Below are 56140 nucleotides of genomic sequence, written 5' to 3' on the forward strand. Positions count from 1 at the left end.
CGAGGGGAAGGACTCCCCCGCGCGCCGACGCGCAGTCGCTCCAGGCCGAGCCACCCGCCCAGGCGGCGTAGCGACAATCGTCGACGAGGACGGGGCGAGTGGGCTTGCCGTCGCGACCGTCGACCACCTCGGTGACCGTGTCACCGTCGAACGAGACGGACAACAGCCCCGTGGACGTCGCCACCAACACGCCGTCGCCCGTGTCGGACCCGGTCTGCAAGGCGACTCCGCCCGAGGCACGACCGGACAGGTCGACCTGACGGCCGTCCACGACGAGGGCCCCGGCAGCGGTGTCGAGGACCGCCCAGTGGTCGCCGACCGAGGCGACCTGGTACCCCGCGGACGTGGCAGCCGGCACGTCGTGGGTCTCGGCGACGTCGGGCGAGACCGTCCCGTCGAAGACGGACACCTCACCGGTGTCGGTCGAGTAGGTCGCCACGGTGCCCCCCGGCGTGACGCTGGTGACCAGGCCCTTGCCGAGGCTCAGGTCGGGGTCGACCTCGTTGCTGAAGGACGACAGCTCGGCCAGGGGTTGGCTCCACACCTCACCCGTGCCCTGCGACACGACGAGCGCGCGGTCACCGGCCAGCCAGACCTCGGGCGATTCCGGCGGCAACGGCACGCTCTCGGCGATCTCGGCCGTCGCCGTGTCGACGACGCCGACCGTGGCGTTGCCTCGGTCGACGAGCAGGACGTCCTGGCCCCGCTGGGCGACCGAGATGTCGGCACCGCTGCTGCGGACCGCCGAGTTCAACTGGAGCACGTCGGTGTTCGCCCGCCCGATCGCCGCCCGATCGCCGTTGGCCACCCACACCGTGCCGTCGGACAGGTCGAGCCGCTGGGCCTCGTAGCCGGAGCTGGCCACGGCGACGGTGGTCACGAGCGTGGTCACCACGAGCACGCCGACGCCCGTCGCGACCGCCGACCGCCGTCGCGAGGCCCAGTCGAGCAGACGCCCCATCAGCCCTGGCCCGCCGTCGCGCAGTTCTCGTTGCTGGCCGGCCCGGTCGAGCCACCGCGACTGACCGTGACGGTGATACAGACCTCGTCACCGGGGTCGGCGGGCGTGGCGACGAAGCGGTCGGCGGACTGCTGGCTCGTCTGCCCCCCGGTCGAGATCACGTAGGTGTCGCCCGCTCGGAGGCCGGGGTCGCTCCAGGTGAACACGACGGAGGATCCGTCGCTCGACGACGCGACGTCGGCCACCCGTGGGATCTCGGTCGACGTCGACCGGACGAGCACCAGGGTCGCCGTGGCGGCGAGGCCGATGCCCACGACCGAGGCCGCCACGAGCGACCAGAAGACGACGAGCATGGCGCGGTTCCGCGTCGGCCGGGTGCCGGTGCTGCGGGGCACGGCCCGGCTCTGCTGCAGCGAGGCGCCGTGCTGCGCCTGGACCTGGGCCTCGGTGGCACGACGGCGACGACGTCGACGCGAGGCCTGCACGGGGGTGACGCCGCGGAGGCGCGTCTTGTCCTCGAGGTCGGCGACGGTGGCGAGGGCCCAGTCGTCGACGGCGACCTCGATGGGCGTCTGCGCGACGCCGAGCTCGCTCTCGACCTGCTGGAGTTCACGCACGAACTCGAGGACGCTGGCCTGACGCTGTTCGGGACGCCGGGACATCGATCGCGCGAGCAGGCGCTCGAGCGTCGGCGGGACGTCCGTCCGGCCGGTGGGCACGAGCTTCGCCTTGTCGATGCGGCCGATCAGGTCGGACGCGCCGTTCTTGTCGCCACCCAGCACCTCGAACGGACTGCGTCCCGCGAGCAAGGAGTACACGGTCGCACCGAGCGACCACACCTCGGACTCGATCGTGCCGTTGGTCTCGTCGAGGAGCACCTCGGGCGCCGACCACGGGATCGACATGCCCACGACCTCTTGCGGTTCGCTCTCGCTGAGGGATGCCGCGATGCCGAAGTCGGACAGGACGGGGTGGCCGTAGGCCGTCATCAGGATGTTCGACGGCTTGAGGTCGCGGTGCAGCACACCCTGACGGTGCGCGGTCTCGACCGCGCTGCCGATCTTGACCCCGATGCGCAACACGTCGGCGACCGGGATGCGGTCGCGACGGTACCGCTCGCTGAGGGACGACGAGCAGAGCTCCATCACGAGGTACGGCTGTCCGTCGGCCGAGACGCTCGCCTGGAACACCGTGAGGATCGACGGGTGCGCGCTGAGCTGGGCCATGAGGTTCGCCTCGGCCTGGAACATCTGCCGGACCTGGTCGTTGACGACCTCGCTCAGCATGACCTTGACGGCGACCTGGCGACGCGGCATGTTCTGCTCGTAGAGGAAGACGTCGGCGAAGCCACCCGACCCCAGGACGCGGACGTGTGAGAAACCCGGCAGCACGGGCGGCGCGGACGGCAGTCGTCGGGCCACGTCGCCTCCTCGGGCATCGGTGCGGGTCGGCTCGGCAGAGCCGGTCGGCGTCGGTCCGACCGAAGTCATTCTAAGCGGGGGGCACCGACGCCCGAGAGGCCCGCCCGCTCGTCTGTGGACAGGCCGTGTCCCCCCATTCCGGGGGACGAGGCGTCCTGACCGACGTGAGCGGCTAGTCGGCGTGCGACGTCGAGCCGCCACGCACGTCGACGACGACGGCCGTCACGTTGTCACGGCCGCCCGCCTCGACGGCGGCCTCGACGAGTGCCGTGGCGGCCGGTTCGGCTCCCTCGACGCTCGCGAGCAGGTCGGCGATCCGCGCGGCGGACAGCTCTTTCGTAAGGCCGTCCGAGCAGACCAGGAGGCGCAGGCCCGGTCGGGCCGGCAGGCGCCAGTAGTCGGGCCGCGGGTCGACGTCGAAGCCGACCGCCCGCGTGATGACGTTGCTGTCGGGGTGCTTCTCGGCGTCGTCCGCGTGCAGGAGGCCGGCGTCCACCATCTCTTGGACGACCGAGTGGTCGACCGTGACCTGCCGCAGTCGGCCGTCCTCGAACAGGTAGACCCGCGAGTCACCGACGTTGAAGACCGTGAACTCGACGTCGCCCTCGTCGCCGTCCCGCGAGAGGAACGCACCGGTCGCCGTCGTCCCGACCCCCAGCTCGGTGTCGGCCGCGGCCACGGCGATGTCCGCGGTGGCGACGCGCAACGCCGTCTCGACGTCGTCCGTGGTGGCGAAGGGCCGTGAGGCGATCTCGCTCATGCGTCGGACGACGGCGTCGCTCGCGACGTCACCCGCACTGTGCCCGCCCATGCCGTCCGCCACGACGAAGAGGGGCGACTCGGCGAGGTAGCTGTCCTCGTTGTGCGCGCGGCGACGACCGACGTCGGTCACCCCCGCCCAGTCGAGGGTCAGGCCGAGGTCGTCGAGGCCGAGGGCGTGGGCGGTCGTGGGGCGGCCGAGCTCTGTCACAGGAGGGGTTCTTTCGTCGGGATGATGCGCTGGGGAGGCAGGATCTCGAGAAGGTTCCCGTCACCTACGTCAACTATCGTGCCTGCGCGCGCCACGAGCGACTCGCCTTGCCGCAGACTCACGGGAACCCGCCCCGGCTCGGTCACGCGCGTGCCGTTCGTCGAGCGCAGGTCGGTGACGACCACGGTCTCGCCGTGCTGACGCACCTCGACGTGGGACCCCGAGACCTCGTGGCTCGACGACGGCACCTCGACGAGACGAGGGGTGACGCCGGCGACCACCCGAGGTGCGGTCGGCCTGCGTCCCACCACGACGGGAACGTCGAGGAGCAGGTCGCGACCGCCGACGCGGACCCCGTGGAGGCGCGGTGCCGGACGACCGGACCCGTCGGGCTGCGTCGCTGGCACGGTCCGACCCGGCGCGCGGAGGACCGTGTCCTCGTCGTCGGGTGTCACCGTGGAGCCCCGCGGAGGGACGACCACCGTGTCCTCGACGCCGTGGACTTCGTGCCATGGGTCACGCGGTCGTTCGGTGGGCATGTCGCTCCTCTCACCGGCGTCCGGCACTCACACCGACAGCCACGACCTCCACGCTACCGCCCCGTCCGAGGCGAGCCCCGGACGGGCCGAGGGCTCGGTCATCGTGTCCTCCCCAACCGCGCAGACCAGACGACTTGTCCACAACCTCGAGGTCGGCCGGGGGTCCGACACCTCCCGAGCGTCCTACCGTGACGCCATGACCGACCTCGTCCTCGTGCCCCCGCTGCCACCGGGCCCGGCGGCCGACGACGAGCCGCCGGGGCTGGTGCGGTTCGACTCCCCCGTCGGACGCATCGAGATCGTCAGCCGCCACTTCGCGGTCGAGGCCCTGGCGATCGAACACCGCGGAGTCCTGCCCCACGATCACCTGCCCGAACGTCCCGACAGCCTGCTCGACGCCGCCCGACGACAGGTGGACGGGTACTTCAACGGGGTTCGCACCCGGTTCGACCTGCCGTTGCGGCTCGTCGGGTCGAGCTTCCAACGGTCGGTCTGGTCGGCGCTGCTCGAGGTCGAATGGGGCTCGGCCACGACGTACGGCCGACTGGGGGGCACCTTCGGCAACCCCCGGGCGGGCCGTGCCGTGGGCGGGGCGGTCGCCGCCAACCCGCTGCCCCTGCTCGTCCCGTGTCACCGCGTCCTGGGCAGGACGGGCGGGGTCACCGGCTACACCGTGGGTTCGGGCGTCGAGACGAAGAAGTGGTTGCTCCGTCACGAGGGCATCGCGTTCCGCGACGGCCCCGTCCCCCTCGACTGATCATCCGGCGTCGACCGTGTGCCGGTGACCGGCGCGACCGCGACGTCGTCAGGCTGCGGCGACGTCAGGCGGCGGCGTCGAGGACCGACTCGGCCACGAGGACGGTCTCGGCGCCCGGTTCGATCACGAAGCCCCGCCCGCGGGCCCAGTCTGTCAGGTCGCCGACGTCCGACAACTCGGGCCGATCCGTCACGAGCGCCCGGACGACCAGGCCCTTGGTCTTCTTGTTGAAGTGGTTCAGGGCGCGACGCCGGTCGCCGACGTCCGAGACGACCCGCACGTACGTCGACCCCTCACCGGCGGGCCCGAGGCCGACGTAGCCCTCGGACCGGAGGTCGACGACGGGCTCGTCGAGCTCGGTCAGCACCTGCGACACCGACGAGCGCCACACCTTCTTCAGGGTCGTGCCCGCGACCCTCGAATCGTGCGACAGCCGATAGGCCGGGATCTCGTCGGCTGCTCGGACCAAGCCGAACAGGGCGGAGTGCACGGCGACGTGTCGGTGCGCCCACCGCCACGAGTCGTCGTCGAGGCTCGACACGGCGAGTGAATCGTAGAGGACGCCGGTGTAGCGGGCCAGTGCCGGCATCGTCGGTGACGACGACACGATCCGGTTGCGCACGATCTCGTGAGCTTGCGTCGGCCCGAGCTTGAGCGCCCGGGCTGCGACCGCCTCGTCACGCGACAACTCGTCGAGCAGTGCCAAGGAGGCGCGGCGCGGCACCTCGAGGGCCTCGAACGAAAGACTCGTCACGTCGAGTCGTGAACCGACGCTGCCCCCGTCGAGCTTCGTCTCGGACGGGGGCAGCAGGAACAGCATGGATCTGGGCGGTGCGAACGGATCGTGGTCAGTTGAGCTGCGCGTTGCGCGCGACGACCGTCACGGTGTCGTTCTCGACGGAGAGGAATCCGTCGTCGGCGGTCGCCTCGACGGTGCTGCCGTCGGACAACCGGACCCTGACCTGGCCCGAGGCCAGGATCGCCAGGATCGGCTCGTGGCCGGGGAGGATTCCGATCTCACCCTCGGCGGTGCGAGCGACGATCGACGACGCCTCGCCCGACCACACCTCGTGGTCGGCCGAGACGACGCTGACAGTGAGAGCAGCCACGATCAGCCGTTCTCCTTCTGGATCTGAGCCCACTTCTCTTCGACGTCCGAGATGGAGCCGACGTTGAAGAACGCCTGCGTGGCGACGTGGTCGAACTCGCCGTCGGCGATGGCCGTGAACGACTCGATGGTGTCCTTCAGGGGGACGGTCGAGCCCTCGACGCCGGTGAACTTCTTCGCCATGTAGGTGTTCTGCGACAGGAACTGCTGGATGCGACGTGCGCGCGACACGGTGATCTTGTCCTCTTCGGACAGTTCGTCGACACCGAGGATGGCGATGATCTCTTGCAGTTCTTTGTTCTTCTGCAGGATCGCCTTCACCCGGATGGCGGTGTCGTAGTGCGCCTGGCCCAGGTAACGGGGGTCGAGGATGCGGCTCGTCGAGGTCAGCGGGTCGATCGCGGGGTAGAGACCCTGCGACGCGATCTCGCGAGACAGCTCGGTGGTCGCGTCGAGGTGCGCGAACGTCGTTGCAGGCGCCGGGTCGGTGTAGTCGTCGGCCGGCACGTAGATCGCCTGCAGGGACGTGATCGAGTGACCACGCGTCGAGGTGATGCGCTCCTGGAGGACGCCCATCTCGTCGGCGAGGTTCGGCTGGTAACCCACGGCCGAGGGCATGCGCCCGAGCAGCGTGGAGACCTCGGAACCGGCCTGCGTGAAGCGGAAGATGTTGTCGATGAAGAGCAACACGTCCTGCTTCTGCACGTCGCGGAAGTACTCGGCCATGGTGAGGGCCGAGAGCGCGACGCGAAGACGGGTTCCCGGCGGCTCGTCCATCTGGCCGAAGACCAAGGCGGTCTTGTCGAAGACTCCCGCCTCGTCCATCTCGGCGATGAGGTCATTGCCCTCACGGGTGCGCTCACCGACACCGGCGAACACCGACACACCACCGTGGTCCTGCGCGACGCGCTGGATCATCTCCTGGATGAGGACCGTCTTGCCGACGCCGGCTCCACCGAACAGACCGATCTTGCCACCCTGCACGTACGGCGTGAGCAGGTCGATGGACTTGATGCCGGTCTCGAACAGCTGGGTCTTGGACTCGAGCTGGTCGAACTTCGGGGGCTTGCGGTGGATCGGCCACCGCTCGGTGATCTCGACCGTCTCGTCGCCCTCGAGGTTGAGGATCTCACCCGTGACGCTGAAGACCTTGCCCTTGGTCACGTCACCGACGGGCACCGAGATGGGTGCGCCGGTGTCGATGACCTCTTGACCACGGACGATGCCGTCGGTGGGCTTGAGGGCGATGGCACGGACGAGGTCGTCACCGAGGTGCTGGGCGACCTCGAGCGTGATCTGCGTGGTCGTCTCACCGATGGTGATCTTGGTGGTCAGCGCGTTGTAGACGCCGGGGATGGCATCGTGCGGGAACTCGATGTCGACGACGGGGCCCGTGACCCGGGCGATGCGCCCGACGCCGGGAGCCGACTCGGTCGCGACCGGTGCGGTTGCGGTGTCAGTCATGGCTTCTCTCTCTTCGGATGATGATGCTGTGGTGCAGAGCTCTACTTGGCCGACCCGAGGGCGTCTGCGCCGCCCACGATCTCGGAGATCTGCTGCGTGATCTCTGCCTGACGCGCGTTGTTCGCGAGGCGAGTGAAGTCGCGGATTAGGGTGTCGGCGTTGTCGCTGGCAGCCTTCATGGCCTTCTGGCGGGCGGCGTGCTCGGAGGCGGCCGACTGCAGCATGGCGTTGAAGATCCGGCTCTCGATGTAGACGGGCAGCAACGCGTCGAGCACCTCGGTCGGATCGGGCTCGAAGTCGTACAGCGGAAGGACCTCGTCCTCGCCGGGCTCCTCGATGCCTTCGACGACCTCGAGCGGCAGCAGGCGGACGACCTCGGGAACCTGGCTGACCATGTTCACGAAGCGGTTGTAGACGATGTGGATCTCGTCCACGCCGCCCTCGGCCGCCTCGGTGAGGAACTTCGACACGACCGCGTCGCCGATCTCTTTCGCGGTGGCGAACTCGGGCTGGTCGGTGTTGCCCGTCCAGACCTGCTCGGCGTCGCGACGACGGAAGGCGAAGTACCCCTGGGCCTTGCGACCCACCAGGTAGTAGACGACCTCTTTGCCCTGACTGCGCAGCAGCTGTGCCAGCTGCTCGCTCTCTTTCAGCGTGTTCGAGCTGAACGCACCGTTCAGACCACGGTCGGACGTGAACACGACGATCGCGGCACGCTCGACCGTCTCGGGCTCGGTGGTCAGCACGTGGTCGACGTCCGAGAACGTCGCCACGGCCGACACCGCCCGGGTGATGGCCCGCGAGTACGGCCCGGAAGCCTTCATCCGGGCCTGCGCCTTCTGGATGCGCGAGGCCGAGATGAGCTCCATCGCGCGAGTGACCTTCTTGGTCGTCTGCGCAGAGCGGATCCTCTGCCGGTAGACCCGGAGTTGGGCTCCCATTACTCTCCTGTTGTCTCGTCAGTCGTGAACGTCGAACGGGCGCGTCAGCGCTTCGTCTTGACGATCTTCTCCTGGTTGACGTCGTCGGCGTCGGTGGCCGTGAACTCCTCGCGTCCGACCGAGGCGAGCGGCTTGCCCTCACCGGTCTGGAACTCCTGCTTGAACGAGTCGATGCCGCTCTCGAGGGCCGCGACGATCTCGTCGGTCAGGACGTTCTTCTCGCGCAGGTCGGACAGCACCGACGTGTTGCGACCCATGTAGTCGAGCAGCTCACGCTCGAAGCGCAGGATGTCGGGCACGGGGACCTCGTCGAGCTTGCCGTTGGTGCCGGCCCAGATCGAGACGACCTGGTCCTCGACGGGGTACGGCGAGTACTGCGGCTGCTTCAGCAGCTCGGTGAGGCGCGCACCGCGGGCCAGTTGACGACGGCTCGCCGCGTCGAGGTCGGACGCGAACATCGCGAAGGCCTCGAGCGAGCGGTACTGGGCCAGCTCGAGCTTGAGCGTGCCGGAGACCTTCTTGATCGACTTGACCTGGGCGTCACCACCGACGCGCGACACCGAGATGCCGACGTCGACCGCGGGACGCTGGTTGGCGTTGAACAGGTCGGACTGCAGGAAGATCTGACCGTCGGTGATCGAGATGACGTTCGTCGGGATGTACGCCGAGACGTCGTTGGCCTTGGTCTCGATGATGGGCAGACCCGTCATCGACCCGGCGCCGAGCTCGTCGGACAGCTTCGCGCAACGCTCGAGCAGACGCGAGTGCAGGTAGAACACGTCGCCCGGGTAGGCCTCGCGTCCCGGCGGACGACGCAGCAGCAGCGAGACGGCACGGTAGGCCTCGGCCTGCTTCGACAGGTCGTCGAAGATGATGAGGACGTGCTTGCCGCTGTACATCCAGTGCTGGCCGATGGCCGAGCCCGTGTAGGGAGCGAGGTACTTGAAGCCGGCGGGGTCGGACGCCGGAGCCGCGACGATCGTCGTGTACTCCATGGCGCCGGCCTCTTCGAGGGCACCCTTCACCGAGGCGATGGTGGAGCCCTTCTGACCGATGGCGACGTAGATGCAGCGGACCTGCTTGTTCGTGTCGCCGGACTCCCAGTTGGCCTTCTGGTTGATGATCGTGTCGATCGCGATGGCCGTCTTGCCGGTCTGGCGGTCACCGATGATGAGCTGACGCTGGCCACGGCCGACGGGGATCATGGCGTCGATGGCCTTGATGCCGGTCTGCATCGGCTCGTGGACCGATTTGCGCTGCATGACGCCGGGCGCCTGCAGCTCGAGGGCACGACGGCCCTCGGTCGCGATCTCGCCGAGGCCGTCGATCGGCGCACCGAGCGGGTCGACGACCCGACCGAGGTAGCCGTCGCCGACGGGGACCGAGAGGACCTCACCCGTGCGGGTGACCTCCATGCCTTCTTCGATGCCCGAGAACTCGCCGAGCACGATGGCGCCGATCTCGTCCTCGTCGAGGTTCTGGGCCAGGCCCTGCGTGCCGTCCGCGAAGCGGATGAGCTCGTTGGCCATGACGCCGGGGAGTCCCTCGACGTGGGCGATGCCGTCGGCCGCGTCCGTGACGTGGCCGACCTCGGTGGTCGAGGCCTTCGAGGGCTCGTACGACGAGACGAAGTCCTTCAGTGCGTCGCGAATCTCATCCGGGCTGATCTTGATGTCTGCCATTGTGATTCCTATTCGTAGCGAGGCTTCGGGAGGCCTCGAGTCTGTGTGTGAGAGCGTGACTAGCCGGCGAGTTGCAGGCGGAGCAGGCTGAGCTTGGTCGCGACGGTGCCGTCGATGACCTCGTCGCCGACCTGGACGCGGAGACCGCCGACGACGGCGGGGTCGATGACCTGGTTGATGCGCAGGCTACGCCCGAACTGCCTGGCCAAGCCGTGCTCCAGGCGCGTGACGTGGGCCTCGTCGAGGACGACGGCGCTCGTGACGGTGGCGACGAGCTGGTCGGACTGGTCGGCGACGATCACGGCCGCGTGCCGCAGCAGTTCTCCGATGCGACGGCCGCGGGGCTGTCGGACCAGGTGCATGACGATGGTGACCGTCTGCCGACTGGCCTTGCCGCCGAGCAGTCGTTCGACGAGCCCGGCCTTGGCGGCCGGGTCACCGAGCTTGGAACCGATGGCCAGTTCGAGCTGCGCGTCGGTGCGGACGGCCGCGTCGAAGGCGAAGAGCTCGTTCTCGATGCCGCTGTCGGCAGGGGCGGTCGAGGCGATCGCCCGGAAGGCGACCTCTTCGATGCCGGCGAGCAGGTCGTCGGACGACGACCAGCGGCTGCCGACGACCGACACGAGCAACGCTCGCGCCGGTTCGGAGAACGACCCGAAGAGCCGGTCGAGCAGCTGCTTCTTCGTCGCGACGTCGACGGCGGGGTCGGCGAGGTACGACTGCAGCTGGACGGAGCCGCCGACGACCCGGCCGGCGTCGAGCAGTTGCTCGCCCGTCGTCAGGTCGACGGACTCGCCGAGGTCGGTCAGGACCGCCCGCGCCGAGCCGAGTGCTTCTCGGGACATGGAACCCATCGTCAGTTGCCCGCCTTAGCGTTCTCGTTCGCCTCGAGGTCGGCCAGGAAGCGGTTGACGACGGCCGACGCCTTGGCGTCGTCGCTGAGCGATTCGCCGATGACGCCCGACGCGAGGTCGATGGCGAGCGACCCGACCTCGGACCGCAGCGACGCCACGGCGGCCTCGCGTTCGGCCTCGATCTGGGCGTGGGCGGACGCGGTGATGCGGTCGGCATCGGCCTGCGCCTGCTGCTTCAGCTCGGCGATGATCTCGTTGCCCTCGGCACGGGCGGCCTCACGGATGCGGGCGGCCTCGGCACGGGCGTCGGCCAGCTGCTTCTTGTATTCGTCGAGGGCCTTGGCCGCTTCGGCCTGGGCGGCCTCGGCGTGCTTGATGCCACCTTCGATGCGCTCGGCACGCTCGTCGAGGATCTTGCGGAACCTGGGGATCGCGAAGAGCCCGAAGAACGCAGCGATGACCACGAAGACGACCAAGGACCAGAGGATGTCGTAATCAGCGGGGAAGAAGATGGCGGCGCCTTCGGGCGCACCACCCTCGGCCGCGAGGATCGTCTCGATCATCGGTGTGTCGTCCTAACTGATCAGGAGAAGATGAAGCCGGCGGCGAGGCCGATGAAGCCCAGCAGCTCGGTGAACGCGATGCCGAGGAACATCGTGACCTGGAGGCGGCCGGCCAGCTCGGGTTGACGAGCCATGGCCTCGACGGTCTTGCCCGCGACGATGCCGATACCGATGCCGGGGCCGATCGCTGCGAGGCCGTAGCCCACGGTCGCGATGTTGCCGTTGATCTCAGCGAGGATCGTGGTGGTGTCCACTTGTGTTTCCTTCCGGTTGGGCGATGCTCGTCGGATGACGTGCGTCGTCTGTATTTAGTGTTCTGTCGCCGCGGCCTGTTGGATGTAGACCGAGGCGAGGAGCGTGAAGACGTAGGCCTGCAGCACGGCGACGGCCATCTCGACGATGGTCATCACGAAGCCACCGATGAGGGTGAGCGCACCAAAGGCCATGAAGCCCCCGCTCATGCTGAAGAAGAAGAAGTGCGTCGCCGCGAAGCAGAGCACCAGCAGGAGGTGGCCGACCATCATGTTCAACAGCAGTCGCAATGCCAGCGAGATGGGGCGCACGATGAAGATGTTGATGAACTCGATGGGCGTCAGCAGGATGTACATCACCAACGGCACACCGGGCGGGAAGAGCGCGTTGCGCAGGAACGTCGCCCCGCCGGCCTCTCGGAAGCCCGCGTAGATGAACATGACGTACGCGACGACCGCCAGCAGCAGCGGCATGGCGATGACCGAGGTGCCCGCGATGTTGAGGCCCGGGATGATGCCCGTGATGTTCATGGCGAAGATGCCGAAGAACATGGCCGCGAGGATCGGAAGGTACTTGCGGCCGAGCTTCTCGCCGAGGATCTCTTCGACGATCTGGATGCGGACGAAGTCGAGGCCCAGTTCGGCGATGCTCTGCCCTCGGGACGGGATGAGCCGCCCCTTGCGCAGGGCCAGCCAGAACAGCAGCAGCATGACGGCGATCGCGAAGAGGCGGACCAGCATGATGCGGTTCAGCTCGAAGGGAGTGCCCTCGAAGAAGATGGCGGGAGGGAAGAACTCGTCAAGAGTCGGGGCGTGGAATCCCCCGTCCCCGTGGCCGGCTTCGGCAGCGGAGAGCAGGTTCACAGCGTTCGCTATCAGCGCTATCTCCTGTGTCGGGGCGAGCACCCTGAAGTGTCGCGACGATTGGTGGGGTTTGTCATCCGTGCACGCTGGAGACGCGGCCGGGGAACGTCGTCAACCCTATCAAGGTAATGCTTGCTTCCACGAATCGGTCGAGCTATTTTCACCCTCTGCACGCATCGCCCGTCAGTCGGTCGGCGCGGGGGGCAAGGTCGCGTCGCTCACGTACGACAACCGGCCTCGGACGACCACGAGGGCGTCCACCGCGAGCGTGCCGATGATCGACACGACGAGCGCGAGGAAGAGCACGACGTCGTCGACGAAGGGCTGGTCGCGCAGCAGGACGAGCAGCACGATGAAGATGACCAGCTTGAGCAGCCACGCGCCCATCACGATGCCGAAGAAGGCCCCCAGGGTGAAGCGGATGGCGACGAGCATGCTCGCGGCCGTGATCGCGGCGAAGAGGATGGCGAGCCCCACGCCGACGAGGGCGCTCCAGAGGCCGTCGGTGCCGGCGAACAGGTAGCCGAGCCCCCCGCCGACCACGGCGATGACGAGGGCGAGCAGGCCCGTGTACTTGAGGATCTGCGTGAAGATCGAGCTGGCGTTCATGGGTGGTCCTTCGGGTTCGTCAGTTCGGGCACCACGGCCTGGGCCGCGGTGTCGGTGTCGTGCGGGTCGAGGGCGACCGCGGCGGCGTCGAGCGGGTCGAACCGGCCGGACGAGGTCGTCGACAGCTCACCGGTGGGGGTGGTCTGGACGGCGATCTCGACCTTCTTTCGACGGCTCAACGGCGAGAGGGTCGCGGCGGTGCAGGCGACGAGTCCGACCCCGAGGAAGACGGCGACGAGGTAGGTCGGGTCGACGAACAGGAACATGAGCCCGCCCACGGCGGCGACGAGCGTCCACGCGTAGAAGATCAGGACGGCCTGGAAGTGGGAGTGCCCCATGTCGAGCAGACGGTGGTGCAGGTGCTTGCGGTCGGCCGTGAAAGGCGACTTGCCGGCACTGAGCCGCCGCAGGACGGCCAGGCCGAAGTCGAGCAGCGGGACGATCAGGATCGCGAACGGCAGCACGATCGGGATGAACGCCGGCAGGAGCGCCGTCCGTGAGATGCCCGCCGGGTCGATCTGACCCGTCACCGAGATCGCGCTCGTGGCCATGACGAGGCCGGTCAGCAGGGCGCCGGCGTCGCCCATGAAGAGCTTCGCCGGGTGCCAGTTCAGGGGCAGGAACCCCAGGCACGCCCCGATCAGCACGGCGGACAACAGGGCTGCGAGGTTGAAGTACTCGGTCTGGCCGATGGTGATCGAGATGACGAAGCTGTAGACGAAGAACACGCCGTTGGCGATGATCGCGACCCCGGCGACGAGACCGTCCAGGCCGTCGATGAAGTTGACGGCGTTCATCACCAGGACGATGGTGAGCACCGTCAGCACGAGGGACATGTAGGGCGACCCGATGGCGAGGCTGCCCCCGATGGGCAGGGAGACGAGCTGCACGCCCTGCCAGGCCAACACCCCGGCGGCGATGATCTGCCCGGCCAGCTTGGTCATCCAGTCGAGGTCGTAGAGGTCGTCGATGACGCCGATCACGACGATGATCGTCGCGGCCCCGATGATGGCGAGGGGCGGCCCCGGGTCGGCGAAGACCAGGCGGAAGTAGTCGACCCCCGAGATCAGCGGGAAGACGAACCACGCCGCCAGCAGGGCGACGACGATGCCGGCCCACATCGCGATGCCGCCGAGGCGGGGCGTGGGGGTCTGGTGGACGTCGCGCTCACGGATCTTCGGGTAGAGACGGTACTTGAGGCCCACCCGCCAGACGACCACGGACAGCACGAAGCTGACCGCTGCCGAGATCGCCAGCGCGAGCAGGTAGTACCTCACGCGAGGGCGTCGGCCCCGACGACGCGGATGACGTCGGCGTCGGAGAGGACGCCGTGCCGCACGATGCGGAGGACGCCGTCGGCGCCCGCCGTCGCGTCGACGATGGTCGAACCCGTGTTGGCCCCGGCCCTGTGCTCGTACGAGGTGCCCGCGGCGCCGTCGTCGAGGTACACCGACACCGAGTCGCCGAGCATGCGTCGCGCGTCGCCTGCCGACTCGGCGGCCGGCCGACCGGTGAGGTTGGCGCTCGACACGGCGAGGGGCCCGGTCTCTTCGAGCAGCTCGAGGGCGATGCGGTGGCTCGGCACCCGGAGCGCGACGGTGCCCCGGGTCTCGCCGAGGTCCCAGCTGAGCGAGGCCTGCGCACGGAAGATCACCGTGAGGGGCCCGGGCCAGAACTCGTCGAGCAGCGGACGGACCACCTCGGGCACGCGGTCGGTGAGTGCGGCGAGGGTCTCTTGCCCCTTGATCAGCACCGGCGGCGGCGACTGACGGCCGCGCCCCTTGGCGTCGAGCAGTCGTTGGACGGCGGTCGGGTCGAACGCGTCCGCCGCGACGCCGTAGACGGTGTCGGTGGGCAGCACGACGAGCTCACCCCGCCCGATGGCACCGCGCGCCATGCGCATGCCGGCGAGCAGTTCGGAGTCGACGGAGCAGTCGTGAAAAGTGGCCATGACCTGACGATGATAGTGCGACGGACCGGGAGAACCGGTTCAGCGCACCGCCGTGGTGGCCCGGTCGCGACCGGTGAGGTCGGGGTGCGTGGCCGGGGACCGCCAGCCGTCGGCCGTCAGGAGGTCGCGGATCGCGCCTCCTTGGAGTTCGCCGTGCTCGATCACGAGGGCTCCCCCGGGCCGCAGCAGGCGCCGGGCCGTCAGGGACAGCGCCCGCACCAGGTCGAGGCCGTCATCGCCGCCGTAGAGGGCCAGAGCCGGATCGTGCAGGCGCACCTCGGGGTCGCGCGGGACCATGCCCGTGGGCACGTAGGGCGGGTTCGAGACCACGACCGACACGAGACCGTCGAGTTCGGGCAGCGCGTCGGCGAGGTCGCCCTCGACCAGTCGCAGGTTGTCGACCCCCACGGCCGCGATGTTGCGGCGTGTCCAGACGGCCGCCTCGGCGGAGAGCTCGACCGCGACGACCGACGCCGTCGGCACCTCGGACGCCATCGCCAACGCGAGGGCACCGCTGCCGGTGCCGAGATCGACCGCCAGGGGCGACGCCTCGGGCACGGCCCGGAGGGCGTCGATCGCCAGCTGGGCGACGCCCTCGGTCTCGGGCCGGGGCACGAAGACCCCCGGCCCGACGTGCAGCTCGAGGTGGCGGAAGGACGCCCGCCCCGTGATGTGCTGCAGGGGCTCGCGGGAGGCGCGGCGCGCGACCGCGGTGACCAGCGCCTCCTGCTCGTCGGCGGTGAGCGGAGCCGAGGTGACGGCCCGCGCGCGGACCACCCCTCGGCCGAGGCCCGTCACGTGGGCGAGGAGGAGCTCGGCGTCGACCTCGGGCGACGGCACGCCCGCACCCTCGAGGACGGTCGACGCCACCCGGAGGGCACCGTCGACCGTCGTCACGCCCTCGAAGGCCGAGGCGGCGGCGTCGCTCACGACGAGGTGTCGCCGATCTCGGCGAGACGAGCCTCTTCGTCGGCCTGGATGCACGACTCGACCACCGGGTCGAGTGCGCCGTCCATCACGGCGTCGAGGTTGTAGGCCTTGTAGCCGGTGCGGTGGTCGGCGATGCGGTTCTCGGGGAAGTTGTAGGTGCGGATGCGCTCCGACCGGTCCATGCCCCGGATCTGGCTCTTGCGGGCGTCCGACGCGATGGCCGCCTGCTCTTCTTGCCGACGGGCGAGGATGCGCGCCCGGAGGACGCGCATGCCGGCCTCGCGGTTCTGCAGCTGGCTCTTCTCGTTCTGCATGGCCACGACGATGCCCGTGGGCAGGTGGGTGATGCGGACGGCGGAGTCGGTCGTGTTGACCGACTGACCACCGGGGCCGCTCGACCGGTACACGTCGATCTTGAGGTCGTTCTGGTTGATGTCGACCTCTTCGGGCTCGTCGACCTCGGGGAACACGAGCACGCCCGTGGTCGAGGTGTGGATGCGACCCTGCGACTCGGTCGCCGGCACCCGCTGCACGCGGTGCACCCCGCCCTCGTACTTGAGGTGCGCCCAGACGCCCTGCGAGGGGTCGGACGCGTTCGACTTGAGCGCCACCTGCACGTTCTTGTAGCCGCCGAGGTCGGAGTCGTCGCTCGCGATCATCTCGGACTTCCAGCCCTTCGACTCGGCGTAGTGCAGGTACATGCGCAGCAGGTCCGCCGCGAAGAGGGCGCTCTCGGCACCGCCCTCGCCGCCCTTGATCTCCATGATGACGTCGCGCCCGTCGTCGGGGTCGCGCGGGATCAGGAGGCGCCTCAGGCGTTCCTGGGACTCGTCGAGCGCCTGCTCGAGGGCGGGCACCTCGTCGGCGAACGCCTCGTCCTCCTTCGCGAGCTCGCGGGCTGCCTCGAGGTCTTCGCCCGCCTGCTGCCACGCCGAGTGCGCAGCCACGATTCGGCTGAGCTCGGCGTAGCGGCGGTTGATCTTCTTGGCGCGCGCGGCGTCGGCGTGGACGGCGGGGTCGCTGAGCTGCGTCTGCAGGTCGTCGTGCTCGGACAGCAGCACGGCCACCGACTCGAACACGCTCAGTGCTCCTTGTGGCCCGAGTCGTGTCCGTTCGAGGCGGGGACCGACTTCTGGACCTGGACGAGGAACTCGACGTTCGACTGCGTCTCGCGCAGGTTGCGCAGGACGATCTCGAGTGCCTGCTGCTGGTCGAGCCCGGCGAGGGCACGGCGCAGGCGCCAGGTGATCTTGACCTCGTCGGGGCTGAGCAGCATCTCTTCGCGACGCGTGCCCGAGGCGTTGACGTCGACGGCGGGGAAGATGCGCTTGTCGGCCAGGTGGCGCGACAGGCGGAGCTCCATGTTGCCGGTGCCCTTGAACTCCTCGAAGATCACCTCGTCCATCTTCGAACCGGTCTCGACGAGGGCGGTCGCGAGGATGGTCAACGAGCCACCGTTCTCGATGTTGCGCGCGGCCCCGAAGAAGCGCTTCGGCGGGTACAGCGCCGACGAGTCGACGCCGCCGGAGAGGACGCGACCCGACGCGGGGGCGGCCAGGTTGTAGGCCCGACCGAGGCGCGTGATCGAGTCGAGGAGCACGACGACGTCGTGGCCCAGTTCGACCAGGCGCTTCGCCCGCTCGATGGCGAGCTCGGCGACGGTCGTGTGGTCTTCGGCGGGGCGGTCGAAGGTCGAGGCGATGACCTCGCCCTTGACGGTGCGCTGCATGTCGGTGACCTCTTCGGGCCGCTCGTCGACGAGCACGACCATGAGGTGCACCTCGGGGTTGTTCACCGCGATGGCGTTCGCGATGGACTGCAGCACGAGGGTCTTGCCGGCCTTGGGCGGCGAGACGATGAGACCACGCTGGCCCTTGCCGATCGGCGACACGAGGTCGATGATGCGGGTCGAGAGCTTCTGCGGCTCGGTCTCGAGACGGAGGCGCTCCTGCGGGTAGAGCGGGGTCAGCTTGCTGAACTCCACGCGCTTCGCGGCCTCGTCGACGGGCTGGCCGTTGATCGAGTCGATCTTGACGATGGCGTTGTACTTCTGGCGCCCCTGGCCCTGGTCGCCCTCGCGCGGCTGGCGGATGGCACCGACGACGGCGTCACCCTTGCGCAGGTGGTACTTCTTGACCTGGCCGAGCGAGACGTAGACGTCGCTCGCCCCGGGCAGGTAGCCCGTGGTGCGGACGAAGGCGTAGTTCTCGAGGACGTCGAGGATGCCGGCGACGGGGATGAGCACGTCGTCCTCGCCGATCTCGGGCTCGAGGTCGTCGTTCTGGGCCCCACGGCCACGCTTGCGGTCGCGCTGACGACCACGACCCTGACGGCCGCCCTCGTCGACCTGGGCGCCGGACTGCGGGCCCGTGCCGGACTGCTCGCCGCGGGCGGCGTCGTTCTTCTCACCGGCGGCACGCTGGGCCTGCTGCTCGGCCTTCTGGTCGGCGCGCTGCTGACCGTTCTGCTGGCCGCCGTTCTGCTGGCCGCCGTTCTGCTGGCCGCCGTTCTGCTGCGGGGCGTTCTGCGAGGCGTCGGCCCTCTGGCCGCCGTTCTGCTGGCCGTTCTGCTCGGCCTGGCCCTGCTGCGAGCCGCCCTTGCCGCGGTTGCGGTTGCGGCTGCGACGGCCGCCACCCTGCTGGCCACCGTTCTGCTGGTCGGCGCCCTGCTGGTCGCCCTGACCCTGGTCGCCGCGGCCCTGCTGGTCGGCGGCGCCGTCGTCGCCGGACGCCGAGGCGTCGGCCTCGGTCGTGGCGGCCTCGGTCGTGGCGGGCTGGGCGGCGGCGCCCTCGGTCGTCGTCTCGGTGGAGGCGGTCGCGTCGGCGGCCGGGGCGTCGGCGGACGAGCCGGGCTGGGCGGCGTCGGCGGCGACCGACGCGTCGGAGGCGCGGCGCGAGCCCCGACGGCGCGACGGACGCTCAGCCGGAGCGTCCTGCTCGGTGGCGGGCTGCTCGGTGGACTGCACCGGTGCGGCCGGTGCGTCGACGACGACGGCCTCGGTGGCGGGCACCTCGACGAGGGGTGCGACGCCCGTCTCGCCGGCGTTCACGTGGTCGCCGGCACCGCGGGACTCGGGAGCCCCCGCGGCGGACGTGGCACGACGCGAGCCGCGACGGGCCCGGGTCGGCGCCTCGGCGGGCTCGGTCACCTCGGTCGCGGGGGCCTCGGTGCCCTCGGCGACGGTGGTCTCGACGGACGCCGGCACGCCGGCGTCGACGACACCGTCGAGCGTCGGCTGGGGGGCGACCTCGGCGGCGGCCCCCTCGCCCTGCTTCGCCGCGATGGCGGCGACGAGGTCGCCCTTGCGCAGCTTCGAGATGCCGCTGATGCCGAGCGACGAGGCGAGGGCCTGCAGCTGGGGCAGGCGCATGGCGGTGAGTTCGGGCGTGGACGGCGCAGCGGCGCCGTTCTGGACGTCAGTCACGAGTGATGGGTTCCTTTCGCTCCCCCGCGTTGATCGGCGGGGCAGAGCTGGTCACACCTCGCGGCCTCGGGCCTGCACTGTGCGGGTTCGCCCCGAGGGGCTGCCCTGTGCGGGCTCTGCACGGGATGAGCAGGAGGCCGGGGAGGTGCGGTGCGCGCCGACCAGATCGGCAGACGAACACTGCTAGATGTGCACTACGGGATGTGCGACCCGGGGACTCGAAGACTTGTGACCCCACGCGGTTGCCCCCACGAGTGACGGTGGAGACGTTGCTAGATGCCCAGGAAATCTGAGTTTTCTACCGGGTGCGGCACCACTGTAGCACCTTTGAGATCGACGGCCAGCATCAACGGACCCCACGCCGACACGGCGTGTTCGCGGACCAGGTCGGCGGCGAAGAGGCGCTGGGCGGGGTCGCTGCCGAGCACGAGCAGCGAGGGCCCGGCACCCGAGACCACGGCCGCGAGGCCGGCGTCGCGCAGCATGCGGATCAGTGCGTCGGTCTCGGGCATCGCGCTGGCCCGGTAGCTCTGGTGCAGCCGGTCCTCGGTGGCCGCGAGCAGCAGTTCGGGGCTCTGCACCAGCGCCGCGACGAGCAGGGCCGAGCGCGACACGTTGAAGGTGGCGTCCTCGTGCGGCACCGAGGCCGGTTGCAGGCTCCGTGCCAGCTTGGTCGAGAGCGTCGACTCGGGCACGAACACGACGGGCGAGACGCCTCGATGGACGAGCAACCGCTTGTGCGACGGGCCGTGCGAGTTCATCCACGCGATCGTGAGGCCTCCGAACAGCGCGGGGGCGACGTTGTCGGGGTGGCCTTCCATGTCGGTCGCGAGGGCCAGCAACGCGTTCGAGTCGAGCTCGACCGTCCCCTCGAGCAGGCCCTTCGCGGCCATGATGCCCGACACGATGGCCGCGGCGGACGAGCCCAGCCCCCGACCGTGCGGGATCGCGTTGCGAGCACGGAGGTGCAGCCCCGGCAGCGGGACGTCGACCGAGGAGAAGGCGGTGGCGACCGCCTGCACGACGAGGTTCGACGCGTCCGTCGGCACCTGGCCGGCCCCGACGCCGGACACGTCGACCCGGACGCCGGGCTCACGCGTCGCGGTGACCTCGAGCTCGTCGTACAGCGAGAGGGCGAGGCCGAGGGTGTCGAAGCCGGGGCCGAGGTTGGCCGAGGTCGCGGGGACCTTGACCAGGACGGACCGCCCGACGACCTCGGAGGTCACGAAGAGGCCGGGACGAGACCGAGCACCTCGGCCACCCGGGCGGTGTCGCTCGCGACGACGGTCGGCTGCACGTCGCTGCCGTCGGCACGACGCAGGGCCCACTGCGGGTCTTTCAGGCCGTGGCCCGTGACCGTCAGCACGACCGTGGCGCCGGCGGGGATCACGCCGGCGTCGGCGCGCTCGAGCAGCCCGGCCACGCTGATGGCCGACGCGGGCTCGACGAAGACGCCGACCTCGGCCGAGAGGATCCTCTGGGCCGCGAGGATGGCCTCGTCGGTGATCGCCCCGAACCAGCCGTCCGTCAGGTCGCGCGCCTCGAGGGCGAGCTGCCACGAGGCCGGGTTGCCGATGCGGATGGCACTGGCGATCGTCTCGGGGGCCTTGACGACCTCGCCGGCGACGATCGGTGCCGAACCCGCGGCCTGGAAGCCGAACATGCGCGGCAGCTTCGTGGCCCGACCGATCTCGAGGTCTTCGCGGTAACCCCGCGTGTAGGCGGTGTAGTTGCCGGCGTTGCCGACGGGGATGAAGTGGAAGTCCGGGGCGTCGCCGAGCACGTCGACGACCTCGAACGCACCGGTCTTCTGGCCCTCGATGCGGTCGTTGTTCACCGAGTTGACGAGGTGCACCGGGTAGTTGGCCGCGAGGTCGCGCGCGATGTCGAGGCAGTCGTCGAAGTTGCCCTGGATCTGCAGCAGCTGCCCGTCGTGGGCCACGGCCTGGCTCAGCTTGCCCATCGCGATCTTGCCCTCGGGCACGAGCACGGCGGCCGTGATGCCGGCGTGGGCCGCGTAGGCGGCGGCCGAGGCCGACGTGTTGCCCGTCGACGCACAGATGACGGCCTTGGCGCCGTGCTCGACGGCCTTCGAGATGGCCATCGTCATGCCGCGGTCCTTGAACGAACCCGTCGGGTTCATGCCCTCGTACTTGACGTACACCTTGGCACCCGTGCGGTTCGAGAGCGCCGGGGCCGGGATCAGCGGCGTGCCGCCCTCGCCGAGCGTGACGATCGGGGTGGCGTCGGTGACGTCGAGACGGTCGGCGTATTCGCGCAGGACACCCTGCCACTGGTGGGCCATCAGGCTCCTTCGACTCTCAGCACGCTCGTGACGGAGTTCACGACCGTGGCGTTCTTCAGGGCGGTCACCGTCGCGGCGAGGTCGGACTCGCGCGCCCGGTGGGTGCCGATGATCAGCGTAGCGGTGGCCGCGCCGTCGCCCGCGACCGTGACGCCCGGCGTCGCGCCGGAGGTCTGCTCGACGTTGTGGACGCTCACGCCGTGCTCGCTGAGCACCCCGGCGACCTCGGCGAGCACGCCCGGCTGGTCGGCGACGTCGAGGGTGATCTGGTAGCGGGTCGACACGCGTCCGATCGGGAACACCGGCAGGTTGGCGTGGGTGGACTCGGCGACGCCGGGCCCGCCGATGACGTGGCGGCGGGCGGCCGAGACGAGGTCGCCCAACACGGCCGACGCGGTCTCGACTCCCCCGGCGCCGGCGCCGTAGAACATCAGGTCGCCGGCCGACTCGGCCTCGACGAAGACGGCGTTCTTCGCGCCGTGCACGGCTGCCAGCGGGTGGCTCAGGGGCACGAGCGCGGGGTAGACGCGGGCGCTGACGCCCTCGACCCCGTCGTCGTCGACGAGGCGCTCGCAGATCGCGAGGATCTTGACGACGTAGCCCGCCTTGCGAGCCGCGACGACCTGGTCGTGCGTGACGGACGTGATGCCCTCGCGGTGCACCGCGGACAGCGGAACGGCCGTGTGGAACGCGAGGCTCGCGAGGATCGCGGCCTTCTGCGCGGCGTCGTACCCCTCGATGTCGGCGGTGGGGTCGGCTTCGGCGTACCCGAGGGCGGTGGCCGTCGCCAGGGCGTCCTCGAGGCTCGAGCCGTCGGTGTCCATGCGGTCGAGGATGAAGTTCGTCGTGCCGTTGACGATGCCCATGATGCGCTGGACGCGGTCGCCGGCGAGGCTGTCGCGCAGCGGCCGGATGATCGGGATCGCCCCGGCGACGGCCGCCTCGTAGTAGACCTGCGCGCCGACCTGCTCGGCGGCGTCGAAGAGCTCGGTGCCGTGGCTCGCGAGCAGGGCCTTGTTGCCGGTGATGACGTCGGCCCCCGAGTTCAGCGCCTGCAGCACGTAGCTGCGGGCCGGTTCGAGCCCGCCGATCAGCTCGACGACGATGTCGGCGCCGACGATGAGCGACTCGACGTCGGTCGTGAAGAGCTCTCGGGGCAGGTCGACGTCTCGGGGTGCGTCGACGTCGCGGACGCCGATGCCCACGAGCTCGAGCCCGGCACCGGCGCGACCGGCGAAGTCGGCACCCTGCTCGAGCAGCAACCGTGCCACCTGTGACCCCACCGAGCCGGCGCCCAGCAGGGCGACCCTCACGTTGCGGTATTCGATCATGTCAGTCCGTTTCTCGGGTGCGTCGTCGTCGGGGTGCGGGTTGCCACGAGGGCAGGAGGCGCGGGTCGCTCAGTCGAGGCCGGCGTCGCGGGCCAGCAGGTCGGCCTCGCTCTCGCCCCGCACGATCACGCGGGCCCGGCCGTCACGGACCGCCACGACGGGCGGGCGTCCGACGTGGTTGTAGTTGCTGGCCAGGCTGTGGCAGTAGGCACCGGTGGCGGGCACGGCGAGCAGGTCGCCGGGGGCGACGTCGCCGGGCAGGTAGTCGGCGAGGACGACGAGGTCGCCGCTCTCGCAGTGCTTGCCGGCCACGCGGACGAGTGCCGGCGAGGCCGAGGAGGCGCGGTTGGCGATGCGCACGGAGTAGTCCGCCGAGTAGAGGGCCGTGCGGGCGTTGTCGCTCATGCCCCCGTCGACGCTGACGTAGCGCCGCACGGCGCTGCCCGCGTCGGAGGAGACCGTCACGTCCTTGATCGTGCCGACCTCGTAGAGCGTCGTCCCGGCGGGGCCGACGACGACGCGCCCGGGCTCGACCGCGAGCAGCGGGACGTCGATCTCGAGGCGGGTGCACTCGGCCTGGACGATGTCGGCCAGGGCGACGGCGAGCTCGTCGAGCGGGCGGGAGTCGTCGGCGCTCGTGTAGGCGATGCCGAAGCCGCCGCCGAGGTTGAGCTCGGGCACCGGTCCGGTGGCGAGCAGTTCGGCGTGCACGGCGAGCAGGCGCCGGGCGGCCTCGGCGAAGCCGTCGGAGCCGAAGATCTGCGAGCCGATGTGCGAGTGCAGGCCGACGAACTCGAGTGCGTCGTGCGCACGGATCGACCTGACGATGTCGGCGGTCTCGGTCAGCGGGACGCCGAACTTCTGGTCCTCGCGCGCGGTGGCGAGGTACTCGTGGGTCGAGGCGTGCACGCCCGAGTTGACGCGCAGGCGGACGCATTGCACGCGTCCGTGCCGTTCGGCGGCGGCGGCCACGCGGTCGGCCTCGGCTGCGTTGTCGAGCACGATGGTGCCGATGCCCGCCTCGACGGTGCGGTCGATCTCGGCCAGCGACTTGTTGTTGCCGTGGAACCCCATGCGGGCCGGGTCGACGCCCGCGGCCCGGGCGACGGCGAACTCGCCCCCGGTGCAGATGTCGACGGCCATGCCGGCTTCGGCCACCCAGCGGGCCACCTCGGCCGACAAGAAGGCCTTCGCCGCGTAGTAGACCGTCGCCGTCGTGCCGATGCGGGCCGCCTCACGCTCGAACGAGCGGACCGCCTCGACGGCACGAGTGCGGGCGTCGGCCTCGTCGACGACGTAGAGCGGGGTGCCGAACGACGCGACGAGTTCGGAGGCCGGGACGCCGCCCAGCACGAGCTCGCCCTCGGGCGAACGGCGGGCCGTGGCCGACCACACGACCGGATCGAGGGCGTTGGCGTCGGCCGGCTCGACGAGCCAAGCGGGTGCCAGGGGGTTCGGGGACACACGGACCTCGGGTGATCGGGGGACGGGGAACGACATCAGAGCCTACCGAGAGTCGACGACCGTGACGGCCACGACCACGACCAGGACCACGACCAGGGCCGCGGCCGGGGCGGGGTGGCTCCGGCGCGGTCCGGGCTCAGGAGCAGGACCCCTTGCTGCCGATGCCGCTCGACGAGATCGGCAGGCCAGGCGAGGCGACGTCGAGCGTCGCGGCGGACGACGTGACGGCGACGCCCGTGAGCGTGGTGCCCCGTGGCAGGTACTGCGCGGCGCAGACGTCGAACGCGTACCCGCCGATGAACGGAGCGAGGTCGATCGAGAGCGAGGTGTCGCGCAGGGAGGCGGAGACCGGCGTCAGGGAGATGACCCGCCCCTCCTGGGTGATCGCGGGGGTCGCGACGACGTCCACCGGGACGACGGTGCCGATGACCGGGATGGTGAAGTCGCGGGCGTACGTGACCTGGCCGTCGCCGAACGAGATCGCGCCACCGCTCTCTTGCACGGCCGCGAGCCCGTTGACGGTCGCGGCGTCGGCCGTGACCGTGCCCGTGATCGCCCCGGTGGTGCCGGACAGGTCGGTCGGCACGTCCTGCACGTCGAAGTCGAACGAGAGGCCGCCCGACGAACCGGCCGACGAGACGGTGGCCTGGTCGATGCTGCCCTGGACGAGTTGCCAGAGCATCGAGACGCCGCCGATCTGCACGTCGACGGGGCCTGCCGCGTCGCCGAGCTGCTGCGAGATCTGCTTCTCGGCCTGGTCCTCGGCGACCGTCCGGACCACGAGGTCGGCGACGACGGCGAGCACGCCCAGGATCACCACGATGCCGAGCAGCACGAAGACGAAGATGCCGAAGCCGCGCCCCCGGCGGCGGGCGACGGGCTTGGCCTCGAAGAAGTCGGAGTCGATGTCGCTCATCGGGCCATCTTGTCAGCCCGCGCCGGACGACCACGCGCGCCGCGCCTCCTGCGGTCGAGACCGAGGAGGCGCGGCGCAGGAGGTCACATGCGGTCGGGTGCCGAGACGCCCAACAGGCCGAGCCCGTTGCGGATGACCTGGCCGGCCGCGTCGTTCAGCCAGAGGCGCGTGCGGTGCAGGTCGGTGACCTCGTCGTCGCCGAGCGGCGTGACGCGGCAGGTGTCGTACCAGCGGTGGTAGGTGCCGGCGAGCTCTTCGACGTACCGGGCGACGCGGTGCGGCTCGCGCAGCTCGGCGGCCTGGACGACCACGCGGGGCAGCTCGGACAGCGCACCGAGCAGCGCGCTCTCGGTCTCGTGCGTCAGCAGCGACGCGTCGAAGGCGTCGCGGGTGACCCCCGCGGCCTCGGCGTTGCGGGCGACGGCGCGGGTGCGGGCGTGGGCGTACTGCACGTAGAAGACGGGGTTGTCGTTGCTGCGCTTGGTGAGCAGGTCGAGGTCGATGTCGATCGAGCTGTTGACCGGGCTGCGGACGAGCGAGTACCGACCGGCGTCGACGCCGACCGCGTCGACGAGGTCCTCCATCGTGACGACGGTGCCCGCGCGCTTGGACATGCGCATCGGTTCGCCGTCGCGCAACAGGTTGACCATCTGGCCGATGAGGATCTCGAGGTTGACGCCGGGCTCGTCGCCGAACGCCGCGCACATCGCCATCATTCGACCGACGTAGCCGTGGTGGTCGGCGCCGAGCATGATCAGGTTGCGCTCGAAGCCCCGCTCGCGCTTGTCGAGGTAGTACGCCAGGTCGCCGGCGATGTAGGCCGCCTCGCCGTCGCTCTTGACGATGACGCGGTCTCGGTCGTCACCGAACTCGGTCGTGCGCAGCCAGGTGGCGCCCTCGGCCTCGTAGACGTGACCCAGCTCGCGGAGGCGGGCGACGGCGCGCTCGACGGCCTTCGACTCGTGCAACGAGTTCTCGTGGAAGTAGACGTCGAAGTCGACGCCGAAGTCGTGCAACGACGCCTTGATGTCGGCGAACATGAAGTCGACGCCGACCGACCGGAACGTCTCTTGCGCCTCGTCACGGGGCAAGGCGCGCACGTCGCCGTCGACGGTCGCCTCGACGCGCGCGGCGATCTCGGCGATGTACTGCCCGCCGTAGCCGTCGTCGGGGGTGGGCTCGCCGAGTGCACTGGCGAGCAGGCTGCGGGCGAAGCGGTCGATCTGCCCGCCGTGGTCGTTGAAGTAGTACTCGCGGGTGACGAGCGCACCCTGGGCCTGGAACACCCGGGCCAGGCTGTCGCCGACGGCCGCCCAGCGGACGCCGCCGAGGTGGATCGGGCCGGTCGGGTTCGCCGAGACGAACTCGAGGTCGATGGTGACGCCGCGGTAGTAGTCGCCGCGGCCGTAGGCCTCGCCCTGTTCGACGATCGAGCGGGCCAGCAGGCCGGCCGCCGCCGCGTCGACGCGGATGTTGATGAAGCCGGGGCCGGCCACGTCGACGTCGGCGACGCCGTCGACCTCGGCCAGCTCGGCCGCGATCTCGGTGGCGAGCTCGCGCGGGTTGGTGCCGACGCGCTTGGCGAACTTCATGGCGACGTTCGAGGCCCAGTCGCCGTGGTCGCGGTTCTTCGGCCGCTCGAGCGCGACGTCGCCGTCGGTCACCGCCACGTCGACGGTGCCTCGGCGCTCGAGGACGCCCTGGACGACGGCGAGCAGGGACGTGGAGAGTTCGGCGGGAGTCACGAGGGACGATCTTACCGGCAGCGCCGAGGCCCCCGACGAGCCGGGCGTCGGCGATGATGGAGGGATGCGTCACGCCCCGACCCGCCCCTCCGTCGTCCTGCGCGCCCTCGTCGCGACGGGCGCCCTCGCCCTGTCCCTGAGCGCGTGCACGGGCCCGTCGCCGACCGGGCCGGACGCCTCGACGACCCCGAGCGCGGCGTCGTCGACCACCCCCGAGGCGACAGCGACCTCGGCACCGACCCCCGACCTCGTGAGCACGCCCTTCACGGTCGACTGCGACGACCTGCTCGACGCCGGCAGCCTCTCGCAGTACTACTCCGCCCTCGCCCCCGTCCCCGCCGAGGACGTCGGCGGCGACGAGAGCCGTGACGGTGGGGCCCTCGAGATCGTGGCCGAGGCCGACGGCACGACCTGCACCTGGCAGGACGCCGACGGGGCGACGATCACGGTCGGGGTCGCCCACTTCGACGACGTGAGCCTGAACGACCTGGCCAACGACCTCGTCGCGACGAGCAACTCGGTGCCCACCTTCGGCGTCGAGGGGTACTTCGACACCCCGGGCGGCGTCGGCACGGCCGAGGCGTTCTCGTCGCCCGCGTTCGTCGTGGCCCGGTCGACGACCTTCCTCGAGCCGGGTGACGCCGAGCCGGTCGTGTCGGCCGTGGTCTCCGCCCTGCGGACGATCGACTGACGGCTGCGGCCGGGGGCGGCCTGGTGTGACGACGCCCGGGAGGCGCGCTCGGGTGAGGGGCGTGGCCTAGGCGACCAGCGCCTCCTCGTCGGTCCGGGAGGCGGCGGTCGTGAGTCGTCCGGCCTCGACGGCGCGGGCCAGCTGTGACAGCAGGGCCTCGAGCTGACCGACCGGCGCGCCTCGGTCTTCCGGGTGCCACTGGACGCCGACGACGGGCGCGGAGACGTGCTCGACGGCCTCGACCGTGCCGTCGTCGGCGCGACCGACGACCCGCAGGCCCCTGCCCGGTCGACCCACGGCCTGGTGGTGGGCGCTCTGGACGACGGGCTCGGCACCGAGGGCGTGGGCGAGGCGGCTGGCGGGGTCGAGCCGGACGGCGTGCGGGTGCATGAGCTGTTCGACCGGCGCCCCGGGGGTGCGGTGCAGGCCCTCGTGGTCGTCGAGGTGCTGCACGAGGTCGCCGCCCAGGGCGACGTTGATCACCTGGTGACCGCGGCAGACGCCGAGCAACGGGGTGCGGCGGGCGACGGCCCGGCGCACGAGGGCCAGCTGCGCCTCGTCGGCCACCGGGTCGTGACGGCCTTCGCCCGGGTAGCCGGGGGCACCGCCGTAGAACCGTGGCGTGACGTCCTCGCCGCCGAGCACGACGATCGCGTCGGCGCCGTCGGTCGCCCGCAGCAGCTGGGCGGTGCCGAGGTCGCCCGCCGCCAGGCGGACCGCCTGCCAGCCGGCGGCCTCGGCCGTGGCCTTGACCCGCGCGTTCATGTCGTCGACGTACGCGTGGTACTCGGCGGCGTGCGGCCGGTGCCGGGTCACCTCGACCACGGCGAGGCGCATCGAGGCGGCGGCGGGGTCGCTCGGGCGGATCGTCGGGGCGGGCTGCGAGGTCATGCCTCCATGCTGCCGCCGCGACCGGCCGGCGGCCAGGTGCGTGTCGTCGCGTTACGCCCGCCAGGAGCCGCGACGTCAGCGCCGCTCGGACGTCAGCGTCGATCAGACGCCAGCGCCGGTCGGACGTCAGCGCCGCTCGGACGTCAGGGCCACAAGGAGGCGCGGGTCCAGCCGTCGCCGTCGCGGTCGTACCGCAGGCGCACCTGGTCGCGCCCCGTGGTGGCCTGCCAGAACTCGATCGAGGTCGGGTCCACCCGCCAGGCCGTCCAGTCGTCGGGGACGAGATCGGGGTCGGCCTCGATCGCGGCCTTCGCCTCGGCGAGTCGCGACCGGGTGGCGGCCTCGTCGGTGATCGGGCTGCTCTGCGGCTGCGTCATCGCGACGGCACGCGAGTCGGGGTGGCGGGCGGTGAAGTCCTTCTCGCTGACCTCGCGCGGTCCGGCCGACGCCCGACCGAGCACGCGGACCTGACGGCCCTGCTCGCGCCAGTAGAGGGTCAGCGCCACCCTCGGGTTCTCGGTGATCTGCCGACCCTTCGGGCTGATCGACGACGTCGCGAACCAGAGGGCCCCGTCGTCGACGTCCTTGAGCAACAGCGTGCGGGCCGTTACGTCGCCGTCCGACGAGGAGGTCGAGATCACCATGGCGTGCGGTTGCGCGACGTCCTGCTCGACGGCCTCGACGAGCCAGGCGACGAACTGGTCCACGGCGTCGTCCGCCACGGCGTCGACGTCGAAGGTGGGCAGCTCGGGGTGGAAGACCTTGGCCGAGCGCAGACGCTCACGCAACGTCGGGCCACCGGGGTCGGTGCGGTCGGAACGGGTGCCGGTCTCGGCTCGGTCGGTGCTGTTGTCGTCGGTCACCCGTCCACGATGCACCCCGTCGCCCCGGGGCGTCCCAGACGTCGCCGATTCGCTGCTAGCCTTGACGACGTTCCCGGGCCCCCATAGCTCAGGGGATAGAGCACTGCCCTCCGGAGGCAGGGGCGAAGGTTCGAATCCTTCTGGGGGCACCACAAGCCATCCGGCCGAGTCTCCGGCCCGTCGCGGCCTCGCCCCGTTGATCGGCTCTCCCTCCGCTCCGTGTCGTCATGCGGCTTTCGTTGCGGCGGCACCGGCGGCGGCGAGCACCCGGTCGTCACGCCGGGTCTCGTAGGCCGTCACGACCGTCAGGAAGACGAACACGAACACCGGCGCACCGACGGCGAGCAGCAGGGTGCCGGCGGCCGTACCGAGGGTGGCGATCATCAGGAGCATCCCGGCGACGGGAAGCAAGGCCGCTCGGTTCGCACGCCGTTTGAGCGTGATGAAGGCCCGGACGAGGTCGGCCCGCTCGGGCTCGATCGGATCGCGGCCCATCACCTGTCGGTTGAGCGACCGCCGCTCCACCGGGCCGAGATCAGCCGTCGGGGTGCCCGTGGTGCTCCAGACGTTCAGGGGCAGGAGCGTCCTCGACGAGCGGGCCCGGAGCCACCCGACGAGCGCCACGACCACCGAGGAGACACCGAGGACGAGCGTGACAGCGGCGGGTCCACCGTCGTCACCACTCGCGACCCCGATCGCGAGGGCCGAGGCCAGGACGGTGGTGGCGACCATGGCCGCCTGCGAGGACGGACCCCGGAAACGCTGCCCGTGCTCGGTGACGTCGCGGACGCGGCGGGCGACGTCGGCCCAGTCGGCTCGTGCAGGAGCGGGTGCCCGGTCGCCGTGCGGCAGCTCGTCGGTCATGGTGCCGACGGTAGCGGCCCGAGCGGACTCGCGTCCGAGGTCAGTCGGCCTGCTGGCGGCGGGCGCGGTCGGCGTCGTCGCGCTCGAGCTCGCGGCGCAGGACGCGTTCGGGCACGGCGACGTGCTCGGCGGCCTCGCGCATGCTCGCTCCCCCGGCGCGCAACTGGCGGGCCGCGTCGAGGCGGCGTCTCGAGACCGGGGGCTTCGGGGTCTGCGCCACCCGCGCCTCCTGGCGTCTGCGGGTCTCGGCGCGGTGCGGCTCGCCACCGACCTGCTCGTCGAACCGTGCCAGGGCCGCCGTCACGCGGAAGAAGAAACGCCCGTAGGCGTTGAGCTCGTCGATCTGCTCGTCGATCGACCGGAAGGCCACCCCGAGGGCGTCGAGGGTCGCCATCACCCCGACCAGCTCGGCGACCGAGCGACCGATGCGGTCCACGGCCGTCACGACGAAGACGTCGCCCTCGCGCAGGCTGCCGATCGCCTTCGCGAACTCGGGCCGCGACTGCTTCGTGCCGGTGGCGTGGTCCACGAAGACCCGGTCGCACCCCCGGGCCCGGAGGCGCTCCGCCTGCGCCTCGGACGACGGGTCGTCGCGCGAGACGCGTGCGTACCCGACGACGGTCACGGTGGGCCTCCAGGCGAGGGCGGACAGAGAGGTGAGGCCCCGCCGACGGCGAGGCCTCGCGTGGATGCCCGGGGGCACCCGTCAACGGACGGCGGTCCTCAACTGTAGGTGAGCGCGATGACGGCGACGTCGAGCGTGCGGTACGAACCTTCGCGTCGGACGGCCGTGCGCACGCGACCCCGAAGGACCTCGAACGACCCGTCGCTCTCGTGCACGAACCCGATCACCCCGGCGGTCGGCGTCGACACGCGGTGGAACCCGTCGCCCAGCGGGACGACCTCGGCTCGGGACGTACGTTCCAAGACAGCACCCATGATGTCTCCTCACTTCTTGCTTCGTTCTCCGGCCCGTCAGGTGGGCCGTGATCGTAGCGTACCCCGCAGGTGGGGTACAAGGTCCTGCCGGGCCATCAGCCTGGCCCCCTCGTTCGCACCGCGGACAGGCGGGCGGTCGACGACCTCGGGTCAGACGGCAGGAGCCTCGGGCAGGGCCCCGCGACGTCGACGCCGGCCCGCCGCGACCGTCACACCGACGCTGGCGACCGTGACGCAGGCGAGGGCGACGACCTCGCGCGGGCCGAGGGCCTCGCGGAGCACGACGAGGCCGGCGAGCGCCGCGACGGCCGGGCCGAGGCTCGAGAGCACGCCGAACACCCGGGTCGGCAGTCGACGCAGCGCCACCGACTCGAGTGCGTACGGGATCGCCGACGTCAGGGCCGCCACCACCAGGAAGATCAGCAGGAGGCGCGGGTCGGCTCGTACGGCGACCGTCGCGTCGTGCGCACCGAACGGCACGACGACGAGGGCGGCGACGAGCATGGCCGTCGCGAGGGCGCCCATCGGGTCGCGTCCTCGGCCGAGGGCGGCGTTGGCGAGGATGTAGCAGGCCCAGAACGCCCCGGCGCCGAGGGCGAGCAGCACTCCGACGAACGGGATCGCCCCGGACGAGTCGGAGCCGAGCAGGACGACGCCGGCGAGGGCGAGCAGGGCCCAGGCCGCGTCCCACCAGCGCCGGGTCTGGACGAGGGCGACGACGAGCGGGCCGAGGAACTCCAGGGTGACCGCGACCCCCAGGGGGACGACGTCGATGGCGAGGTAGATGAGGGAGTTCATGCCCGCCAGGGCGAGACCGAGCACGACCACGCCGAGCCACGTGCGGCGCGGCCAGCGCCACGGGCGGGGCCGGAAGACCGCGAGCAGCAGGGCGGCACCGAACGCGAGGCGCAGGGCGGCCGCGCCGGTCGGCCCGAGGGCCTCGAAGTGCGTCTTGGCGAGGGCGGCCCCGAACTGCACCGACACGATCGCCGCGACGGCGAGCAGGGGGGCGGGCACGCGGCCGAGGGGGCTGGGGTTCACGGGGCTCCGGGTTCGTCACGAGGTGTGCGGCGGCACAGTACGATCGTGGCATGAGCGACGCCTTCTCCGTCATCGCGCCGGTGGTGGAGCTCTTCGGCTGGTTCGGCTTCATCGTCGGCAGTCCCTTCCTCGTCGCGGGCTGGGTGCTGCGTCGTCGCGCCACCCGCCTCGAGAGCACCGTGGGCGTGGTCATCCCCCCGCCCGAGTGGGCCAGGGCGGCCACGGCCCGCTGGATGGACGTCGACGGCCAGCTGCACGAGACGCAGTTCGGCGACGTCCCGGTGACGACCCCGCTCGAGACCGAGCTCACCGTGCACTACGACCCGGACCGCCCGCACCGGGCCCGCGTCCACCCGCCCCACGACGACGGCCGAGCGCCCCGCACGGTGGGGGTCGTGCTCTACGCGGTCGGGGCGGTCTGCGCCGTCGCGTCGGTGGGCCTGCTGTTCGTCTCCTGACCGACGACTACGACATCCCGGCCGCCCGGGCGCTCCGGGCGCTCCGACGGGGGCCGTCGATAGACTCCCCCGCAACGAGCGAGGGGAGCGTCGTGACCGCGAACGCAACGACCGGCCGACGTCCGACGCGCCGAACGGTGACCGCTGGGGCCGTGGTGCTGCTGGCCCTGGTCGGTGCGCTGGCCTTCGGGGTCGCCCCGGCCCAGGCGGTCGAACCGGTCGACTTCTCGGGCGCCTACGTGGTCGACCAGGCCGACGTGCTCTCGAGTGCGGACGAGAGCCAGGTCGCCGACGCGCTCGACTCGCTATCGACCGACACGGGGGTCAACCTCTTCGTCGTGTACGTCGACTCGTTCTCCTCCCCCTCCGACCGCACCGCCTGGGGCGACGCGACGGCCTCCCTGAACCAGTTCGGTCCGAATGACGTGCTGCTCTCGGTGGCGGTCGACGACCGCCTCTACGACCTCTCGACCGACACCTCGGTGGTCTCGGAGTCAGACCGTCAGGCACTCGAGACCGACGTGGTCGTCCCCCAGCTGCGTGACGGCGACTGGGCCGGGGCCGCGGTCGCCCTCGCGGACGGCATCCGCAGCGACGATGCCGGACCCGACCTGAGCTGGGTGCTCTGGGCGCTGGTCGTGCTGGTCCTCGTGGTCGCGGTGGTCGTGATCGTGTTCGCGGTCCGCCGCGCCCGACGCCGCCGTCGCGAGTTCGACGCACAGAAGGCCGACCAGGCCGAACTCGACCAGCGCGCGGCCCGGGTGCTGGTCGCCCTGGACGACGAGCTGACGGCCGGCGCCCACGAGGTCGGCTTCGCCGCCGCGCAGTTCGGCGACGAGGCCGCCCGACCCTTCGCCGAGGCGCTCGACGCGGCGCGGGTGCACGCCCGCGAGGCGTTCGAGCTGCAACAGAGGCTCGACGACTCGGTGCCCGACTCCCCCGAACAGCGCCGCGAGTGGACCACGCGCATCATCGACCTGTGCGAGGCGGCCGACGCCTCCCTCGCCGAGCAGTCCGCCGCCTTCGACGAGCTCCGCGAGGCCGAGACCCGGGCACCACGCGACCTCGAGTCCCTGCCGGGTGAGATCGAGACACGACGGGCCCGACTGGTGAAGGCTCGCACCACCATCGACGAGCTCACGTCGCTCTACTCGGCCCGGGCCGTCGCGTCGATCGACCAGAACGACGACCAGGCCGACCGTCTGCTCGAGTTCGCCGACGAACGTCGCGGCACGGCCGCGATGGCCCTGTCGACGTCGTCCCCCTCCGAAGCCGTCGTGGCGATCCGCGAGGCGCGCCAGGCGTTGGCCCAGGTCGACCAACTGCTCGCGGCGGTCGACGGGGCCGGCGAGTCGTTGCGGACGGCGGGCAGCACCATCTCGGCCATGACCGACGACCTGCGACGCGACATCGCCACGGCCGAGGGCCTGCCCGACGGGTCGGCACCGCGGGGCGTCGACGTCGCGGGCTCCGTGTCCGCCGCGCGCGCCTCCGTGGCCCTGGCCGAGACGACCACCGACGACCCGCTCGCCGTCGTCGCCTCGCTGGGCGCCGCCAACGAGCGCATCGACCAGGTGCTGGCCGAGGTGCTCGAAGAGGCCGAGAAGCGACGGCGGGCGCAGGCGGCCCTCGACCAGGCCCTGCTGACCGCCCGCAGCCAGATCAGCGCCACCCGCGACTTCATCGAGACGCGTCGCGGAGGCATCGGGCCACAGCCCCGCACGAGGCTGTCCGAGGCCGAACGCCACCTGGCGACGGCCGTCTCGCTCGCGACCTCCGACCGCGACGCCGCCCTGTTCGAGGCCCACCAGGCCGTCCAGCTGTCGCAGGCGGCCGCGGCCGGTGCCGAGGCCGAGGTGTCGTCGTACCAGCAGGCGAGCCCCTTCGGCGGGGCGTCCCGCGGGTCGGCCGGGGCGAACCTGGGCGGCGTCGTCACCGGCATGCTGCTCGGCGGACTCTTCAGCGGAGGCGGCGGGGGCTTCGGAGGCGGGGGTGGCGGCTTCGGCGGAGGCGGCGGCGGCTTCGGCGGAGGCGGCGGTGGCGGCGGCGGTGGCCGCAGCTCCGGCGGAGGCCGGTTCTGAGCCGGTCCGCCCCGGCGCCCACGACCCGCGACACGACGAGCACCATCCATCGGCACCATCTCTCGAAAGGACGCACCATGGCAAAGCAGTCGATCTTCGGACGCATCGCGCAGCTCACCCGCGCGAACATCAACAGCCTGCTCGACCAGGCGGAGGACCCCAGCAAGATGCTGGACCAGATGGTCCGCGACTACACCAACAGCATCGCCGAGGCCGAGGAGGCCGTCGCGACCACGATCGGCAACCTGCGACTGCTCGAGCAGGACCACGCAGAAGACGTGGCCGCCGCCGCCGACTGGGAGCGCAAGGCCCTCGCCGCCAGCAACAAGGCCGACGAACTGCGCTCGTCGGGCAACGCGGTCGACGCCGACAAGTTCGACGCCCTCGCCCGGGTGGCGCTCGGCAAGCAGTTGACCAGCGAGAAGGAGGCGAAGACCGCCGAGCCCCAGATCGCCTCGCAGACCGAGGTCGTCGAGAAGCTCAAGACCGGGCTCTCCGGCATGCGGTCCAAGCTCGACCAGCTCGCGGCCAAGCGCGACGAACTGAACGCCCGCTCGAAGACCGTCGAGGCGCAGACCAAGGTCGCGGACGCCGTGCAGAGCATCGACATCCTCGACCCCACCAGTGAGATCAGCCGCTTCGAGGACAAGGTCCGTCGCGAGGAGGCCAAGATGCTCGGCCGACAAGAACTGGCCGCGTCGAGCCTCGACGCGCAGTTCGAGAGCCTCGACGACCTCGGCGAGCAGACCGAGGTCGACGCCCGCCTCGCCGCCCTCAAGCTCGGCGCGCTCGACAAGTGAGCCAGCCGCTGCCCCGCTCGCCCGCCCCGGTGGTGCCGCCGCCGACGCGGGCGAGCCGGGCGGCGCCCCGCCTGATGGGCGTCGACGTCGCCCGAGGGCTGGCGGTCATCGGCATGTTCGCCGCCCACCTGTGGCCACGCGAGCTGCTCGACGAGCGGATCTTCGACGGGCGGTCGGCCATCCTGTTCGCCACCCTCGCCGGGGTCTCGCTCGGACTGGTGTCGGGTGGCTCCCGGCCGACGCCCTCCGGCCGGCGGGGCAGGGTCGTCGGAGGCATCGCCATCCGGGCAGCCCTGCTGATCGTGCTGGGCCTAACCCTGCAGGCCTGGAACCCCTACCTGCTCGTCATCCTGCCGTATTACGGCGTGATGTTCGTCCTGGCCCTGGCACTGCTCTTCGCACCCCGGGCGGTGCTGCTCGGCGTCGCCGCCCTGCTCGCCGTCATGGCCCCGTGGCTGGCCTCGGCCGTCCCCGTCGACGCCTACGGCGACACCGCGTTGTCCGGTGCGGGCGGCCTCGCGACCCAGGCCCTGCTCGTCGGCGCGTACCCCGCCCTCGTCTGGACGCCCTTCGTGCTCGTCGGCCTCGCCGCGGCGCGTTCCGACCTGACCCGCACCCGCACCCAGGTCACGTTGCTCGTCGCCGGGACGGTGGCCGCGATCGTGGGGTACTCGGCGCGCTTCGTGCCCGGCGCCTCCTCGATCTCGTGGTTCGACCCCGCCGACCACGAGGGCATGCCGGCCGAGATCGTCGGTTCGGGCGGCGTCGCCGCCGCCGTGCTGGGGCTGCTGCTGCTCGTCACGGCGTCCCGCGGTGCGACGTCGACGGACCGCGAGCCCCCAGGAGGCGCGGCCGGGGTCGTCCGCACCGTGTTGCGACCGCTCGCCGCCACGGGCGCGCAGCCGCTCACGGTCTACACGGCACACGTGCTGATCACCTCGCCGCTCTTCACGGTGTACCGGCTGTCGGACCCCGACGCCGCGTACGGGCTGCCCCTCGGCCACCTGGTCGCCGCCGTCGTCGTGACGCTCGCCTACGCGACGCTCTGGCAACGGTTCGTCGGCCGCGGCCCCCTCGAGCGGGCGGTCGGCGCACTGAGTCGCCCCTGGGCCTGGAGCGCGGGCACCCGCCCGTGACAGACTGACGCCCGTGAGGTTCGTCGTGGTTCCACAGTGGCAGGGTTCACCGTCGTCGAGGGCCATGCGGCTCGCCGAGGGGGCGTACGCGATCCTCGGCGACCTGCCGTCGACCGCGACGACCATGGTCGAGGTGCCGGTCGGGGCGGGTGACTCGCTCGGCACCCGGGTGCACCGGCTCTCGTCGGTGCTGACCATCGCCGAGTCCGTCGGTCGGGAGCTGCGCACCGACGACTCCCCCGCGATCGTCGTCGGCGGCGACTGCGGCGTCGAGTTCGCCGCCGTCCGGCACGCGGTCACCCCCCGCACCGCCGTCGTCTGGTTCGACGCCCACCCCGACCTGCACAGCCCGCGCAGCAGCGAGAGCGGCGCGTTCAGCGGCATGGTGCTCCGGGCACTCATCGGCGACGCCACCGAAGACCTCCCGACCATCGGGCCGGGCCCGACGCCCGAGCCGCTCGACCCGGCACGGGTGGTGCTCGCCGGTGCCCGCAGCTACGACGACTCCGAGGACAGCTACATCGAGAGCCGACACGTCCGCACGGTGTCGTCCCTCGACTTCGACCCCGCCGAGGTGATCACCGCCGTCGAGGAATCGGGGGCGACCGAGGTCTACCTGCACGTGGACCTCGACGTCCTCGACCCGGGCGTGATCGAGGGGTTGCTCGACCCGCAACCGTTCGGCCTCGAGCCCGGCGTCCTGATCGAGACCATCACAGCGCTCAAGCAACGCTTCACGCTCGTCGGCGCCGGCCTCTGCTCGTTCGCCCCCGTCGACGCGGCCGCCGCCTCGGACGACATGGGCACCATCCTGCGCATCCTCGGGGCGCTCGCCCGAGAGACGCCCGCACCGTGACCGCGGTGGCCCCCGGCACGGACCGTCCCCGCGTCACCGTCGAACGCGACGGCCACGTCCTGCTGATCGGACTCGACCGTCCCGAGAAGCGCAACGCGGCCGACCTGCGCATGCTGCGAGAGCTGGCCCTGGCCTACGGCGAGCTCGACCGCGACCCCGACCTGCGGGTCGGCCTGCTCTTCGCGCACGGCGACCACTTCACGGCCGGCCTCGACCTCGGCGACGTCGTGCCCGCCGTGACCGACGCAGGCCTCGACGTCGTGCCCGATGGCGGGCTCGACCCGTGGCAGGTCCACGGGCGTCAGGTGTCCAAGCCCGTCGTCATGGCGGTGCAGGGCACGTGCCTGACCCTGGGCGTCGAACTCGCCCTGGCGAGCGACGTCGTCGTCGCCGACCGGAGCGCCCGCTTCGGCCAGATCGAGGTCAGTCGCGCCATCCTGCCCTTCGGCGGGGCGACGATCCGGCTGCCACGACGGGTCGGCTGGGGCGACGCCATGCGCTACCTGCTGACCGGTGACCAGGTCGACGCCGAGGAGGCGCGGCGCATCGGACTCGTGCAAGACCTGGTCGACGTCGGGGCGGCCCACGAGCACGCCCTCGTGCTCGCCCGGAGGATCGCCGCCCAGGCGCCCCTGGCGGTTCAGGCGACCCTCGCCAACGCCCGTCTGGCCGTCCGCGAGGGCGACGCCGCGGCCGAGGCGGCACTGCAGCCCGAACTCGTCCGGCTGCTCGCGACCCACGACGCCCGGATCGGGTTCGAGGCCTTCGCGTCGCGGACCGCCGCCGAGTTCACGGGACGCTGACCGAGCCTCCTCGGGGGGACGCGAGAAGGCGAGGCACGGACGGGCGGAGACACGAAAGAGCCCGCCCACCCCGAGGGGTGGACGGGCTCGAGAACGAGGCGGGTCGGCTTACTTGAAGACGTCCTTGACGTCTTCGCCGGCCTTCTTGGCGGAGGCACCGGCCTGGTCCTTCTGACCTTCGGCCTTCAGCTGGTCGTCGCCCTTGCGGTCGCCAACAGCTTCTTTCGCCTTGCCGGCGATGTCCTGAGCGGCGTTCTTGATCTTGTCGTCGAGTCCCATGTGTGCCTCCTCGTAGATTGACGCGCCCCACCGAAGGATTCGCAGTGATGCGCTGTTGCAGGGCACGCTACCAACGAGCGTCCGGTCGCGCTCAAGGCGTTCAGGAAAGACCCAGTCAGGACTCACGAAACGGATATGTCCCCCGGACGGACCCGCCTGAGAACGCGCACCCCGAGGCGACTAGCGTCAGGGCATGACGACTTATGACCTCATCGTGATCGGAGCCGGCGCGGTCGGCGAGAACGTGGCCGACTACGCCACCCGCAACGGCCTCAAGGTGGGCCTCGTCGAAGCCGAGCTCGTGGGCGGCGAGTGCTCGTACTGGGCCTGCATGCCGTCGAAGGCCCTGCTGCGCTCGAGTGCCGTCGTCCGGGCGGCCAAGTCGCTCGACGGCGCCAAGCAGGCCGTGACGGGCGACGTCGACGTCGCCGCCGTGCTGCGTCGCCGCGACTCGTTCACCAGCAACTGGGACGACTCGGGCCAGGCCGACTGGGTCGAGGGCGCCGGCATCGACCTGATCCGCGGGCACGCGACCATCACGGGCGAGAAAGAGGTGACGGTGAACGGGGAGGTGCACCAGGCCACCTACGCCGTCGCCGCGGTGACGGGGTCGTCGGCACTGCTGCCCGACATCCCCGGCCTCGCCGAGTCGAAGCCGTGGACCAGCCGTGAGGCCACCAGCGTCAAGACGATGCCGCAGAGCGTCGTCATCGTCGGCGGCGGCGTCGTCGCGGCCGAGATGGCCACGGCGTACCAGCAGCTCGGCTCGACCGTCACCCTGATCGCCCGCAGCGGCCTGCTCGGCGGGCAGGAGCCCTTCGCCGGCGAACTCGTCGCCGACTCGCTGCGCGGACTCGGCGTCGACGTCCGCCTCGGCGTCTCGCCCTCGAACGTGCTGCGCACCGAGCACGACACCGTCGAGGTCACCCTCGACGACGACTCGACGGTGATCGCGGACGAGATCATCGTCGCGACCGGCCGCGTGCCCCGCACGACCGACCTCGGGCTCGAGAACGTCGGACTCACGCCGGGCGAATGGCTCGACGTCGACGACACCATGCTCGTCAAGGGCACGGACTGGCTCTACGGCGTCGGCGACGTCAACCACCGGGCGCTGCTGACCCACCAGGGCAAGTACCAGGCCCGCGCCGCCGGCGAGGTCATCGCCGCCCGCGCCTTCGGCAAGCCCGTCCAGGCCGAGCCGTGGGGCGCGCACGTCGCGACGGCCGACGACGCCGCCGTGCCGCAGGTCACCTTCACCGACCCCGAGGTGGCGAGCGTGGGCCTCACCGCCGACGCCGCCGGCAAGCGCGGCATCGACGTGAAGGTCGTCGACTACGACCTCGCGGCCGTCGCCGGCTCGGCGATCCACTCGGACGAGTACAAGGGTCAGGCCCGCCTCGTCGTCGACGAGTCCCGCAGGGTGATCGTCGGTGCCACCTTCGTCGGCCCCGACGTGAGCGACCTGCTGCACGCCGCGACGATCGCGGTCGTCGGCGAGGTGCCGATCGACCGGCTGTGGCACGCCGTCCCTTCGTACCCCACGGTCAGCGAGGTCTGGCTGCGCCTGCTGGACGCGTACGGCCGTCCGTGATCAACCCGCTGGTCGACTCGCCGATCTCGCGGCTCGGCTGTGCCTGGGCCACGGTCGTCGGCCTCGCGGTCGGCGTTCCGCTCAGCGTCGGTCGCGTCCGCGTGGTCGGCGATCTGATCGTCTGCCGGGGACTGCCCCGGTGGGCGTTCAAGCGAGGCGGAACGTGCGTCGGCCGGGTCTACCTCACCCGCGACAACGACGGACCCCGGGTGCTCGAGCACGAGGCCGTGCACGTCCGTCAGTGGCAGAAGTACGGCATGCTGATGCCCGTACTGTACTTCTTGGCCGGCAGCGACCCGCTGTCGAACAGGTTCGAGATCGAGGCCGGCCTCGAGAAGGGCGGATATCGATGACCCGCACCGTGATCATCACCGGGGCGAGCAGCGGCATCGGCCGCGAGGCCGCCCGCGAGCTCGCGAAGGGCGGCGCCGACGTCGCCGTCGTCGGGCGGAACCCCGAACGCACGCAGGCCGTGGCGGACGAGGTGGGCGGCACGGCCTTCCTGGCCGACTACGACCGCCTCGACGACGTCCGGTCGTTGGCCGACCGACTGCTCGACCGCTACCCGCGGATCGACGCCCTGGCGAACAACGCCGGCGGCCTCGTGAGCGAGCGCGGTGTGACGGCCGACGGATTCGAGCGCACCCTGCAGTCGAACCACCTGGCGCCCTTCCTGCTGACCCGGCTGCTGTTGCCGCGCCTGGTCGAGAGCGGCGGCCGCGTGGTGTCGACGGCGAGCACCGCGAACCTGATGGGTCACGTCCGGCTCGACGACCTCAACTGGTCGAAGCGGCGCTGGGCCGGCGGGTGGCGCCAGTACGGCACGACGAAGATCGAGACCGTGCTGTTCGTCCGCGAACTGGCGAAGCGCACCGGGCTCGAGGCGTTCTCGTTCCACCCGGGCATCGTCGTCACCGGCTTCGGTTCGGACTCCCGTGCGATGCGCGTCGCCAACGTGCTGACCAACGGCAACTACGGCATCTCGGCCTCGGCCGGCGCCGTGCCGCTGATCCAGCTTGCAGGCCCGACGACCATCGCGGTCGAGAGCGGCACCTACTTCGACCAGCTGAAGCCCCACGGTCGGCTGCACCGTCAGGCGACCGATCCGCTGCTCGCCGAAGCCCTCTGGGACCGCACCTCCGAGCTCGTGGGCCTGCCCGCCGAGATCTGAGGCGCGACGGGACGACCGGACGAAGGAGGCGCGATCGACGTGGTCACGCCTCCTTCGTCGTCGACGCCCCGGCGTCAGGACTCGGACTTGCCGATCCGCCAGTACCCCATGAAGGCGACCTGGCGGCGGTCGATGCCGACCTCGCTGACCAGGAAGCGCCTTAGGGTCTTGATCGCCCCCGCCTCGCCCGCGAACCAGGCGTAGAGGTCGGAGCTGACGGCCGCGCCGTGCGGGTCGTCGCCGTGCGGGACGTCCCAGAGGACGTCGTGGTCGACGTCCACCTCGCTCACCTCGACGCCGTGGTGCCAGGCGGTCACGAAGCGCGCCGTCCAGCGACGGACCGCGACGACGAGGGCCTCGCCGTGACCCGAGGACGCCTCGCGACGCGGCAGCCAGTGGACGTCGACCCCGGGAGGCGCGACCAGGTCGAGCTCGTCGGCCGCGGTCGGGATCTCGATGAAGACGCAGCCCCGGGCGTCGGCCGGCAAGGCTTCGACGATCGAGCAGATCGCCGGCGCGGCCGTCTCGTCGCCCGCCAGCAGGAGGGTGCGCGCGTCGCCCGGCGACCACTCGACGCCGCTGCCCGTGACGCCGCTCGTGGCGTCGGGGCCGACGAGCATCAGCTCGTCGCCGACCCGGGCGCGTCCGGCCCAGGCCGAGGCGGGGCCGGTGTCGCCGTGGCAGACGAAGTCGACGTCGACCTCACGCGCCGCCGGACGCGCGGCCCGGGCGGTGTACGTGCGGAACGCGTTCTGCTGCTCGGCCGGCAGGGCACGCCACGAGGCGTACCAGTCGTCGGTCGGAAAGGTGTCGTACCCGGTGGCCTCGAGGGGCAGGACGACCTTGATGCGCTGGTCGAGCCCGTCGACGCCGAAGTCGCCGAGGTCGTCACCCGTGAAGGTGATGCGGACGAACGACGGGGCCAGGCGACGGACCGCCGCGACGCGCACGCGGTAGGGACGGTGGGCCGGCTTCGCCGGGCGCTCGACGATCGTGGCGGTCGCGCTGGTCATCAGGTGTTCGCCGGTCAGACGGCGGCGGGGGCGCCGACGTGGAAGACCTCGTGCAGGTCGTGCCGCAGGTCGTAGGCGAAGGCGGGAGGGCCGCCGATCCAGACCACGTGCTCACCGGTGGCCACCGACTCGGGCTCGACGTACATCTCGCCGAGCCAGGCCCGGACGGCTCGGTCGAGCGCCTGGCCGGGGGCGCACGCCGCGCCGGTGCCGGGCGCGCCCGAGCGGCGGTCACGGGCGAGCCAGGTGACCGTGACCCGACCGGGCGAGGCGAGGGGCTCGACGTCGTCGGCGCTGTCGACCTCGACGAACACCTGGCCCCGGGCGCAGATCGGCAGGACCGAGAGCATCTCTCGCAGCACGGGGATCGACGAGGCGTCTGCGGCGAAGAGGACGCGGAGGGCGTCGTGCGGCAGGGGCGGGTTCTGGTCTACGAGGAGCATGTCCCCTTCAATATAGGTAAGGCTTGCCTCATCCGCCACACGGGTCTCTCGATTGACAGCGACCTCGCTGCCGTGATGGTAAGTTCTGTCGGGTCCGGCGTCCGTCAGCGACGCCCGGAACGAGGGGCCGTGCCGTGTCCGACAGCAACACGGTGGCGGATCGCGTGGACCGGTTCAGCAGCGACCGGTGCTCCCCCGCCGAACGACCGAGGGGCTCTCCCGTGCCTCCGGTCCCCCGTCGCCGTGGACGAACCGCCACGGCCGTCCCCGGAAGGCCCCACCAGGTGCGCACCCTCCCCCTCTCCGCCGCCGTCGCCGCGCTGTTGCTCCTCGCGACCGGCTGCTCGTCCGCCTCGTCCCCCGACGGGTCGGGCACCCCCGACGCCGACGCCACCGTCACGGTCGGCCTCGTGCTCGAGCCGAGCGACCTCGACATCCGCAGCACGGCGGGCATCGCGCTCGACCAGGTGCTGATCGACAACGTCTACCAGGGCCTCGTCGGCCGCACGCAGGACAACGAGATCCGCGACGTGCTCGCCGAGAGCCACACGATCAGCGACGACGGCCTCACCTACACCTTCACGCTGCACGACGGCGTGACCTTCCACGACGGGGCCGCCCTGACGGCCGACGACGTCGTCTGGTCGCTGTCGCAGGTGAAGGACGACGCCTCCCTGGCGAACCACGCCGACCTCGCCGCCGTCTCGACCATCACGGCGCCCGCCGCCGACACCGTCGTGCTCACGCTCTCGCGACCCGATTCGTCGCTGCTGTTCAACCTGACGGGTCGGGCCGGTCTCGTGCTGCAGCAGTCGGCGACGAACGACCTCTCGACCACGGCCAACGGCACCGGCCCGTTCGAGCTGACCAGCTGGCGCCAGGGCGACAACCTGCAGCTCGGTCGCTTCGCCGACTACTGGGGCAGCCCGGCGAAGGTCGCCGGCGTGACCTTCCGGTACGTGACCGACCCGTCCGCCGCGATCAACGCCTCGATCTCGGGCGACGTCGACGTGCAGACCGCGGTCGACGCGACCCTGTCGAGCCAGCTCGACGGCGTCGACGGCATCACGGTCGAGAAGGGCAAGACGACCGACAAGTACACCCTCGCCTTCAACAACGCCGTCGCACCGTTCACCGACGCGAAGGTCCGCAAGGCCCTGCGGCTCGCGATCGACAACGACGCGCTGATCGCCGCCGTCGGCGGCTCGGCCGTCGACCAGGGCGGTCCGATCCCCGAGCTCGACCCCGGCTACCGCGACCTCACGAGCGTCGACGCCTACGACCCCGACGAGGCGAAGGCCCTGCTCGCCGAGGCCGGCCACGACGGCGACCTGTCGCTGACCCTCGAGTACCCCAACGTCTACCCGACCGCGATCGGTGACGTGCTGACGACGCAGCTCAAGGCCGTCGGCGTCACGTTGTCGGTGCAGCAGGTCGACTTCAGCACCTGGCTCGACGACGTGTACTCGAACGGGGACTTCGAGCTCAGCATGGTGAACCACGCCGAGACCCACGACTTCTCGAACTGGGCGAACCCGGACTACTACTGGAACTACGACAGTGCTCCCGTGCAGCAGCTCTACGCCGAGTCGATCGCCGCGACCGACCCCACGGTGGCCGACGAGAAGCTCGCCGAGGCCGCGAAGATCGTGTCGGAGGACGCTCCCGCCGAGTGGCTCTACACGGCGACGACGCTGACGGCGATCCACGACGGCGTCACCGGGTTCCCGACGAGTTCGACCACGACGCGCCTCGACCTGGCTGACCTGGCCAAGGCGGAGTGACCCGCTTCGTCGCCGGCCGCCTGCTCCTCTTCGTCGGGGGGCTGGCCGTCGCGAGCGTGCTGATCTTCGCGACGCTGCGGTTGCTGCCGGGCGACGTCGCCCAGGCGATCGCCGGCACGACGGGCTCGCCCGAGCAGGTCGCGGCCCTGCGTCAGCAGCTCGGCCTCGACCGTCCGGTGGTCGTGCAGTACCTCGACTGGGCGGGGGGCCTCCTGCGCCTCGACCTCGGCGAGTCGCTCGTGACCGGCACCCCCGTCGTCGACGAGGTGCTCGACAAGCTCGCCGTCACCCTGCCGCTCGCCGGGCTCTCGCTCGTCTTCGGGTTGCTGATCGGCATCCCGCTCGGGGTGACCAGCGCACTCCGCCGGGGCCGCGCCTCCGGGGTGGTGCTCGGCACGGGGGCCCAGCTGCTCGCGGCCGTCCCCGTCGTGTGGGCGGGCATGCTGCTGATCGGCGTCTTCGCCGTGACGCTGCGGCTGCTGCCCACGCAGGGCTTCCCGGCCGACGGCTGGGCCGAGCCCGGGCGGGCCCTGCGCTCGCTCGTCCTGCCGGCGCTGACCATCGGCATCGTCGAGGGGGCCGTGCTGCTGCGCTTCACGCGCTCGGCCGCGCTCGGCGCCCTCGACCAGGACTACGTGCGGACCGCCGCCGCCAACGGCATGACCCGCTCGCGCGCCCTCGTGCGGCACGGGCTGCCGAACGTCGTGCTCAGCGTGGTGTCGATCCTCGGCCTGCAGGTCGCCGGCCTGATCGTCTCGGCCGTCATCGTCGAGCAACTCTTCACCCTGCCGGGCCTCGGCCGCATGCTCGTCACCGACGTCGGCCGCCGCGACCTGACGAAGGTGCAGGGTGAGCTGATGACGCTGACCACCCTCGTGCTGGCCATCGGCCTGGTGATCGACGTGGTGCACCGCCGGCTCGACCCGCGCCTCCGGGAGGGCGAGCGATGAGGCGCGGCGCGTTCGTCCGCGACCTGCTGCGTCGACCGCAGGGCGCCTTCGGCCTGGGGTGGCTCACCCTGGTGGTCGTGTCGGCCGTGGTCAGCCGGTTCTGGACTCCTCTCGACCCGTTCGACACCGACCCGTACTCGGCCTGGCTGACGCCGTCGCCCGGGCACCCGTTCGGCACCGACTCGGTGGGACGCGACATCTTCAGCTACGTGTTCGCCGCCACCGGCACGACCGTCGTCGTCGCCGTCGCCTCGGGGGTCGTCGCGACGGTCGTCGGCGTCGGCCTCGCCGCCCTCGGCTCGTTGACGGCGCGGTGGGTGCGGGAGTCCGTCGCCGTGCTGATCGACGTTCTCGTGGCGTTCCCGACCCTGTTGATCGCCATGGCCCTCGCCGCCGCGTTCGGCGGTTCGCTCACCGTCGTGGTCGTCGCGGTCGGCATCGGATACGGGGTGTCGATCGCCCGGGTCAGCCGGTCCGAGATCCGGCAGGTGGCGCGGACCGACTACGTCCTCGCGGCCCGGGCCAACGGCCTCGGCACCGGGGCCGTGCTGCGGCGACACCTGCTGCCGAACGTCGCCCCGGTGTTCGTCGTCCAGCTGTCGCTGTCGATGGCGACGAGCGTGCTCGCCGAGGCGGGCCTGTCGTTCCTCGGCTACGGCGCCCCGGCCGACACCGCCTCGTGGGGCCGTCTGCTCAGCGACCTGCAGAAGTTCATCGGCATCCACCCGGGCTCGGTGGTCTGGCCGGGTCTCGCCATCACCCTGACCGTGCTCGCCCTCAACCTGCTGGGCGACGCGGTGCGCGACGCGTCCGACCCCCGGCTGCGGTCGGGCCGCAGAGCGACCGGCACCGCGGCGGGCCCGCGCGGGCCGGCCGGGCCGACCGACCCGACCCCGCCTGCCGCCCAGCCGCGGCCCGTCGCCCCGGAGGTCGTCTCGTGAGCCTCGTGATCGACGACCTCACCGTCACCATCTCAGGCCGCCGCGTCGTCGACGGCGTCTCGCTCGACGTGCCCGACGGGGCCAGGGTCGGGCTGATCGGCGAGTCCGGTTCGGGCAAGTCGCTCACCACACTGGCCGTGCTCGGCCTGCTGCCCGACGGCGCACGGGCGAGCGGCAGCATCCGACTCGACGGACGCGAACTGCTCGGCGCCCCCGAGCGCGAGCTCGCCGGCCTCCGCGGCCGCGTCGTCGGCACGGTCTTCCAGGACCCCCGCACGGCCCTCGACCCCGTCGTCACCGTCGGTCGGCAGATCGCCGAACCGCTGCGGCTGCACGCCCGGGTCGGTCGACGTGACGCGCGCGCCCGGGCCGTGGCCGCCGCCGCCGAGGTCGGCCTGCCCGACCCCGAGTCCGTCGTCGACCTCTACCCGCACCAGCTCTCGGGCGGCCAGCGCCAACGCGTCGGCATCGCCATGGCCCTCATCAACCGCCCGGGGCTCGTGCTCGCCGACGAGCCCACGACCGCCCTCGACGTCACGACCCAGGCCGAGGTGCTCGCGCTCTTCCAGCGCCTGGTCGACGACCGGGGCACGTCGCTGCTGTTCGTCACGCACGACCTCGCCGTGCTCTCGCGCATCACCGACCACGCCGCCGTCCTGTCGCACGGTCGCGTCGTCGAGAGCGGCCCCGTCGAGCGGCTGCTGCACCGCCCGGAGCACGAGGTCACCCGCGGGCTCGTCGAGGCGACGCGGGCGACGACCTGGAGGGCCTCGTGAGCGACCGGACCACCGACGCCGCGCCTCCTCTGCTCGTGGCCCGCGGCCTCACCCGCACCTTCACGCTGCCGCGGCGGTCGCCGTTCCAGCCGGGGCCCGTCCGGCACGCCCTGGTCGACGCCGACCTCGAGGTCGCGGCCGGCGAGAGCGTCGCGTTGATCGGCGAGTCGGGGTCGGGCAAGTCGACCCTCGTGCGCCTGCTGCTCGCCCTCGACCGGGCCACGTCCGGCACGGTGACCTTCGAGGGCCGGCCGGTCGCACCCGACCGCGCGTCACGGCTGCGCTGGTTGCGTCGTCAGACCGGCATCGTGCTGCAGGACCCCTACAGTTCGCTCGACCCCCGCATGCGCGTCGGCGACACGATCGCCGAGCCGTTGCGCGCCCTCGGCGTCGACGGCGACCACGACCGCCTGGTGGCCGAGATGCTCGACCGGGTCGGCCTGGCCCCCGGTGATGCCGACGCGTGGCCGCACGAGTTCAGCGGCGGGCAGCGTCAGCGCATCGCCCTGGCCAGGGCCCTGGTGCACCGCCCCCGGCTGCTGATCGGCGACGAGCCGATGAGCGCACTCGATGTCACCGTGCGCGCGCAGATCCTCGAGCTGTTGCGTGAGCTGCGCGACGAACGGGGTCTCACTCTGCTGCTCGTGTCGCACGACATCGGGCTCGTGCAACACCTCGCCGACCGGGTCGCCGTGCTGCGTGACGGCCGCATCGTCGAGCAGGGCACGACCGACGACGTGCTGCGACGGCCGCAGCACGCCTACACGCGCACGCTCATGGACTCGGTGCCGACGCTCGACTGAGGCCCGCTCGCTCGACCCAGGCCCGCTCGACCGAGGCCCGCGCTCACGTCGGGGCGGGCGCCCCGCTCACCACATCGGTGGGTGGCGGCGCTGCCAGCGCAGGCGCCGCTCGAGCTGTGCGCCGATCGCGAGCAGCACGTCCTCGCGTCCCGGCCGACCGATCAGCTGCACGCCCGCGGGCACGCCGTCGACCTCGTCCACCGGCAGGCTGATTGCGGGCAGCCCGGCCACGTTGACGAACGACGTGAACGGCGAGTAGAGGCACTGCTGCTCGAAGTTGCGCTCGGCGTCCTCGGCGTCGTACCAGCCGATCGGGCGCGGCAGCATCGCCAGCGTGGGCGTCAGCACCGCGTCGAACGGCGCGAATCGTTCGATCACGCCGCGCTCGAAGGCGGCGAGCCCGACGAGCGCCGCCGACAGCTCGCGAGCCGTCACGCGACGCCCGTGCTCGACCAGCCACCGGGTGATCGGTTCGAGCAACGCGAGGTCGGCCTCGGTCTCGGCCGGGATGCCCGCGGCGCCCGCCTGCCAGATCGTGCGGAACAGCGCCGGGTAGTCCGACGGCGGCAGGCTGGTCTCGTCGACGCCGTGCCCCATCGACGCGAGCAGGTCGGCGGTCTCGCCGAGGACGCCGAGGAGGCGCGGGTCGACCCGGACGTCGAAGGCGTCGTCCCAGGGGCTCGTCGTCATCACCGCGACCTGGAAGCGCCCCTCGCCGCGGACGGCGGTGCCGAGGTAGGCCCCGTCGGGCGACGCCGGGGCCCGGAGGGCCTGGTGGTGGCGCGGTGCGTGCCCGTCGGGCGACACCATCGCGTCGAGCAGCAGGGCGGCGTCGGCGACCGACCGGGCCAGGGCCCCGCCGACCGGCAGCCCGGCGAGGCTCGTGAGCCCCGACTGGGCCGGCACCCGGCCCCGCGAGGGCTTGAGGCCGACCAGCCCCGTGGCGGCGGCGGGGATGCGGATGCTGCCCCCGCCGTCCGATCCGGGGGCGAACGGCAGCAGGCCCGCGGCGACGGCTGCCGCGGCCCCTCCGCTGGACCCGCCGGCACCGGTCTCGGGCCCCCAGGGGTTTCGGGTGGGTGGGCCGACGAGCGTCTCGGTGTAGGCGGTCAGCCCGAACTCGGGGGTCGCCGTCTTGCCCAGGCTGACGCTCCCGGCCTGGTCGAGGGCCTCGGTGATCTCGGACGACGTCGTGGGCACGCGCCCCCTGCTCAGGCGCGACCCCGACCAGGTCGGCACGCCCGCGCGGTCGCTGAGGTCCTTGTCGGCCAGAGGGAGCCCCCAGAGTGCGGCGACCGACGGACCGGCCGCGGCGAGGGCGTCGGCCCGCTCGAGCGCCGCCTCGCCGGTCACGGTGACGAAGGCGCCGATGTCGCCGTCGAGCCGCGCGATGCGCTCGAGGTAGTGGGCGGTCAGTTCGCGGGGCGAGACCTCGCCACGACGCAGCCAGTCCCACTGCTCGTGGGCGCTCAGGTGGTGGAGTTCGAACACCCGTCGAGCCTAGGCCGCGGGCCGGGACGCTCGTCCCGTTTTCTGGTACGTTTGTCCCATTCGTGCTCCCCCGGCCGCAGGTCGCCGCCGGGACCGTCGCGCGTCTCGACAGGACTCCGTCATGGGTTACCTCTTCCTCGCGCTCGCCATCGTCGGCGAGGTCTTCGCCACGAGCTTCCTCAAGGTCACCAGCGGCCCCGACGCCAAGTGGTGGCAGTACGCCGCGGTCGTGGTCGGCTACGTCTTCGCGTTCGCGATGCTCTCGCAGTCGCTGAGCAAGGGCGTGCCGCTCGGCATCGCGTACGCGATCTGGGCCGGCATCGGCGTCGTGCTCGTCGCCCTGATCAGCTGGATCTTCTTCAAGGAGCCCCTGACGCTCGTCCAGCTCGGCGGCATCGTGCTCGTCATCGGCGGCGTCACGATGCTCGAGCTCGGCGGCCGCCACGAGGCCGCGGCCTGACCCCGTGGGCGACTCGACGTCGGGCGGCGGCCCGTCCTCCGACGGCCCGGCGCCCGGCTCCCCGGCCCCCGGCTCCTCGGCCCTCACCCCCAAGGGCGAGACGAGGAGGCGCGCGCTGCTCGACGGCGTCCTGACCGTCCTCGAGGCGGGCGGCCCCTCGGCCGTGACGCACCGGGCGGTCGCCCGGGCCGCCGGCGTCCCGGTCTCGGCGGCCACGTACTACTTCGCCGGTCGGGACGACCTGCTGCGGGCGGCGCTACGGCACGCGACCACCGACTGGGCGCGGTCGTTCGACCGACTCGAGCGCGCCTCCTTGCGTGACCTCGCCGAGACCCTCGTCCGCTACGCCGTCACCGAGCGGGGGGCGGCGCGGGCGCAGTACGAACTGCTCTTCACCGCGATGCGCGACGAGTCGCTGCGCGAGGACGCCGAGCTCTGGTACTCGTCGCTCGAGCACGTGCTGTCGCGGGCGGGCGTGCCGCCGGACCGGGTCGACGTCGCGGCCCTGGCGGTCGACGGGTTGATCGTCCGCATGCTCTGGCGGGGTGAACCGGGCACCGTCGCCGCGACCGAACGGGTGCTGCGACAGGTGGTCGGGCCGCTGCCCTGATCCGCCGGCCCGCCCTCAGCCCGGGCGCGCCGCGGGTTCAGCCCTTGCGTCGCTTCTTGAGCGACTTCTGCATGGTGACCGTGCCGAGCCACCGACCGAACTTGAAGCCGACCCGACCCATGCGTCCGACCTCGGTGAAGCCGAGGCGGGCGTGCAGGCCGATCGACGCCTCGGCGTTCTTGTCGGCGATGACGGCGATCATCTCGCGGATGCCGGCGTCGCGGCAGGCCTCGACGAGGGCCTCGAGCAGTGCCCGACCGAGCCCCTTGCCGGTCGACGCGGCCCGCAGGTAGATCGAGCTCTCGACGGTGTAGCGGTAGGCGGCCTTGCCACCCCACGGGGTCGCGACGGCGTAGCCGAGGGCCTCGCCGGACGGGTTGACCGCGACGAGGAAGGGCATGCCGAGTTTGGTCACGAAGGCGAACTTGCGGCGCCACTCGGCGAGGGTCATCGCGTCCTCGTCGAAGGTCACCGACGAGTTGGCCACGTAGTGGTTGTAGATCTCTCGCACGTAGGGCAGGTCGGCGAGCGTGGCGGGCCGGATCTCGTACGAGAAGCCGGGTTCGACCGGAGCAGGCGGCTGCAGGGCTCGCGGAAGGCGCCGTCGGGGCTGGTATTCCTCTTCGAGCACGGGCCCACTCTGCCACGCCGGGTGCGGCCGGGCTCAGGACGCGGGCGGCAACGTCCAGTCGACGGGCTCGCCGCCCTGGGCGACGAGCAGCTCGTTCGCCCGGCTGAACGGTCGCGACCCGAAGAACCCGCGCGACGCCGACAGCGGGCTCGGGTGCGGCGACTCGATCGACGGGACGTCGCCGAGCAGCGGCTTCAGCGCCGACGCGTCGCGCCCCCAGAGGATCGCCACGAGCGGTCCGCCCCGCGCGGCGAGCACCTCGATCGCGCGTTGCGTGACGGGCTCCCAGCCCTTGCCACGGTGCGACGCCGTCTCTCCCGGACGCACGGTGAGGACGCGGTTCAACAGCAGCACGCCGTGGCGCGACCACGAGGTCAGGTCGCCGTGCTCGACCACGGGCACGCCGAGGTCGTCGTGCAACTCGCGGTAGACGTTCGCCAGGCTGCGCGGCACGGGACGGACGTGCGGGTCGACCGCGAACGACAGCCCGATCGGGTGGCCCGGGGTCGGGTACGGGTCTTGGCCGACGATCAGCACGCGCACCTCGTCGAGCGGCTGACGGAAGGCCCGCAGCACGTTCTCGCCGGCGGGCAGGTAGCCGCGCCCGGCGCGCACCTCGCCGCGGAGGTACTCCCCCATGTCGGCGATGCGGTCGGCGACGGGTTCGAGGGCGGCCGCCCACGACGGGTCGATCTGCTCGGACAGCGGCCGCCGGTGGCCGTGCCCCGGATCGCGGTCCGGCTCGCCGCCCGGCTCGTGACCGGGTTCGCGGCCCTGGTCGGCACCGCCCACGTCGGTCACTCGACCCCGAGCGTGCCGACCGAGACGCCGATGATCTCGCCGTCGTCGTCGAGCTGCGGTTCGACCCGCCAGACGCTGCCGGTGCCGAACACGGCGAGGGCGCCCTCGCCGACCACGAGCGCGGTGTTCTCGTCGATCGCGACGCCGCCGCGGACGAGCCCGGCCTCGGTGGCGGCGATCAGGCGGGTCAGGGTGCCCCACTGGGCGGCGTGCACGTCGATGGCGAGGTCGACGAGCCCGAGGCCGTCGGCGAGGGTGACCTCGTCGAGGTCTTCGGCCGCGTCCTCGGGGCAGACCGGCACGTCGCCGATCAGCCAGCCGCCGAGCAGGGCACGGTCGGCGGCGATCATGGCCCCGGCCGAGAAACCGAGGTAGGGCAGCCCGTCGGCGACGAGCAGGCGCACCTGGTCGATCAACGGGGCGACGGCGTCGAGGTAGGCGGGGGTGAGTCCGCCCGCGACGAGCAGGCCGTCGACGTCGCTGAGCACGCGGGTGTCGAACTCGTCGCCCGCGGTGACGACGGTGGTGAGCGCCTCGCAGCGTCCGCCGGCGGCGATCATGGCGGGGTACCCGTCACGGAACTCGGCGGAGGGCGAGTCGTCGGCGACGACGATCAGCACCGCGATGCGCGGCACGCTGCGACCGACGGCGGCACCCCGGACGGCGGCCTCGGCCACGAAGAGGTCGTACAGCTCGGTGTCGTCAGGCGACCATCCGCCGCCCACGAGGTGGATGCTCACGCGCCCGCCCCCGAACCGACCTCGCGCGTGACGGGCGGCAGCGCGCTCCACGGGAAGGTGATCCACTGGTCGGTGCGCTTCCAGACGAAGTCGGGCTCGAGCACGGTGCGGGGCTTGCTGTAGAGGCACACGGTGCGCACCTCGGCGGCGACCTCGGCGAGCAGGTCGCGCACGAGCACGAGGGTGCGCCCGGAGTCGGACACGTCGTCGACGACGAGCACCTTCTTGCCCTCGAGCGACGGGGCGTCGAGCGTGGGCGGCAGCAGCACCGGCTCGGGCAGCCGCTCGTCGACGCCGGTGTAGAACTCGACGTTGATCGAGCCGCACATCTTGGTGTCGAGCGCGTACGAGACGGCCCCCGCGAGCACGAGCCCGCCGCGGGCCACGGCCACGATCACGTCGGGCACGAAGCCGGCCTGCACGACGTCGGAGGCCAGGTGGCGGGCGGCCTCACCGAACTCGAGCCAGCCCAGCACCTCCCTCTCGGGAGCCTCGACCTCTGGTCGTTCGGGGGCGGCCTGGCTGTCGTCGGGTGGGGTGACCATGCCGACAACCGTAACGCGCGCAGGCCTCCGCGCGTCACGCGGGGACCCAGGCACCCCCGGGCGGCGCGAAGACGGTGTCGACGCCGTCGGACCAGAGCAGCGAGTCGGGTTCGCGGTCGGTGACGCCCGGCAGGCCGCCGTCGGCCACGAGCTCGTCGTCGAGGTCGACCAGCTCGGCGCGACGGAGCGACCACGTGTCGTGCCGGTTCGGCCAGTAGCGGGTGCGTCCGCCGCGGGCGACGTGCATGCCCCAGCGGGCGGTGAGGAACTCGGCGAGCGGGTCGCCGGAGACCGCCTCGTCGGTGGGACGGACGGCCAGCAGCGACGACGGGTTCGCCCCGGGCCCGAGCCGGGTGCTGCGGTAGGTCACGACGCCGTCGGCCCGCGAGCGCTGCATCGACGCCCACCGGTACGGCAGGCCGAGGCCGACGTTGGCCGCGAGCACCGAGACGAGGCGCTGGGCCTCGAGGGTGCGGAAGACCACGCCCCGACGCCCCAGGGCGTCGACCGAGTACAGCCGCACGTTGGTCTCGAGGAAGTCGCCGGCCCAGGGCACGGCCGGCAGCGGACCGAAGGCGCTGCGCGTCAGCTCGAACGGGATCAACCCCACCCAGGTCGATCCGTCGAACACGTCGGGGCGGGTGCCGGGCGGCAGGAGCGGCGCCACCCGCTCGGGTTCGACCCGCCAGTGCGCGAACGCGAGGCCGCCCCAGTGCTGCCGGATGAACGCGGGGCGGAGCAACGGAGGCGCGGTGGCGGTGACCGGCTCGGGCTCGGCCCCCTGCGTGGTCGGGTCCATGACGGCCACGCTACGGACGCCGCCCGTGAGCGGGCCGGGTCGGGCGGCGGGGTCGGTCCCCCGGGCCGCCCGACGACGGCCGTCAGTGGCGGACCGTCGCCGATCGCAGCGGCTCGAGGTGGTCGACCGGCACGCCGATGCGGGTGCCACGCAGCAGGCCCGAGACGCGACCCGCGACCAGCGCGAGCGCGGCGACGGCCAGGAGCGACGCTCCCGCACGTCGGCCGACCAGCGACCGCCACGCGGCCGCGGTCAGCCGACCGGGCGTGACCCGGCGGACGGTGCCGGTGTCGGCGTCACGACCGACCGAGCGTCGGAGGGCGGTCTGGGCGACGCCGCGGTCGAACGCCGCACCGGCGACCGACCGCCACCGTGTCTCGCCCGGGGTGACCGTCCGCGAGACGCGGGCCGACGAGACGGAGACGACCCGCGCCTCCGGCTCGTCCGCGGCGAGGCGGAGGCAGAGCTCGGCGAACTCGGCGCCGCGGGGGGTCGCGTCCCGGACGTCGGCGCCGCTGGCCAGACCACCGACCTGCAAGAGGTCCCACCGGCGGAACGCGACGCTCGGCCCCGAGACGTCCTCGAGGTCGACCGGCCCGTCGGGGGTCGCGCGGGGCGTGCAGTCCACGGCCCAGAGCAGGGCGTCGGGCAGGCTCGTCGCGGCCGTCCCGGGCCAGGTCGGCTCGGTGCGCCCGACGACGGCGATGACGTCGACCTCGTCGAAGGGGGCCGCGAGCGCGTGCGCCCAGCCGGCGTGGACCGTGGCGTCCGCGGTGAGGAAGGCGACGACGTCGCCACGGGACGACTCGATGCCGGTGTCGCGGCTGCCGGCGAGGCCGGGCGTCCGGGTGTTGTCGACGACCACGAGGTCGTCGTACCGGTGGCGCAGGTCGTCACGGAGCCTCGGCGCCCGGTCGACGACGACGAGCACCTCGTGCACGCCCCCGTCCCGCAGGACGGAGTCGAGCGAGGCCAGCAACCCGTCGAAGGGCGTGGTCTCGTCGGCGCAGACGACGACGCTGATGCGGGGGGCGGGGCGGTTCACGCGACGCCTCCCCGGGTGGGGTGGCTGGCGGACGGGCGGACGGCGGGCTCGGGCAAGCGGACGCAGAGGGTCACGGGGGTTCCTCGGGGTTCGTCGACGGTCGCCGGTCACGCCGCAGGCGGCGCGTTCGGGTGGCGACCCTCGTCGGAGGGTGCGTTCGGGTGACGGGGCCGAGTGGGTCTCTCGGCGGCGTCGGCCGGTGGTCGATTCGGGCGACCGCGGCAGAGGCACGCCCCGGATTCGGGTACGGGGCGTCCTGACTCGTACCACGCTACGCGGGACGTCCTGAGAAGACGAGGCGAACGGGGGTCCCCCGTTCGAGGGGGACCCGTCCGGGTGACGCTCGGGTGGGGTCGCCCGCCGTGACACACCCCCCGGGGTGAGGCCCGCCGTCCCGCGCGGTTCGGCGGCCCGGCGACCCCCGGACGGCAGGAGGCGCGGGTCCGGTCGGCCTCGTCCGCCCGGTCACGGACCCGGTCGCCCCGGGCCGGAACCACCCGCCGGTGACCCGTGGCGGTGTCGCGCGTCCGCCCCGCCCCGGCCCCGTCGCCCGGCCGGGTCCCGCGCCCACGCCGGTAGTGTCGGGGCCTGACCCCCAGCACGAGAGGACGTCGACGAGTGCCGCACGGACCGGGAACACGGCGCCGAGCCGAACGCACGGCGCTCGAGCGGGCGGTCGACGAGGGCGTGCTGATCGTCCGTTCGGCACTCGTCGTCGCCGTCACCAACCAGATCATCCGCCGAGCACTGCAGGAGCACCTGCCCTTCGACGAGGACGTCGCCACCCGGGT

At 71.9% G+C, this 56140-nt stretch carries 59 protein-coding genes, 1 tRNA gene and 1 pseudogene (1 of these 61 only partly in view); 20 read left to right on the plus strand and 41 right to left on the minus strand.

The features are described from left to right. The 4 genes and pseudogenes from ASG05_RS15685 to ASG05_RS02660 form a co-directional block, all read right to left on the minus strand. Positions 1-961 (minus strand): annotated as a pseudogene (locus tag ASG05_RS15685) (fibronectin type III domain-containing protein); the annotation flags it as partial. Beyond that, positions 961-2382, minus strand: coding sequence for a serine/threonine-protein kinase (locus tag ASG05_RS02650; RefSeq protein ID WP_056258301.1), 1422 nt, complete (start codon positions 2380-2382; stop codon positions 961-963). The gene ASG05_RS02650 and the pseudogene ASG05_RS15685, both read right to left, overlap by 1 nt. 172 nt (positions 2383-2554) lie before the next feature. After that, positions 2555-3352: a PP2C family serine/threonine-protein phosphatase gene (locus ASG05_RS02655; RefSeq protein ID WP_082486255.1), complete on the minus strand. Its 798-nt coding sequence runs from the start codon at positions 3350-3352 to the stop codon at positions 2555-2557. After that, positions 3349-3759 (minus strand): FHA domain-containing protein, encoded by a 411-nt coding sequence (locus tag ASG05_RS02660; protein WP_235491362.1) that lies wholly within the window; start codon positions 3757-3759, stop codon positions 3349-3351. Before ASG05_RS02660 ends, ASG05_RS02655 begins: the two co-directional genes overlap by 4 nt. A 328-nt stretch (positions 3760-4087) precedes the next feature. Between ASG05_RS02660 and ASG05_RS02665 the strand changes: the two genes are divergently transcribed. After that, on the plus strand, positions 4088-4648 hold the full coding sequence (locus tag ASG05_RS02665; protein ID WP_082486425.1) for a methylated-DNA--[protein]-cysteine S-methyltransferase: 561 nt from the start codon (positions 4088-4090) through the stop codon (positions 4646-4648). Between the two features lie 64 nt (positions 4649-4712). Here the strand turns inward: ASG05_RS02665 and ASG05_RS02670 are convergent, their stop codons facing one another. The 21 genes from ASG05_RS02670 to argS all read right to left on the minus strand — a co-directional run bounded on the left by ASG05_RS02670 (position 4713) and on the right by argS (position 27050). Next, positions 4713-5468, minus strand: coding sequence for a YaaA family protein (locus ASG05_RS02670; protein WP_056256997.1), 756 nt, complete (start codon positions 5466-5468; stop codon positions 4713-4715). Positions 5469-5496: 28 nt separating this feature from the next. Further along, complete coding sequence (locus tag ASG05_RS02675) at positions 5497-5757, minus strand: F0F1 ATP synthase subunit epsilon (RefSeq protein ID WP_056256999.1); 261 nt, start codon at positions 5755-5757, stop codon at positions 5497-5499. A gap of 2 nt (positions 5758-5759) precedes the next feature. Beyond that, on the minus strand, positions 5760-7220 hold the full coding sequence (atpD, locus tag ASG05_RS02680) for a F0F1 ATP synthase subunit beta (RefSeq protein ID WP_056257001.1): 1461 nt from the start codon (positions 7218-7220) through the stop codon (positions 5760-5762). A gap of 41 nt (positions 7221-7261) precedes the next feature. Next, positions 7262-8161: a F0F1 ATP synthase subunit gamma gene (locus tag ASG05_RS02685; protein WP_043594511.1), complete on the minus strand. Its 900-nt coding sequence runs from the start codon at positions 8159-8161 to the stop codon at positions 7262-7264. A 44-nt stretch (positions 8162-8205) separates the two neighbouring features. Beyond that, on the minus strand, positions 8206-9843 hold the full coding sequence (atpA, locus tag ASG05_RS02690) for a F0F1 ATP synthase subunit alpha (protein WP_056257002.1): 1638 nt from the start codon (positions 9841-9843) through the stop codon (positions 8206-8208). Positions 9844-9902: 59 nt separating this feature from the next. Further along, positions 9903-10697, minus strand: a complete 795-nt coding sequence (locus ASG05_RS02695) for a F0F1 ATP synthase subunit delta (protein WP_056257005.1) — start codon at positions 10695-10697, stop codon at positions 9903-9905. Positions 10698-10699: 2 nt separating this feature from the next. Beyond that, the gene (locus ASG05_RS02700; protein WP_056257006.1) at positions 10700-11260 is read right to left on the minus strand and encodes a F0F1 ATP synthase subunit B; all 561 of its coding nucleotides are present in this window, start codon (positions 11258-11260) and stop codon (positions 10700-10702) included. Between the two features lie 20 nt (positions 11261-11280). Then, a complete protein-coding gene (gene atpE / locus ASG05_RS02705; RefSeq protein WP_043594505.1) occupies positions 11281-11514 on the minus strand; it encodes an ATP synthase F0 subunit C in 234 nt (77 codons plus the stop codon). Between the two features lie 54 nt (positions 11515-11568). After that, the gene (atpB, locus tag ASG05_RS02710) at positions 11569-12375 is read right to left on the minus strand and encodes a F0F1 ATP synthase subunit A (protein ID WP_056257009.1); all 807 of its coding nucleotides are present in this window, start codon (positions 12373-12375) and stop codon (positions 11569-11571) included. Positions 12376-12558: 183 nt separating this feature from the next. Then, entirely contained in the window at positions 12559-12984 is a 426-nt protein-coding gene (locus ASG05_RS02715; protein WP_056257013.1) for a hypothetical protein, read from the minus strand. Further along, complete coding sequence (locus tag ASG05_RS02720) at positions 12981-14261, minus strand: MraY family glycosyltransferase (RefSeq protein ID WP_056257014.1); 1281 nt, start codon at positions 14259-14261, stop codon at positions 12981-12983. Before ASG05_RS02720 ends, ASG05_RS02715 begins: the two co-directional genes overlap by 4 nt. Then, positions 14258-14935 (minus strand): L-threonylcarbamoyladenylate synthase, encoded by a 678-nt coding sequence (locus ASG05_RS02725; protein ID WP_056257017.1) that lies wholly within the window; start codon positions 14933-14935, stop codon positions 14258-14260. The genes ASG05_RS02720 and ASG05_RS02725 overlap by 4 nt, the downstream gene beginning before the upstream one ends. A 39-nt stretch (positions 14936-14974) precedes the next feature. Continuing rightward, positions 14975-15865, minus strand: a complete 891-nt coding sequence (gene prmC / locus ASG05_RS02730; RefSeq protein WP_056257021.1) for a peptide chain release factor N(5)-glutamine methyltransferase — start codon at positions 15863-15865, stop codon at positions 14975-14977. Beyond that, the gene (prfA, locus tag ASG05_RS02735) at positions 15862-16944 is read right to left on the minus strand and encodes a peptide chain release factor 1 (RefSeq protein WP_056257024.1); all 1083 of its coding nucleotides are present in this window, start codon (positions 16942-16944) and stop codon (positions 15862-15864) included. The genes prmC and prfA overlap by 4 nt, the downstream gene beginning before the upstream one ends. Positions 16945-16946: 2 nt before the next feature. Next, a complete protein-coding gene (gene rho, locus ASG05_RS02740) occupies positions 16947-19235 on the minus strand; it encodes a transcription termination factor Rho (RefSeq protein WP_235491405.1) in 2289 nt (762 codons plus the stop codon). 326 nt (positions 19236-19561) lie between these two features. Then, positions 19562-20515, minus strand: coding sequence for a homoserine kinase (gene thrB, locus ASG05_RS02745; protein ID WP_056257030.1), 954 nt, complete (start codon positions 20513-20515; stop codon positions 19562-19564). Continuing rightward, the gene (gene thrC / locus ASG05_RS02750; protein WP_056257032.1) at positions 20512-21594 is read right to left on the minus strand and encodes a threonine synthase; all 1083 of its coding nucleotides are present in this window, start codon (positions 21592-21594) and stop codon (positions 20512-20514) included. Before thrC ends, thrB begins: the two co-directional genes overlap by 4 nt. Continuing rightward, positions 21594-22925, minus strand: coding sequence for a homoserine dehydrogenase (locus ASG05_RS02755; RefSeq protein ID WP_056257036.1), 1332 nt, complete (start codon positions 22923-22925; stop codon positions 21594-21596). The genes thrC and ASG05_RS02755 overlap by 1 nt, the downstream gene beginning before the upstream one ends. A 69-nt stretch (positions 22926-22994) precedes the next feature. Beyond that, the gene (gene lysA, locus ASG05_RS02760) at positions 22995-24389 is read right to left on the minus strand and encodes a diaminopimelate decarboxylase (RefSeq protein WP_157490067.1); all 1395 of its coding nucleotides are present in this window, start codon (positions 24387-24389) and stop codon (positions 22995-22997) included. 136 nt (positions 24390-24525) lie between these two features. Continuing rightward, the gene (locus ASG05_RS02765; protein WP_056257041.1) at positions 24526-25305 is read right to left on the minus strand and encodes a DUF2993 domain-containing protein; all 780 of its coding nucleotides are present in this window, start codon (positions 25303-25305) and stop codon (positions 24526-24528) included. Positions 25306-25388: 83 nt separating this feature from the next. Further along, on the minus strand, positions 25389-27050 hold the full coding sequence (gene argS / locus ASG05_RS02770) for an arginine--tRNA ligase (protein WP_056257044.1): 1662 nt from the start codon (positions 27048-27050) through the stop codon (positions 25389-25391). Between the two features lie 64 nt (positions 27051-27114). On the opposite strand from argS, the gene ASG05_RS02775 reads away from it, so the two are divergent. Next, complete coding sequence (locus ASG05_RS02775; protein ID WP_056257047.1) at positions 27115-27741, plus strand: hypothetical protein; 627 nt, start codon at positions 27115-27117, stop codon at positions 27739-27741. A 66-nt stretch (positions 27742-27807) separates the two neighbouring features. Here the strand turns inward: ASG05_RS02775 and ASG05_RS02780 are convergent, their stop codons facing one another. Both ASG05_RS02780 and ASG05_RS02785 read right to left on the minus strand, forming a co-directional pair. Further along, positions 27808-28632, minus strand: a complete 825-nt coding sequence (locus tag ASG05_RS02780) for a gamma-glutamyl-gamma-aminobutyrate hydrolase family protein (RefSeq protein WP_235491364.1) — start codon at positions 28630-28632, stop codon at positions 27808-27810. 143 nt (positions 28633-28775) lie between these two features. Then, positions 28776-29495 carry a pyridoxal 5'-phosphate synthase gene (locus ASG05_RS02785; protein ID WP_056257050.1) on the minus strand — a complete coding sequence of 240 codons (720 nt, stop codon included), beginning with the start codon at positions 29493-29495 and terminating at the stop codon, positions 28776-28778. 77 nt (positions 29496-29572) lie between these two features. Here ASG05_RS02785 and ASG05_RS02790 point away from each other — a divergent pair. After that, positions 29573-29647: transfer RNA gene (locus tag ASG05_RS02790), tRNA-Arg, on the plus strand. Positions 29648-29720: 73 nt separating this feature from the next. Here the strand turns inward: ASG05_RS02790 and ASG05_RS02795 are convergent. The 4 genes from ASG05_RS02795 to ASG05_RS02810 all read right to left on the minus strand — a co-directional run bounded on the left by ASG05_RS02795 (position 29721) and on the right by ASG05_RS02810 (position 32339). Then, positions 29721-30359: a hypothetical protein gene (locus ASG05_RS02795; protein WP_056257053.1), complete on the minus strand. Its 639-nt coding sequence runs from the start codon at positions 30357-30359 to the stop codon at positions 29721-29723. Positions 30360-30399: 40 nt separating this feature from the next. Further along, entirely contained in the window at positions 30400-30984 is a 585-nt protein-coding gene (locus tag ASG05_RS02800) for a recombinase family protein (protein ID WP_056257056.1), read from the minus strand. A gap of 98 nt (positions 30985-31082) precedes the next feature. Beyond that, positions 31083-31298 (minus strand): hypothetical protein, encoded by a 216-nt coding sequence (locus ASG05_RS02805; RefSeq protein WP_157490025.1) that lies wholly within the window; start codon positions 31296-31298, stop codon positions 31083-31085. Between the two features lie 150 nt (positions 31299-31448). Further along, positions 31449-32339: a DMT family transporter gene (locus tag ASG05_RS02810; RefSeq protein WP_056257064.1), complete on the minus strand. Its 891-nt coding sequence runs from the start codon at positions 32337-32339 to the stop codon at positions 31449-31451. A 50-nt stretch (positions 32340-32389) separates the two neighbouring features. On the opposite strand from ASG05_RS02810, the gene ASG05_RS16530 reads away from it, so the two are divergent. The 6 genes from ASG05_RS16530 (at position 32390) to ASG05_RS02840 (ending at position 38473) form a co-directional block, all read left to right on the plus strand. Then, positions 32390-32797: a hypothetical protein gene (locus ASG05_RS16530; RefSeq protein WP_056257067.1), complete on the plus strand. Its 408-nt coding sequence runs from the start codon at positions 32390-32392 to the stop codon at positions 32795-32797. Between the two features lie 92 nt (positions 32798-32889). After that, on the plus strand, positions 32890-34878 hold the full coding sequence (locus ASG05_RS16980; protein WP_162240623.1) for a TPM domain-containing protein: 1989 nt from the start codon (positions 32890-32892) through the stop codon (positions 34876-34878). 77 nt (positions 34879-34955) lie between these two features. Continuing rightward, the gene (locus ASG05_RS02825) at positions 34956-35678 is read left to right on the plus strand and encodes a PspA/IM30 family protein (RefSeq protein ID WP_056257073.1); all 723 of its coding nucleotides are present in this window, start codon (positions 34956-34958) and stop codon (positions 35676-35678) included. Then, entirely contained in the window at positions 35675-36814 is a 1140-nt protein-coding gene (locus ASG05_RS02830) for a DUF418 domain-containing protein (protein ID WP_056257075.1), read from the plus strand. Before ASG05_RS02825 ends, ASG05_RS02830 begins: the two co-directional genes overlap by 4 nt. A gap of 13 nt (positions 36815-36827) precedes the next feature. Then, the gene (locus ASG05_RS02835) at positions 36828-37670 is read left to right on the plus strand and encodes an arginase family protein (protein ID WP_369814028.1); all 843 of its coding nucleotides are present in this window, start codon (positions 36828-36830) and stop codon (positions 37668-37670) included. A 5-nt stretch (positions 37671-37675) separates the two neighbouring features. Next, the gene (locus tag ASG05_RS02840) at positions 37676-38473 is read left to right on the plus strand and encodes a crotonase/enoyl-CoA hydratase family protein (RefSeq protein WP_056258312.1); all 798 of its coding nucleotides are present in this window, start codon (positions 37676-37678) and stop codon (positions 38471-38473) included. Positions 38474-38581: 108 nt separating this feature from the next. Here ASG05_RS02840 and ASG05_RS02845 read toward each other — a convergent pair whose 3' ends face one another. Continuing rightward, positions 38582-38752: a CsbD family protein gene (locus ASG05_RS02845; protein ID WP_056257081.1), complete on the minus strand. Its 171-nt coding sequence runs from the start codon at positions 38750-38752 to the stop codon at positions 38582-38584. A gap of 193 nt (positions 38753-38945) precedes the next feature. Between ASG05_RS02845 and ASG05_RS02850 the strand changes: the two genes are divergently transcribed. From ASG05_RS02850 to ASG05_RS02860, 3 genes are read left to right on the plus strand one after another with little or no spacing between them, the layout of a single operon-like run. Further along, positions 38946-40346, plus strand: coding sequence for an NAD(P)/FAD-dependent oxidoreductase (locus ASG05_RS02850; protein ID WP_056257082.1), 1401 nt, complete (start codon positions 38946-38948; stop codon positions 40344-40346). After that, entirely contained in the window at positions 40343-40699 is a 357-nt protein-coding gene (locus ASG05_RS02855) for a Fe-S oxidoreductase (protein ID WP_200936687.1), read from the plus strand. The genes ASG05_RS02850 and ASG05_RS02855 overlap by 4 nt, the downstream gene beginning before the upstream one ends. Beyond that, positions 40696-41517: an SDR family NAD(P)-dependent oxidoreductase gene (locus tag ASG05_RS02860; protein WP_056257084.1), complete on the plus strand. Its 822-nt coding sequence runs from the start codon at positions 40696-40698 to the stop codon at positions 41515-41517. The genes ASG05_RS02855 and ASG05_RS02860 overlap by 4 nt, the downstream gene beginning before the upstream one ends. A 74-nt stretch (positions 41518-41591) precedes the next feature. On the opposite strand, the gene ASG05_RS02865 is transcribed toward ASG05_RS02860, so the two are convergent. Both ASG05_RS02865 and ASG05_RS02870 read right to left on the minus strand, forming a co-directional pair. Beyond that, a complete protein-coding gene (locus ASG05_RS02865) occupies positions 41592-42530 on the minus strand; it encodes a siderophore-interacting protein (RefSeq protein ID WP_082486266.1) in 939 nt (312 codons plus the stop codon). A 14-nt stretch (positions 42531-42544) separates the two neighbouring features. Beyond that, positions 42545-42973 (minus strand): SIP domain-containing protein, encoded by a 429-nt coding sequence (locus tag ASG05_RS02870; RefSeq protein WP_056257086.1) that lies wholly within the window; start codon positions 42971-42973, stop codon positions 42545-42547. Positions 42974-43257: 284 nt separating this feature from the next. Between ASG05_RS02870 and ASG05_RS02875 the strand changes: the two genes are divergently transcribed. From ASG05_RS02875 to ASG05_RS02895, 5 genes are read left to right on the plus strand one after another with little or no spacing between them, the layout of a single operon-like run. Continuing rightward, a complete protein-coding gene (locus ASG05_RS02875; protein ID WP_056257087.1) occupies positions 43258-44757 on the plus strand; it encodes an ABC transporter substrate-binding protein in 1500 nt (499 codons plus the stop codon). Further along, positions 44754-45707, plus strand: coding sequence for an ABC transporter permease (locus ASG05_RS02880; RefSeq protein WP_056257091.1), 954 nt, complete (start codon positions 44754-44756; stop codon positions 45705-45707). The genes ASG05_RS02875 and ASG05_RS02880 overlap by 4 nt, the downstream gene beginning before the upstream one ends. Continuing rightward, the gene (locus ASG05_RS02885; protein ID WP_082486268.1) at positions 45704-46648 is read left to right on the plus strand and encodes an ABC transporter permease; all 945 of its coding nucleotides are present in this window, start codon (positions 45704-45706) and stop codon (positions 46646-46648) included. Before ASG05_RS02880 ends, ASG05_RS02885 begins: the two co-directional genes overlap by 4 nt. Further along, a complete protein-coding gene (locus tag ASG05_RS02890; protein WP_056257094.1) occupies positions 46645-47424 on the plus strand; it encodes an ABC transporter ATP-binding protein in 780 nt (259 codons plus the stop codon). The genes ASG05_RS02885 and ASG05_RS02890 overlap by 4 nt, the downstream gene beginning before the upstream one ends. After that, on the plus strand, positions 47421-48227 hold the full coding sequence (locus tag ASG05_RS02895) for an ABC transporter ATP-binding protein (RefSeq protein ID WP_235491365.1): 807 nt from the start codon (positions 47421-47423) through the stop codon (positions 48225-48227). The genes ASG05_RS02890 and ASG05_RS02895 overlap by 4 nt, the downstream gene beginning before the upstream one ends. Before the next feature lie 66 nt (positions 48228-48293). On the opposite strand, the gene ASG05_RS02900 is transcribed toward ASG05_RS02895, so the two are convergent. Further along, positions 48294-49718, minus strand: a complete 1425-nt coding sequence (locus tag ASG05_RS02900; RefSeq protein ID WP_056257097.1) for an amidase — start codon at positions 49716-49718, stop codon at positions 48294-48296. A 121-nt stretch (positions 49719-49839) separates the two neighbouring features. Between ASG05_RS02900 and ASG05_RS02905 the strand changes: the two genes are divergently transcribed. Both ASG05_RS02905 and ASG05_RS02910 read left to right on the plus strand, forming a co-directional pair. Beyond that, positions 49840-50178, plus strand: a complete 339-nt coding sequence (locus ASG05_RS02905; RefSeq protein ID WP_056257100.1) for a multidrug efflux SMR transporter — start codon at positions 49840-49842, stop codon at positions 50176-50178. 4 nt (positions 50179-50182) lie between these two features. Next, positions 50183-50788 (plus strand): TetR/AcrR family transcriptional regulator, encoded by a 606-nt coding sequence (locus ASG05_RS02910; RefSeq protein ID WP_056257104.1) that lies wholly within the window; start codon positions 50183-50185, stop codon positions 50786-50788. A 37-nt stretch (positions 50789-50825) separates the two neighbouring features. Here ASG05_RS02910 and ASG05_RS02915 read toward each other — a convergent pair whose 3' ends face one another. The 6 genes from ASG05_RS02915 to ASG05_RS02940 form a co-directional block, all read right to left on the minus strand. Further along, positions 50826-51419, minus strand: a complete 594-nt coding sequence (locus tag ASG05_RS02915) for a GNAT family N-acetyltransferase (protein WP_056257107.1) — start codon at positions 51417-51419, stop codon at positions 50826-50828. Between the two features lie 33 nt (positions 51420-51452). Beyond that, on the minus strand, positions 51453-52124 hold the full coding sequence (locus ASG05_RS02920) for a uracil-DNA glycosylase (RefSeq protein WP_056258323.1): 672 nt from the start codon (positions 52122-52124) through the stop codon (positions 51453-51455). A gap of 92 nt (positions 52125-52216) precedes the next feature. Then, complete coding sequence (locus tag ASG05_RS02925; protein WP_235491366.1) at positions 52217-52960, minus strand: Type 1 glutamine amidotransferase-like domain-containing protein; 744 nt, start codon at positions 52958-52960, stop codon at positions 52217-52219. Further along, on the minus strand, positions 52957-53505 hold the full coding sequence (locus tag ASG05_RS02930) for a phosphoribosyltransferase (RefSeq protein WP_056257110.1): 549 nt from the start codon (positions 53503-53505) through the stop codon (positions 52957-52959). Before ASG05_RS02930 ends, ASG05_RS02925 begins: the two co-directional genes overlap by 4 nt. A gap of 34 nt (positions 53506-53539) precedes the next feature. Next, positions 53540-54304, minus strand: a complete 765-nt coding sequence (locus tag ASG05_RS02935; RefSeq protein ID WP_056258326.1) for a YqjF family protein — start codon at positions 54302-54304, stop codon at positions 53540-53542. Between the two features lie 82 nt (positions 54305-54386). Next, on the minus strand, positions 54387-55349 hold the full coding sequence (locus tag ASG05_RS02940; protein WP_056257112.1) for a glycosyltransferase: 963 nt from the start codon (positions 55347-55349) through the stop codon (positions 54387-54389). Between the two features lie 618 nt (positions 55350-55967). On the opposite strand from ASG05_RS02940, the gene ASG05_RS02945 reads away from it, so the two are divergent. Beyond that, on the plus strand, positions 55968-56140 hold the 5' end (the start) of the coding sequence (locus ASG05_RS02945; RefSeq protein WP_056257117.1) for a hypothetical protein. It continues 403 nt past the right edge of the window; only the first 173 of its 576 coding nucleotides appear in the window; its start codon is at positions 55968-55970; its stop codon lies beyond the right edge, outside the window.

It is taken from the genome of Frigoribacterium sp. Leaf186, assembly GCF_001423905.1.
In the GTDB taxonomy this organism is placed as follows: domain Bacteria; phylum Actinomycetota; class Actinomycetes; order Actinomycetales; family Microbacteriaceae; genus Frigoribacterium.

Bases quoted from the DNA above. Each gene is read 5' to 3' on its own strand.
- ASG05_RS02665 (WP_082486425.1), top strand. From the start codon at position 4,088: ATGACCGACCTCGTCCTCGTGCCCCCGCTGCCACCGGGCCCGGCGGCC.
- ASG05_RS02670 (WP_056256997.1), bottom strand. From the start codon at position 5,468: ATGCTGTTCCTGCTGCCCCCGTCCGAGACGAAGCTCGACGGGGGCAGC.
- atpD (WP_056257001.1), bottom strand. From the start codon at position 7,220: ATGACTGACACCGCAACCGCACCGGTCGCGACCGAGTCGGCTCCCGGC.
- ASG05_RS02685 (WP_043594511.1), bottom strand. From the start codon at position 8,161: ATGGGAGCCCAACTCCGGGTCTACCGGCAGAGGATCCGCTCTGCGCAG.
- atpA (WP_056257002.1), bottom strand. From the start codon at position 9,843: ATGGCAGACATCAAGATCAGCCCGGATGAGATTCGCGACGCACTGAAG.
- ASG05_RS02695 (WP_056257005.1), bottom strand. From the start codon at position 10,697: ATGGGTTCCATGTCCCGAGAAGCACTCGGCTCGGCGCGGGCGGTCCTG.
- ASG05_RS02700 (WP_056257006.1), bottom strand. From the start codon at position 11,260: ATGATCGAGACGATCCTCGCGGCCGAGGGTGGTGCGCCCGAAGGCGCC.
- ASG05_RS02715 (WP_056257013.1), bottom strand. From the start codon at position 12,984: ATGAACGCCAGCTCGATCTTCACGCAGATCCTCAAGTACACGGGCCTG.
- ASG05_RS02725 (WP_056257017.1), bottom strand. From the start codon at position 14,935: ATGGCCACTTTTCACGACTGCTCCGTCGACTCCGAACTGCTCGCCGGC.
- rho (WP_235491405.1), bottom strand. From the start codon at position 19,235: ATGCGCCTGCCCCAGCTGCAGGCCCTCGCCTCGTCGCTCGGCATCAGC.
- thrC (WP_056257032.1), bottom strand. From the start codon at position 21,594: ATGGCCCACCAGTGGCAGGGTGTCCTGCGCGAATACGCCGACCGTCTC.
- ASG05_RS02755 (WP_056257036.1), bottom strand. From the start codon at position 22,925: ATGATCGAATACCGCAACGTGAGGGTCGCCCTGCTGGGCGCCGGCTCG.
- ASG05_RS02765 (WP_056257041.1), bottom strand. From the start codon at position 25,305: ATGAGCGACATCGACTCCGACTTCTTCGAGGCCAAGCCCGTCGCCCGC.
- ASG05_RS02775 (WP_056257047.1), top strand. From the start codon at position 27,115: ATGCGTCACGCCCCGACCCGCCCCTCCGTCGTCCTGCGCGCCCTCGTC.
- ASG05_RS02780 (WP_235491364.1), bottom strand. From the start codon at position 28,632: ATGACCTCGCAGCCCGCCCCGACGATCCGCCCGAGCGACCCCGCCGCC.
- ASG05_RS02795 (WP_056257053.1), bottom strand. From the start codon at position 30,359: ATGACCGACGAGCTGCCGCACGGCGACCGGGCACCCGCTCCTGCACGA.
- ASG05_RS02805 (WP_157490025.1), bottom strand. From the start codon at position 31,298: ATGGGTGCTGTCTTGGAACGTACGTCCCGAGCCGAGGTCGTCCCGCTG.
- ASG05_RS16530 (WP_056257067.1), top strand. From the start codon at position 32,390: ATGAGCGACGCCTTCTCCGTCATCGCGCCGGTGGTGGAGCTCTTCGGC.
- ASG05_RS02825 (WP_056257073.1), top strand. From the start codon at position 34,956: ATGGCAAAGCAGTCGATCTTCGGACGCATCGCGCAGCTCACCCGCGCG.
- ASG05_RS02845 (WP_056257081.1), bottom strand. From the start codon at position 38,752: ATGGGACTCGACGACAAGATCAAGAACGCCGCTCAGGACATCGCCGGC.
- ASG05_RS02850 (WP_056257082.1), top strand. From the start codon at position 38,946: ATGACGACTTATGACCTCATCGTGATCGGAGCCGGCGCGGTCGGCGAG.
- ASG05_RS02860 (WP_056257084.1), top strand. From the start codon at position 40,696: ATGACCCGCACCGTGATCATCACCGGGGCGAGCAGCGGCATCGGCCGC.
- ASG05_RS02865 (WP_082486266.1), bottom strand. From the start codon at position 42,530: ATGACCAGCGCGACCGCCACGATCGTCGAGCGCCCGGCGAAGCCGGCC.
- ASG05_RS02870 (WP_056257086.1), bottom strand. From the start codon at position 42,973: ATGCTCCTCGTAGACCAGAACCCGCCCCTGCCGCACGACGCCCTCCGC.
- ASG05_RS02885 (WP_082486268.1), top strand. From the start codon at position 45,704: ATGAGGCGCGGCGCGTTCGTCCGCGACCTGCTGCGTCGACCGCAGGGC.
- ASG05_RS02905 (WP_056257100.1), top strand. From the start codon at position 49,840: ATGGGTTACCTCTTCCTCGCGCTCGCCATCGTCGGCGAGGTCTTCGCC.
- ASG05_RS02930 (WP_056257110.1), bottom strand. From the start codon at position 53,505: ATGGTCACCCCACCCGACGACAGCCAGGCCGCCCCCGAACGACCAGAG.
- ASG05_RS02935 (WP_056258326.1), bottom strand. From the start codon at position 54,304: ATGGACCCGACCACGCAGGGGGCCGAGCCCGAGCCGGTCACCGCCACC.